This is a genomic window from Flintibacter sp. SJQ-8 (genome assembly GCF_054108085.1).
On record NZ_JBPJWR010000016.1, the window covers coordinates 1 to 56,370 of the forward strand.

Below are 56,370 nucleotides of genomic sequence, written 5' to 3' on the forward strand. Positions count from 1 at the left end.
GCTCCATCTCCTTTGTCAGCCAGCAGGGCAAGGGGACCACCTTTACCATCGTCCTGCCTTTCCTGCCCGACCCGGACAGCGCCGCTCCCGCCGCTCCCGTCCCGGTGGAGGAGCTGCCCTCCATCGCCGGGGCCCGGGTGCTGCTGGCGGAGGACAACGACATGAACCGGGAGATCACCCGCTTCGTCCTGGAAAAGCAGGGCGTCCAGGTGGTGGAGGCCCTGGACGGCCGGCAGGCGGTGGAGGCCTTCGCCCAGTCCGCCCCCGGCAGCTTTGACGTGGTGCTGATGGACGTGATGATGCCAGTGATGGACGGCCTGGAGTCCACCCGCCGCATCCGCTCCATGGACCGCCCCGACGCCAAGACCGTCCCCATCTTCGCCCTCACCGCCAACGCCTTCGTAGACGACCAGGTCCGCAGCCGCAAAGCCGGCATGAACGAGCACCTGCCCAAGCCCCTGGACGCACCAAAGCTGATTCTTTTGATACGGAAGTATTTGAGAGTCTAAGTTTTAGGAGGGAATATGAATATTATCGATATAACTCTTGAGCCTACTTACTATATTTCGATCAAGCTAAATTGGCTGGCGCTCCTTGTCCTGTGTGCAGCGCTGGTCGGTATCAGCTATCTGATCAAAAAAGTCATTCCAGTCTCAAGAAAACACGCCATCTCCGTCCAAGAGATAACGCTCGGGATTGGAAACAGCAGCATTACGGTACATTATGATAATCGTGACCTGGCTATTGCATATAAATTGTGGGTCGAACTCAACACACGGAAAATCGGATTGGAATTTGACCAGGAAAATGATGTGATCGTGGAAGTGTATGATTCGTGGTATGAGTATTTCCGCGTCGCCAGAGAATTGATAAAAGACCTGCCGATTGAGAAGATCGAATGTGCATCAGAATTGATAGAGTTGGCAACAAAGGTCCTCAATCAAGGTCTGCGTCCACATTTAACAAAGTGGCAAGCACGTTATCGCAAATGGTATGAGAGCAGCGTAAAAGAGAGCGACGCCAAACTTTCCCCGCAGGATATCCAGAAGCAGTATCCGCATTACGATGAACTTCTCTCTGATCTAATTGAAACCAGCAAGAGAATGATCGCATACAAAGAGCTAATGTATCAAATCGCCTTTCATAAAACTTGATTGACCAGGATCATCCTGTCAGAATGGAGGTCACCATGAAACGAACTGCCTCTCATTCCCGCCCTGTGTCTGCTTGCAGCTTTCGCGCTTTCCGCCTGCTCCCCCGCCGCTCCCGGTGATCAGGCGCTCAGAGGACTTCAGCTCTGCTGAAACGAGCACACCCGCGTCTCTCGATGACCTGGGCAAAACGCTTCGTGCGTCGGAAGACGCGCATCCTGACGGCGCGTGCGCTGCAAGTCTGGCCGGCTTCCCGGACTGGGCCGCCGCCTGCTATGCGGCCCCAGGTGCGGAATACGTCCCCATCTTCTTCGCTGGGCACAGCGGCGACTTTAAAAAGGCCATGACGGCATGCGAAGACCAGCTGAAATGCGCCGGGTTCTATTACCCGGGCAAAGTATCCTTTTCCCAGACATGGACGACGAGATGTCTTTTGAAGATCTCCTCTCCCTGATTGGCGTGGACGAGTATGAGTATTTCGGAGACGATGATGACACGATCACGGCGGCGGGCTGGTTGCGATTCCAGTATCGCGGCATGGAGGTGATGATAAACACAAACGAGGCCGACGCCGTCGGCGTGTACTCTGTGTTTACAGGCGCAGAACGCGTGAGATACGATGCTCCGGCGTCTATCGTGGATTTGGAACTGTTGGCGGCTGATCAGACATATGGTCGACACAGTCATGTTTGACTGAAGAACACAAAAGGGACCGTTCCCAAAATTCGAAAATATCCACCCTCTTCAGAGCAGCTGCGTTCCAAAGAGGGTGGATATTCTTTGTCTGTCCACAATTTATTTGCGTATGCCTTTGTCCCAACTTCGTTCACCTGGGATATTGCTTAATGTCGCGCTCCGTGGTAAAATAGTACGATATTATGCGCGCGTTTCTTGATGCGCCGTGTATTTAAAGGAGCCGACAACCATGGATGAAAAGAAAGTAATGCTCTCCGGCATCCAGCCCAGCGGCGATCTGCACCTGGGCAACTACCTGGGTGCCATCAAGCACTGGGGGGCCCTGGGCCGAGGAGTTCGACTGCTACTACTTTATGGCCGATATGCACACCATCACCGTCCGTCAGGAACCCGCCAAGCTGCGCCGCCGCACCCTGGAGCAGCTGGCCCAGTATATCGCCTGCGGTCTGGACCCGGAGAAGAACACCCTGTTCGTCCAGTCCCACGTCCCCGCCCATGCGGAGCTGGGCTGGGTGCTCAACTGCTACACCATGTTCGGTGAGCTGTCCCGCATGACTCAGTTCAAGGATAAGTCCGCCAAAAATGCCGACAATATCAACGGCGGCCTGTTCACCTATCCCGCCCTGATGGCGGCGGACATCCTGCTCTATCAGCCCGACTTCGTCCCCGTGGGCAACGACCAGAAGCAGCACGTGGAGCTGACCCGGGACATCGCCAAGCGCTTCAACGGCATCTATGGCGACGTGTTCAAGATCCCCGAGCCCTATATCCCCAAGACGGGCGCACGGATCATGGGTCTGTCCGACCCCACCTCTCAGATGTCCAAGTCCGCCCCCGAGGGCTGCGTCTTCCTGATGGAGAAGCCCGAGGAAATCCAGCGCAAGTTCAAGCGGGCTATCACCGACAGCGACACCGAGCACTGCGTCCGCTTTGACCCGGAGCACAAGCCCGGCGTGGCCAACCTGATGAGCATCTATGCCGCCGTCACCGGCAAGACCATGGAGGAGATCGAGCGGGAGTTCGACGGCCAGGGCTACGGCGCGTTCAAGCCCGCCGTGGGCGACGCGGTCATCGAGGCCCTGCGCCCCATCCGGGAGGAGGCCACCCGCATTCTGGCCGACAAGGCCTATCTGGAGTCTGTGTATAAGCAGGGCGCGGAGAAGGCCGGCTATGTGGCCAACAAGACCCTGCGGAAGGTCTATAAAAAGGTGGGCTTCCTGCCCCGCTGAACCCTTCCCCCGCAGATGAGGAATCTGGAACATAAAGAGGATCTATCATGACCATTGAACTTTCTGTTGTGGGCACTGCCGCTGCCGCCCTGCTGGCGGCGGCGGTGGTGGCCCTGATCTCCACGCCGGTGGTCCGCTCCCTGGCCTTTCGGGTGGCGCGCGGTGGACGTGCCCAAGGACGGCCGCCGGATGCACAATCACCCCATCCCCCGCATGGGCGGCCTGGCCATTTTCTTTGGCTTTCTGCTCAGCGTGCTGGTCTTCCGTCCTGTCCAAGCAATACCGGGGCATGCTGCTGGGGGCCGTTATCATTGTGATTTTGGGCATTTTCGACGATATCTATGCCCTGCCCGCCAAGCCCAAGTTTTTGGTGCAGATCGTGGCCGCCCTCATCGCGGTCCACGCGGGCTGCCGCATCTATATCCTGTCCAATATCAACATCTTCAGCAGCGACCCCTTCTGGGTGCTGGGCTGGCTGTCCATCCCCATCTCCGTGTTCTGGATCGTGGGCATCACCAACGCGGTGAACCTGATCGACGGACTGGACGGACTGGCCTGCGGCGTGTCCACCATCAGCTCTATGACCCTGCTGGTCATCGCCCTCACGGTGTCAGAGCCCGACGTGGCCGTGCTCACCGCCGCCCTGGCCGGGGCCTGCATCGGCTTTCTGCCCTATAACCTGAACCCGGCCAAGATCTTCATGGGGGACACGGGCTCCACCTTCCTGGGCTTCATCCTGGCCACCGTGTCCATCCAGGGGCTGTTCAAATTCTATACCATTATCTCCTTCGCCGTCCCCTTCCTGATGCTGGGCCTGCCCATCTTCGACACCAGCTTCGCCATTCTCCGCCGTCTGGCCAAGGGGCAGTCCCCCATGACCCCGGACCGGGGGCACATCCACCACCGGCTCATCGACATGGGCTTCTCTCAGAAGCAGGCGGTGGCCGTGCTGTATGTCATCAGCGCCATTCTGGGCCTGTCCGCCGTGGTCCTCACCACCAGCGGCGTGGTAAAGGCGACGCTGCTGCTGGTGGCCCTGTGCGTCACCGGCTGGATGGCCATCCGCATCTTCATCTCTCACAACAGCACCATTGAGGAGCACCTGCGCCAGCTGGAGGAGCAGGACGGTCAGGATGACCAGCCCCCCAAAACTTCTGACCAGAAGGAGGATACCACGCCATGAGCGATATCAAAGTGATGACCATCTTCGGCACCCGGCCCGAGGCCATTAAAATGGCCCCCCTGGCTCTGGAGCTTCAGCGCCGCCCGGGCATCCAGGCCCTGTGCTGCGTCACCGCCCAGCACCGGGAGATGCTGGACTCGGTGCTGAACATCTTCAAGCTGAAGCCCGACTATGACCTGAACATCATGGAGCCCCGGCAGACCCTGTCCACCATCACCTCCAAGTGCCTGCTGGGCATGGAGGGCGTGCTGGAGGAGGCCAAGCCCGACCTGGTCCTGGTCCACGGTGACACCTCCACCACCTTCGCCGGTGCCCTGGCCGCCTTCTATCACAAGATCCCCGTGGGCCATGTGGAGGCCGGTCTGCGCACCTATGACAAATGGTCCCCCTTCCCCGAGGAGATGAACCGGAAGATGGTGGGCGCCCTGGCCGACCTGCACTTCTGCCCCACCCCCGCCAACCGGGACAACCTGGCCCGGGAGAGCATCACCAAAAACGTCTTTCTCACCGGCAACACCGTCATCGACGCCCTCCAGACCACTGTCGTAAAGGATTTCACCTTTGCAGAGGACATTCTCAATCAGCTGGACTATCAGGGGAAAAAGATCATCCTGGTCACCTGCCACCGGCGGGAAAATTACGGCCAGCCCATGACCAACATCATGACCGCCCTGCGCCGGGTGGCCGACGCCTTCCCAGAGGTGGAGCTGGTCTATCCCGTCCACCTGTCCCCCGTGGTGCAGGAGGCCGCCCACAAGTATCTGGACGGCCACCCCCGCATCCATCTCATTGCCCCCCTGTCCGTGGACGAGATGCACAACCTGATGGCCCGGTGCTATCTGGTGATGACCGACTCCGGCGGCTTGCAGGAGGAGGCCCCCGCCCTGGGCCGCCCCGTGCTGGTACTGCGGAAGGAGACCGAGCGCCCCGAGGCCGTGGCCGCGGGCACCGTCCGCCTGGCCGGCGTGGAGGAGGAGGACATCTTCCGCATGGCAAGCGAGCTGCTGTCTGACCAGGCGGCCTATCACAAGATGGCCCACGCCGTCAACCCCTATGGAGACGGCCAGGCCTGCCGCCGCATCGTGGACGCCATCCAGTGGCACTTCGGCCAGCTGCCCCAGCCGCCGGAGCCCTTCGGCGTATAAACTATGGAACCGAAAAATCGGCTGCTGGTCACCCTGGCTGTGGTGGCTCTCATCGCCGGGGCCATGCTGGTTAGCTTTGGCCGCAATCTGGTGGCCCTGAACACCCCCCACGTGGTGCTGGCCGACGCCAGCGGCAGCGGCAGCAGCACCTCCGACGGCTCCCAGTCCGCTTCCAGCGCCTATCAGCGGGTGGAGATCACCCCCCGCACCGTCCAGAGCGTTATCGCCACCCTGGACCGGTCAGACAGCTATTATCGGGAGCTGACGGTGGAGTCCTTCTGGACCGGCGGCTCCTCCTCCACCGCCGTGCAGGTGTGGTGCGACGGGGACTGGTGCCACGTGCGTCAGACCCTGCCCTCCGGGGCGGTGCGCCACGATCTCACCGGCGGGGACAAGCTCTATTACTGGTACGACGGCTCCCAGCAGTATCAGACCGCCCCGGCGGACGGCCTGTCCGCCGACCTGGCCCAGCACATCCCCACCTATGAGACGGTGCTCCAGCTGCGGCAGAGCGCCATCGTCACCGCCGACTATCGCCAGCTGGAGGGCCTGTCCTGCATCTATGTGGAGGTCCGCCTGGACGACCCCCAGCGGACCGAGCGCTATTGGATCGGGCTGGACAGCGGCCTGCTGGTCCAGGCGGAGACGGAGGAGGAGGGCACGCTGACCTATCGCCTGTCCGCCCTCTCCCCCATCACCACGGCCTATGACGCCGCCGACGCCTTCTCCCTGCCAGACGGCACGTCCCTGCACAATGTAACGTAATTTCCAAACACCTACGGGGCGGCCACTGTGCCGCCCTGTGTGCTATTCTCCCTCTTCTCTTTCCCGCTGCCCAGACCCAGCACCAGGGTCAGCCCCAGGGCGATGACCAGGTCTAAGTCGTCCCCCTCCGCCAGGAGATAGAGGACGATGAGCAGCAGCAAAATGTCCCCCGCGTCCACGTTGTCCGGCAGCAGACGGCTCACCAGGCCCTCCGCCCCGGAAAACAGGCCGCCCAGGTTCCCAAGTCCCAGGGCGGACAGCACGGAGGAGCCGGGGGCGCTCTGTCCCCCTGCCCGATCTGCCCTCGGCGGGGACGGCGGTGGGTTTTCCGGCGGCGGGACCACGGGGATATAGTCCTCCTCCTGTGGGATATAGCGGTTATACACGGCCCTCCTCCCCCTTTCCGCCCATGGTGTCCAGGGCCGCCCGGATGATCCGCGTCACCCCCACGATCTGAAGGGCCCGGTCCAGCCCCGCCCGGCGCTCCTCCTTGAGAAAGGGCCGCAGGGCCCGCAGCAGGGCGGCGTTCCGGTCATCCCGCTCCTTGCAGTTTTTCAGCAGACTCAGCCCCATCTGCATCAGCCTGGGGTCCACCTGGCCCAGCAGGGCGGATAAATCGGGGACCTCCGGTTGAGACGCCGGGGGCGGCGGGGGAGTCTCTCCCGGCTCCGGCGGAGGTGAATTTGGCTCACCCGTGCCCCCTCCCCCGCCCAAGGAGCGGGCCAGAGCCATGATCTGCCCCATGGCGTTGGGGTCGCCCAAAATGGCATTCAGTTTTTCCTCCAGCTCCGCCACGGGCCAGCCACCCCCTCAGTCTGTTACTCCAGTCCCGCCTGCTTGGCCTGGGTCCCGATGCGGTCCACCAGCGCCGCCCCCTCCGGGGTGTGCATCAGGCGGTCCATCATGGCCATCAGGGCCGCCGGGTCCCCCGCCGCTGCGGCCTGGGCCGCCTGCTCCACACCGCCGCCCTGGCGCAGCAGCTCCATCAGCCGCTGGGCGTCCCCCGACTGGGCCAGCTTGCTGATGGCCGCCCGGTTCTGCTCCAGCGCCTGGGCCGGACCGCTCTGAGTCCCTTTTCCCTGCATAGGTATCCCTCCCAACACGATCTCAATCTAAGTATATGCGCCCCAGGCGCAGAGGTGACAGCTTTGAAAATTCTTGTTTTCTCCGATTCCCACCGGTCTGTGGCCGGAATGCTCTCCGCCGTGGCCGACGAGGCCCCCGACCAGATCATCCACCTGGGCGATCTGGAGGAGGACGCCGAGGCGGTGTCCTATGCCTATCCCCGCATCCCCGTGTGCATGGTCCCCGGCAACTGCGACGGCTGGACCACCCACGCTTTAAAGAAACAGATCACTCTGGACGGGGTGCGCATTCTCCTCTCCCACGGGCACCTGTGGGGGGTAAAGGGCGGCTATGACGCCGCCGTGGCCGACGCCCGGGCCTGCCAGGCGGACATTCTCCTCTTCGGCCACACCCACCGCCCCCTGTGCCAGCAGCTGGAGGACGGCCTGTGGATGCTCAACCCCGGCACCGCCCGGACCACCTATGGCGTGATTGAGCTGGACCGCGGCCACATCCACTGTTCCCTGCGCCAGATGCCCTGACGCCGCCCGCCCCAAAGGAGGTGCTTCCCCCTGAAAAAACTGTTCTATTTCCTGTTCCACCGCTCTGTGCTGGTGGCCGTCTCCCTGCTCATCCAGTTCGCCCTGCTGGCGGTGATGGTGTTTTCCTTTTCCGAGCACGTCGAGACGTTCTACTGGGTGTGTATTCTGATCAGCATCGCCGCCGCCCTGGCCATCGTGGGCAGCCGGATGGAACCGGCCTATAAGATCGCCTGGCTGCTGATCATCCTGCCCTTCCCGGTGTTCGGCGGCATCTTCTATCTGTTCATCGGCGGCGGGCGCGTCTCAAGCCGGCGGCAGCGCCGGATGCAGGGCATCTGGGACCGATCCATCAAGGCCCTGGCGCCCGACTTCAAGGCCGACGACCTGCTGCCCCTGGGAGGCGAGGCCGCCACCCAGGCCACCTATCTGGAGCAGCGGGCCGCCTGCCCCGCCTATACCAACACGGTGACGGAGTATTTCTCCCTGGGGGACCTGGCCTTCCCCCGGATGCTGGCAGAGCTGGAGAAGGCCCAGCGGTATATCTTTCTGGAATACTTCATCATCCAGCCCGGGGTGTTCTGGGACAGCATTCTGGACGTGCTGGAGCGGAAGGCCGCCCAGGGGGTGGAGGTGCGCCTGCTGTATGACGACATGGGCTGCATGTTCACCCTGCCCCAGCACTATGACCAGCAGATGATGGCCAAGGGCATCCAGTGCCGGGTGTTCAACCGCTTCCGCCCCGTCATGACCCCCCGGCTGAACAACCGGGACCACCGTAAGCTGATGATCATCGACGGGCAGGTGGGCTTTACCGGGGGCATCAACCTGGCCGACGAGTATATCAACCAGAAGGAGCGCTTTGGCCACTGGAAGGACAGCGCCATATTGCTGGAGGGGGACGCGGTGTGGTCCATGACGGTGATGTTCCTGTCCATGTGGGACCACTGTGCCGGGCTGGAGGAGAACTTTGACCGCTTCCGTCCCCCCGCCGCCCCGGTGCGCCCCTGGACGGGCTATGTCCAGCCCTATACCGACACCCCCCTGGACCAGGAGACGGTGGGCCAGTCGGTCTATCTGAACATGATTGCCCGGGCCAAAAAGTATATCTATATCACCACGCCCTACCTCATCGTGGACGTGGCCACCAACACCGCCCTGTGCAACGCCGCCAAGTCCGGCGTGGACGTGTATCTCATCACCCCCCACATCCCCGACAAGCGCTATGTGTTCGAGGTGACCCGCGCCCACTATCCCCCCCTGCTGGACGCCGGGGTCCACATCTATGAATACACCCCCGGCTTCATCCACGCCAAAAACTTTGTGGTGGATGGCCGCTTCGCCACGGTGGGCACGGTGAATCTGGACTACCGCAGCCTGTTCCTCCACTTTGAGGACGGCGTGTGGCTGTGCGACGCCCCCTGCATCCACGACATCGAGCGTGACTTTCAGGACACCCTGACGTTAAGCGAGCCCATCACCCTCCGCCGCTTCCGCCACCTGAATATCCTCTTACAGCTTTATCGAAGCATTTTACGCGTGTTTGCGCCGTTGATGTAAAGCAAGACCTGCCTGTTTTCCAGGCAGGTCTTTTTTAACGGGAACGGGCGGACGCAGAGGTCGGCCCCTACAAGAGCCATCGTAGCCTGGTGTAGGGGCGGACCTCTGTGTCCGCCCGCCGATAGCGCAAGCACCTCCGTGGCCACCCTCATCCGTCATGGCTGCGCCATGCCACCTTCCCCCTGGAATGGGGAAGGCTATTTTAACTCCTCTCTCATCCCTCCTAACTCCTAACTTCATCCTCCTCCCGTCAGAAACATGAAATTACCCTCTGAATTAGTGGGCTGATTTTTTGCAAATACCCATTGACTTTATAGGGAAAGTAGGTTATACTCTGTTCATCCTCAAGAACGAACCGACTGAAAGGAGGCCCCCAGCATGATCGCCGCGTTTGAAAAGCTGCTGCGCAGCAACTTCCGCTTTGGACGAATGTCCCCTTCCCGGACACAACTGCTGTGCGGGTCTTGTTCCTGTGCCCTTCTTCCCCTGGAATAAGGGTAAAGTGATTTTCCCTGTCAGTATTCTTGCGTCCGGGTGCTGTTTCCTTGTGTAACGGCTGCCCGGATTTTTTGCGCCATGAAAAGGAATGAGACCATTTGCTTGACCAGTATTCAAGGACCCAGCTGCTGCTGGGGAAGGACGGCATGGACCGTCTCCACAGCGCCCGGGTGGCCGTGTTCGGCATCGGCGGCGTGGGCGGCTATACCGTAGAGGCCCTGGCCCGCAGCGGCGTGGGGGCGCTGGACCTGATCGACGATGACCGGGTCTGCCTCACCAATCTGAACCGCCAGATCTTCGCCACCCGCAGCACGGTGGGCCAGTATAAGGTGGATGTGGCCGCCCAGCGCATCGCAGACATCGACCCCAAGATCGCCGTGACCACCTATAAGACCTTCTACTCCCCCGCCACCGCCGACCAGTTCGATTTCGCCGCCTATGACTATGTGGTGGACGCCATCGACACCGTCACCGGCAAGCTGGAGCTGATCCAGCAGGCCCACGACGCCGGGACCCCCATCATCAGCTGCATGGGGGCGGGGAACAAGCTGGACGCCGCCGCCTTTCAGGTGGCCGACATCTACAAGACCTCTGTCTGTCCCCTGGCCCGGGTGATGCGAAAGGAGCTGCGCAAGCGGGGCATCCGCCATCTGAAGGTGGTCTACTCCCAGGAGCAGGCTCTCACCCCCCTGGACGACATGGCCATCAGCTGCCGCAGCCACTGCATCTGTCCCCCCCGGCACCGCCCGGAAATGCACCCAGCGCCGCCAGGTCCCCGGCAGCACCGCCTTTGTCCCCGCCGCCGCCGGATTGATCCTGGCCGGTGAAGTGGTCCGGGACCTGTCCGCCGGGACCGCACCCAAACCGTAACAGACTTCACGTTCTTCTCCCCCCTGTGGGACCCAAATACAAAAATATTTAAATGAGGTGTTTACCCATGAGTAATTATAAGTTCGAGACCCTTCAGCTCCACGTTGGCCAGGAGCAGGCCGATCCCGCCACCGACTCCCGCGCCGTCCCTATCTATCAGACCACTTCTTACGTTTTCCATAATTCCGCCCATGCCGCCGCCCGGTTTGGTCTGGCTGACGCGGGCAACATCTATGGCCGTCTGACCAACTCCACCCAGGACGTGTTCGAAAAGCGCATTGCGGCCCTGGAGGGCGGCGTGGCCGCTCTGGCCGTGGCCTCCGGCGCCGCCGCCATCACCTATGCCATCCAGGCCCTGGCCGCCGACGGCGGTCACATCGTGGCCCAGAAGACCATCTACGGCGGCAGCTATAACCTGCTGGAGCACACCCTGCCCCACTTCGGCGTGTCCACCACCTTTGTAAACGCCCACGACCTGGCCGAGGTGGAGAACGCCATTCAGGACAACACCCGCGCCATCTATCTGGAGACCCTGGGCAACCCCAACAGCGACATCCCCGACATCGACGCCATCGCCGCCATCGCCCACAAGCACGGCCTGCCCCTGGTCATCGACAACACCTTCGGCACCCCCTATCTCATCCGGCCCATCGAGCACGGCGCTGACATCGTGGTCCACTCCGCCACCAAGTTCATCGGCGGCCACGGCACCTCCCTGGGCGGCGTGATCGTGGACTCCGGCAAGTTCGACTGGAAGGCCAGCGGCAAGTATCCCGCCATCGCCGACCCCAACCCCAGCTATCACGGTGTGTCCTTTGTGGACGCCGCCGGTCCCGCCGCCTTTGTCACCTACATCCGGGCCATCCTGCTGCGGGACACCGGCGCCTGCATCTCTCCCTTCAATGCTTTCCTGCTGCTCCAGGGCGTGGAGACCCTGTCCCTGCGTCTGGACCGCCACGCAGAGAACACCAAGAAGGTGGTGGAGTTCCTGGCCAACCACCCCCAGGTGGCCCATGTGAACCACCCCTCCCTGCCCGACCACCCCGATCACGCCCTGTATGAGAAGTACTTCCCCAACGGCGGCGCCAGCATCTTCACCTTCGAGATCAAGGGCGGCCAGGAGGAGGCCTTCCGCTTCATCGACAACCTGAAGATCTTCTCCCTGCTGGCCAACGTGGCCGACGTGAAGTCCCTGGTCATCCACCCCGCCACCACCACCCACTCCCAGCTGTCCGCCCAGGAGCTGGCTGACCAGGGCATCACCCCCGCCACCATCCGCCTGTCCATCGGCACCGAGCACATCGACGACATCCTGGCCGATCTGGAGCAGGGCTTCGCCGCCGCCAAGTAATCGCAGTCAATCAGCGGCTCGGTACCCCTATCTCACCTTTTCTTTCTTCTTTCTCCCTCTTCTAAAGTCATCCGGGAGGAGAGCACCCGCTCTCCTCCCGGATGGCTTTTTGCGTGTTTTGTCGTTTCCTGTCGAGCGAATTGTTTTGCATTATTTGTAAGCTTCTTCTATAATATGGTAGAAAAAGGGCTGATAATTTGCCTTATATGTACAAAGTTGAAAAAAGATCCTCATAGGCAGAAAAATAGCACTTTTCCTCACCAATCTACCACCCGGTCCACAATGGCCCGCTGCTCCGTGGCCGTCTTGCGCAGATAGATGCGGGTGGTCTCGATGCTCTCGTGGCCCATCAGGTCGGCCAGAAAGGCGATGTCCCCACAGCGGTCCAAAAAGCTCTTGGCAAACCGATGGCGAAAGGAGTGGGGATAGACCACGTCCGGGTCGATGCCATAGCGCACAGCCAGCTTTTTCAGCTGGGCGGACACCCCACGGGCGGTGATACGCTGGCCTTGCCGGTTGAGAAAGACAAAGCCGCTGGTCATTTTTTGTCCGGCCAGCCACTTGCCCGCCTCCTGCTGAAGAGCCTGGGGGATATAGATGCGCCGCAGCTTGCCCCCCTTGGTGTACAGGTCCAAATAGCCCAGGCGGATGTGCTCGGCCTTCAGCTGAAGCAGCTCGCTGATGCGGGCCCCGGTGGCCGCCAGGAACCGGACCACAAAATACCAGAAGAGCTCATCATCCTCCTTTAAGCGGGTCTTAAAATACTCATAATCTGCCTCGCTGATGACGTTTTCCAAAAAAGCCTTCTGCTGCACCCGCACAAAGGGCAGCCGCCACTTCTCCCGGCCCACGCTCTCCAGATAGCAGTTGATGGCCTGGAGCCGCAGGTTCACCGTCTGGGGCTTATAGCGCTCCATCAGCCAGCTCTTATACCGGCACAGGTTGGTCTGGGTCACCGCCCCATAGTGCTGGCGGAACTGCCGCAGGGCGAAGAGATAGGCCGTGATGGTGTTCTCCGAGAGATGCTTCTCCCGTAAATGTCTTTCGTACTGTTCTGTCATGATGAAAGACCTCCTTTCCCCGTCATTATACGATGTCCCTTTTTCCCCAATTTGCCTTTGCGTTTTGCGCCCTTCGTATAAGGCAAATTATCGGCACCGTCCGGCCCTGTCGAGGCACAAAAACGCCGCCGCTTTTGCAAGCGACGGCGTGACGCGGATTAGCGTTATCCCGGCCTTTTTATATGAGGTTCAAGCTATTCGCAGAAAAATATGCTAAAATTTGCAAGAAAGATACCCACTGTCGACACTATATGATATAATGGTATTAACCTGAAATTTATGGAGGAATCGGTCATGAAAAAAACCGTTGTATCATTGATCTTGTTGCTGACTTTGCTTTTATCCCTTTCCGTCCCGGCCTTGGCTGCGGCACCTACTGTGCAGTCGCATTTCACGGATGTCCCCACATCCCACTGGGCTTACACCCAAATCGAACGGGCCTATTCCGATGGTGTTATCGCTGGTACAGCAGGCAACGCAGCGAACTACACGGGTGTGTTCTCTCCCAGCGGAACCTTGACGGAGGCACAGTTCGTTACTATCATGACCCGCGCTTTCTTTAACGACGAGATCGAAGCGGCAAAGAAAGCCGTTGGCTCTAACGCAAAGTGGTACGCAGCCGCACAGAAAGTAGCAGAGGACAAACACTTGCTGACCTTCGTGCAGGGCAAGATGGATGCGCCTATCACTCGCTACGACATGGCAGCCATTATGACGAACATCATGGATGCAAAAGAATTTTCTGGACGCCCTGGTCTTGCTGAAACAGAAGCAACATTTGACAAGATTGCAGACTTTAAGAGTATCCCGAATTCTTATCAAATTAGTGTCGCTTCAGTCTTTGCTATGGGCCTGATTGCCGGTACTGATTCCAAGGGCACTTTCTCCGGCGCTTCCTATATGAATAGAGCACAGGCTGCTGTTGTGTATGGGCGCATGAAAGATGCCTTCCTCAATGCGGGTGATAGTAGCACGACAACGAAGCCGGATACAACGGAACCCACTCCGACACCGAGTACTCCCGGCGGAGTAGGGGAGAGCAGTATTGTTGGTACTACCAGTTCTGAACCGGTCACGCTTTCCTATGCAACCCATAAGCCTGTCGATGACTACTGGTCCAAGCAGAGCGAGGAGGTCAAAGCAGCAACCGACAAGGATGCGTTCAACGCTGCGGTAAATACGCTCATTCACGCTGAAGAGATTTCAAAAAATAGCTCCGGTATGAAAATCAACCCGTACTTCAATTATGCTGTATATGCGGAGGGGAAAACTACCGCAAAAATGAATCAGACGACAGCTGCGTTTGGGTCAATCTATGCAAATGGGTGCAAATTTTTAGCAAAATCTGTCAATGGTATGAATGTGTGCAATGCATATAGAATTAGCGACGAAGAAGTACAGGCGGTATCTGAAGCTACGTCAAAGTTTACTGACGGAATGAGCGACAAGGAAAAAATCAAGATTTGTGTTGACCTAATCACTAAGAGATTTAGTTATGATGCAAATGGCAAGGGTTTCTATTGGACAGATAGGGGGACATCAGGAGTCTGTAATGACTTTGCAAGTGCCACTAATACAATCTTGGGCGTAGCGGGAATCCCTGTAGGGATGTTTTCAGGGACCGTTTCCAATGGTGCCCATGCTTGGAATATGGCCTATGCGGATGGCGAATGGATTATTGTCGATGCGACTGCTGCAGAATATGGATATCCTCAGTATATGTCTATGAGTGAACATGAAAAGTTGTATGGGTATAGTCACTCTCTTAACGATGGAATTAGAGCACAAATTTGGAAAGCACTCATCGTTGCAGCAGAAAGTGCTCGGAAGTAATCATGACAAACTCGTGAAAAGTGCAAAACCGATTGATTTAAAGAAAGGCCGCCGGAGTAATGCCGACGGCCTTTCTTACACTGCCAAAGACCGGCTATGCGTTATACGCAATACAGAGGCTTGGCTCAGGTGATGAACTGGGTGAAGCTTAAGTTTGCTGCCATGAACTTGAAAAAATTGGCCACATGGAAATGGAGGAATCTGTTGTCCTCGTTTCGCTTTGCTGTTTTTTCGCTCATATATGTTCGAGATCCAGTCTGTTCCTGAGTACAGACCGGGTTCCTCGACAGACTGACGCCGCCGCTTTTGCAAGCGACGGCGTATCTTTTCGGCTTAAAGCCACTTGTTTTTTCGGAAATACCACAGCAGCCACGCCACGATCAGCACGCTCAGGACGATGACCGCCGGATAGCCATAGCGCCAGCCCAGCTCCGGCATCCCCACAAAGTTCATTCCATACCACCCCGCCAGCAGGGACAGGGGCAGGAAGATCACCGTGACCACGGTGAACAGCTTCATCAGCTCGTTCTGCTGGATGGACAGCTGGGACTGATAGGCCTCCCGCAGCTGGGTCACCGACTCCTGCAGGTTCCGAACGGCGTTGAGATACCGGTCCATGCGCCCGCCCAGAATGGCCATGCGCCGGACGCTGGCGTGGGACAGCAGGCCGTTGTCGTTGGCGGTCAGCTCGTCGAAGATGGAGTCCAGCTGCTCGTAATACCGTTTTAGCCGCAGCAGCTCCCGCCGCCACTGGACGATGCGGTCCATGTCCTCCCGGTGGGTACCGGACAGGATGGCCGTCTCCCCCTCGCTGATGTCCGCCTCCAGCTGCTCCAGGTGGGACATATCCCCGTGGATGAGCCGCACGAAAAAGCGGTACAGCAGCTGCTGGTTCTCCAGCGGCCCGTCCGCCGTCACCTCGCGGAAAATGGCGTTGGCCTTGTCCTCCGCCGCCCGATCCTCGCAAAAGATAAACAGGTCCTCCCGATCCAGATACAGCAGCATCTGTTCATTCTGGGTGCGATCGCTGTGTACGTCATACCAGTCAAAGGCGATCAGGCTGAATTCTTCAAAGCTCTCAAAGCTCTCGATCTGCCCCTCGTTTAAATATTGCAGGGTCTTGGGGTCCATATGGGGCGCGGCCTCCCCCATGCGCTGCATGGACAATACCCTCTGCATAGCCGGGTCCTCCTTTCTCTCGGTTGCTCTTTTATTTTATAGCACGTTCCGCCGGAAATGTCACCCCCGCTTTTCTCTGTCTTGTCTTTTCCCGTAAATGGGGGTACACTAGGGAAAACGCAGAAAAGGAGCGTTCCCCATGAAATTGGTCACTGAAGAAGATTTCCGTGCCTATGCCAAAAGCAATCCCTTTATGGAATATAACCACATCTCCATCGTCTCCGTCTCCCCCGACCGCTGCGTGGTGAAGGTGGACCTGGCCCCGGAGTCCAAAAACCGCAACGGCTATGCCCACGGCGGCCTGCTGTACGCCATGGCCGACTGCGTGGCGGGCATCGTCTCCCGCACCGACGGGGCGGACTATGTCACCCAGAGCGCCCACATGAACTTTCTCCACAATGTACAGAGCGGCACGCTCTATGCTGCCGCCGAGACGGTGCGCCGGGGCCACAAGCTGGCCATCTTCCACGTCACCGTCACCGACGAAAAAGGCGATCTGCTCATCGACGGCGTGGTGGACATGTTCCGCATCACCCCTTGACCGGATTTGATGCAGTTTGACGCTGGATTTTTGGGCTGAATTGTTGTAAGATACAGTGTGTGTATGTCGCTGAATCCCTCAGTCATCGCCTGCGGCGATGCCAGCCCCCTTTCACAAGGGGGCCTAATGGAGCAAAAAACAGCCCCCCTTGTTAAAGGGGGGAGGGCCGCGAAGCGGCGGGGGGATTCCGTCATCGTAAAAAACCTAATACCCACCACTTCGTCTTACAAGGAGGACACTATCATGTCTGTTACCGTTGGTATGAAGGCCAAGGCCGAGGCCGTGGTCAACGACCAGAACACCGCCATCACCGCCGGGTCCGGCACCCTGCCCGTGTTCGCCACCCCCTGGATGTGCGCCCTGATGGAGCAGGCCGCCTGGACCGCCGTGGCCCCCGGCCTGGCCGAGGGTGAGAGCACCGTGGGCACCAAGCTAAACATCTCCCACGTCTCCGCCACCCCCGTGGGTCTGAAGGTGTGGGCCGAGAGCGAGGTCACCGTCGTGGACGGCAAGCGCCTGGAGTTCAAGGTGGCCGCCTATGACGAGAAGGGCCTGATCGGCGAGGGCACCCACGAGCGCTTCATCATCACCGACGAGCGCTTCCTGGGCAAGGCCGCCCGCAAGCTGGAGAAGTAAATCAAGCCCTAAAATATCCGGGACCGCAATCAAACGCGGCCCCGGATATTTTTTACCCCTCCTGACGCTCCTCCCACTTCCAGGCCCCTAAAACATGCAGACAGCGCAGGGCCCGGCAGTCATAGCGAGCCAAGGGACAAAAGTCCGTATCGTCGCTGTGGGCCGCCACCAGAATGTTATCCGGCGCAGCCGGGCTGCCCACCTCCACTACGATAGGTGTGTGCGCAAAGCGCTCCTTATCAAACCGCAGCTGAATAAAATCCCCCGGCTCCACCTCCTCCAGAGACACCTCCCGGGCAAAGGGCCCCGGGGACGGTTTGGACCGGACGAGGAAATTGCGGAAATAGGGCACCCCCGTCCAGGCCGGGGCCTTGTCGTTGGGATTTAAGTAGTACCAGCCGTAGATGGGCGTGAAGTTCATCACTCCCGTCCCCGCATACAGGCACTGGGAGGCGAAATTGGTGCAATCGCCCCCGATGTCGTCGTAATTATAATACCGCGGGTTGCGGCAATAGGCCCAGGCGTGGGCATACCGCACCGCCGCCCCCCGGTCATAGGCTATCTCCCTCAGCTGCTTCATGGATGCGCTCCCCCCTCTCCCCTGATGGTATGCGGGAGGGGGCAAAAAATTCCCCGACCCAAACGGATCGGGGAATTTTTCTTTTGATCCTTCCTGGTGTTTCCCGCCCCGCAGGGGCGGAAAACACAAACCCGGAAGAATTCTATGTTGCTTGAAGGGAAATGGCTCAGGCCTTGCCGGCGCAGCCCAGCACGTCGATCAGCTTGTGACGCACCAGCTCCTTGATGGCGGCACGGGCGGGCTTCAGATACTGACGGGGATCGAAGTCGCCGGGGTGCTGCACAAAGTGCTCGCGGATGGTGGCGGTCATGGCCAGGCGCAGATCGGAGTCGATGTTGATCTTGCACACGGACAGCTCGGCGGCGTGGCGCAGTTCGTCCTCGGGGATGCCGATGGCGTCGGGCATCTTGCCGCCGTTCTCGTTGATCATCTTCACGAAGTTCTGGGGCACGGAAGAGGAGCCGTGGAGCACGATGGGGAAGCCGGGCAGGCGCTTGGAGACCTCCTCCAGCACGTCGAAGCGCAGGGGCGGGGGAACCAGGATGCCCTGCTCGTTGCGGGTGCACTGGTCGGGGGTGAACTTATAGGCGCCGTGGCTGGTGCCGATGGCGATGGCCAGAGAGTCGCAGCCGGTCTTGGTGACGAACTCCTCCACCTCTTCGGGGCGGGTGTAGCTGGAATCCTCGGCCTTGACCTTCACCTCGTCCTCCACGCCGGCCAGGGTGCCCAGCTCGGCCTCGACCACCACGCCGTGGTCGTGGGCGTACTCCACGACCTTCTTGGTGATCTCGATGTTCTCGGCAAAGGGCTTGGAGCTGGCGTCGATCATGACGGAGGTGAAGCCGCCGTCGATGCAGGACTTGCAGGTCTCAAAGTCAGGACCGTGGTCCAGGTGCAGGGCGATGGGGATCTCGGGGCACTCGATGACAGCGGCCTCTACCAGCTTGACCAGATAGGTGTGGTTGGCATAGGCTCGGGCGCCCTTGGAGACCTGAAGAATCAGGGGCGCCTTCTCTTCCTTGGCGGCCTCGGTGATGCCCTGGACGATCTCCATGTTGTTGACGTTGAAAGCGCCGATGGCGTAACCGCCGTCATAAGCCTTCTTAAACATTTCGGTAGTAGTGACCAATGGCATTATTACCATCTCCTTCAAAGTTTTTACGACTCATATTGTACCATTAACGATTGCTAATTACAAGGGTTTGTGCTATCTTAATAAAGGAGAATTTCCGAGTTAAATCTATTTTTGAATTATCTATATCGTTTAAGGAGGACGCAAACATGGAGAAATTGACTGGAGCTTGTATCATTGGCCAGTCTGGCGGCCCCACCGCCGTGATTAACGCCAGCGCTCAGGGTGTGATCCAGACCGCTTTGAAGGCCGACTGCATCACCCGGGTGCTGGGCGCGGCCCACGGCATCAAGGGCGTTTTGGAGGACAAGCTGTATGACATGGGTCAGGAGGACCCCGCCGAGCTGGACCTGATGAAGTTCACCCCCTCCTCCGCCCTGGGTTCCTGCCGCTATAAGCTGGCCGACCCCGACCAGGACGACACCGATTATAAGCGCATCCTGGAGATCTTCAAGAAGTACAACGTGCGCTACTTCTTCTATAACGGCGGCAACGACTCCATGGACACCTGCAACAAGATCTCCAAGTACATGCAGAAGGTGGGCTATGAGTGCCGCATCATGGGCGTGCCCAAGACCATCGACAACGACCTGAACGGCACCGACCACTGCCCCGGCTTCGCCTCTGCCGCCAAGTACATCGCCACCTCCTGCGCCGAGGTGTGGCAGGACGCCCACGTGTATGACACCGGCATGGTCACCATCATCGAGATCATGGGCCGTCACGCCGGCTGGCTGGCCGGTTCCGCCGCCCTGGCCTCTCTCACCGGCTGCGGCCCCGACCTGGTCTATCTGCCCGAGACCGACTTTGACATGGACAAGTTCCTCGCCGACGTGAAGGCCGTGTACGAGAAGACCGGCAAGTGCATGGTGGCCGTGTCCGAGGGCATCCACTATGCCGACGGCACCTTCGTGTCCGAGGCCAAGACCTCCGCCACCGACGGCTTCGGTCACGCCCAGCTGGGCGGCCTGGCCGTGATGCTGGCCGACACCGTGAAGCAGGCCACCGGCGCCAAGGTCCGTGGCATCGAGCTGTCCCTGCTCCAGCGCTGCGGCTCTCACCTGGCCTCTAAGACCGACGTGGACGAGGCCTGGCTGGCCGGTTCCGCCGCCGTCGAGGCCGCTGTCAGCGGCACCACCGACAAGATGGTGGCCTTCCACTGCACCCGGGACAACGGCGAGTATCACTGCGAGATCGTCCTGGAGCCCCTGGACATCGTGGCCAACTTCGAGAAGAAGGTCCCCCGCGAGTGGATCAACAAAGAGGGCAACGGCGTGGAGCAGCCCTTCATCGACTATGTCCTGCCCCTCATCCAGGGCGAGACCGAGGCCGTGAAGGAGAGCGCCCTCCCCCGCTTCGCCCACCTGAAGAAGGTCCTGACCACCTCTATGAAGTAAGTTCTCTGAAAAAACATGACCGGCCTGCCCCAGTTTTGGGGCGGGCCGGTTTTGCTTGTAAAAAAGTTTCATTCTTCTGCTGACAAGCAGGACAGCAGCTTCACGTTTCCCTGCTGTTGGGCCAGTTCTACCAGCGCATCTGAAAATCCGGTCTCCGAGAAGATCACAAAGGTCTCCCGGCGGTCTGTATTTCCCCAGGATACGCTTTTCGCCTTTGCCTGGAGACTGGTCAGCACATCGGCTCCCACAGGGGCGGACTCGTAAAACTTGCACTCACCGAACAAAATATCGTTTCGGCTCACGGTATCCAGTGCAACGATATCGATCTCCACGTCCCGATTGCCCCACCAACGACCCACCCGGTTATAGAGCGCTGGAAATTCGCCTCGTCCAATGCGGTCCCAAACAGACTGGCGACAAATGTCTTCATAGACATAAGCCGTGTGGTTTTTGATCAGATTCGCCCGAATTCGGCTGGAGACGATCTCTGGATGTCCGCCCTCAATAAAACTTTGATAGGGAAACACGAACTGGAACCAAAAGGCCAGAAAGTTATCTTTGATCTTATATTGCCCCTGCTTACAGGTCTCCGGTTTTTCCTCGGTGACGGGGACTTCCCGCTCCAGAATATCCAGGTCCACCAGTGTTTTCAGCGGACGGGTCAGATTGGTGACCTTTGTTTCCAGAACACCGCCGATCTGGCCCAGTTTCCGATTTCCCGCGGCAATGGCTTTGATGATGGAAAAGTAAGTGCCCACCTCCTGAACTTCGTTCTGGAGCAAAAAGCGCGGTTCCTCATAGAGATAACTGTCCCGCCGCAGGATGTTTCTGTCAATGGCGTCATACACCGTACTGTGCGGGCGGAATAGCTCCACATACTTGGGAACGCCGCCCGTGACAGAGTAGTATTCGATCAACCGGCGGCCATCCATAGGCGCGGCATCCGCAAAAAACTCATGATAATAGGAGAACGGGATCTGCTGCAACTTAAATTGGGCCGTGCGCCGCCCGTATAGTGGGCTGCTATAGGACAGGGCCTGCTCCTCCATCATGGAGATCAGAGAACCGCAGAGGATCAGCATCACCCTTTTATTCCTGAGCTGGGTATCCCATGTCCGCTGCAAAATGGAGGGGAACGCTTTCTCTGCTTTCCCGAGATACTGGAATTCATCCAAGACGATGATGACCTTCTCATCGTCCGTTCCGGCCTGGGCCGTCTGCTCAAACAGAACGTCCCAGGAAAACTGATTTCCAGAACGCAAAAGCCCCTGCTGCGTAAATTCGGCCACAGCCAGCCGGAAAGAATTGCGGTTTTCTACAATACTTTCTTCGGTAGCAAGAAAATAGAGCGCCCGTTTGCCTTTGATAAACTCAGAGAGCAGTTCAGTTTTCCCGACGCGCCGACGACCATAGACCACTACCAGCGAGGCCTCCGGGCGGCGATATTCCTCATCGAGCGCTGAGAGTTCTTCGATGCGGTCAACAAATCGCTTCATTGCTATCCCTCCTCTTGATTTTATTATACACAAAAACATTATACTTTCAAGCATAATGTTTCTCCCCAAAATCAGGAATCACGAGGATGGCTCCCCCGATTACGCGAAACACCGGCGACAAAAATCCCGAAACCCTATTGACAGTCCCGCGGATTCTGCATATAGTATTGAAAGAAAACGTGCACCGCACATACGAAGGAGCAGCGAGTATGATCTTTGAAAAACTGAAATCGCTCATTGCCGAGCAGTTTAATGTGGACGAGGATTCCATCACCATGGAGACCTCCTTTGCCGATGACCTGAACGCCGACTCGGTGGACATCGTGGACCTGTCCATGGCCCTGGAAGAGGAGTTCGGCATTGACGAGCTCACCGAGGAGGAGACCTCCTCCATCAGCACCGTGGGCGACCTGGTCCGCTTTTTGCAGGGCAAAGTGGACTGAGCATACATAACACACGTCAAACACACGCGAAGCTCCGCCCCGGGCGGAGTTTTGCCATGTCTAAGGAGAGCTGCGCATGGAAACCTTGGAAAAAAAGCTGGGGTATACCTTTCAGGATAGATCCCTGCTGGAAAACGCGCTGACCCACAGCTCCTGTGCCAACGAGAGCAGAGGGCGGCTGCAAAGCAACGAGCGGCTGGAATTTTTAGGCGACTCCATTCTGGGCATGGTGGTGGCCGACCACCTGTACCGCAACCACCCCGACCTACCCGAGGGGGACCTGACCCGCACCCGGGCCGCCCTGGTCTGCGAGGAGAGCCTGGTGGTGGTGGCCGAGGAGCTGGGCCTGGGGGAGTATCTCCACCTGGGCCGGGGCGAGGAGGCCGGCGGCGGACGCCAGCGCCCCTCCATCCGGGCCGACGCGGTGGAGGCCGTGCTGGCCGCTGTCTATCTGGACGGGGGCATCGGCTCCGCCCGGAAGATCATCCAGAAATATATCCTCAGCCGTGAGGTGGCCGGGCTGACCAAGCCCCGGGACCACAAGACCGCCCTTCAGGAGCTGGTCCAGCGGCAGAGCGGCCAGGTGCTGCACTATCGCCTGGTGGGCGAGGAGGGCCCCGACCACGACAAGCGCTTCTTCATGGAGGTGGACCTGAACGGCACCCCCGTGGGCGCTGGCAGCGGCCGCAGCAAGAAAGAGGCCGAGCAGATGGCCGCCAAGGCTGCCATCGAGAAGCTGGAAAAGCAGAACGGCTGACGCGCCCCTCTCCCCTTCCCCCACACAAAAAACTCCCTGACAGGCTTTCTACGGGCCGTCAGGGAGTTTTTCTATGTATCGGGATCAGTCATCCTGTCCCCGATGGAACAGGTTCTTCAGGGGGTTGCGGCTGCGCTTTTTCTCCAGACGCTCCAGGGCCTGGACGGCCTCCTGGCTGCCCCCCTCCGCCGCCTGGTGATAGCACTCTATGGCGGCCTTCCGGTCCCGGGGCAGGCCATAGCCGTGCTCCAGGCACTCCCCCAGCCAATACTGTCCCCGGGGATAGCCCTGGCGGGCGGACTTGCCGAACCACTCCGCCGCCAGCACCCGGTCCTGCTTCACGGCCACGCCGCGGTAATAGAAGTACCCCAGGCAGCACTGGGCCCGGGCGTCCCCCTGCTCCGCCGCCTGGCGATAGAGCTTGGCGGCCTGGACCTTGTCCTGCTCCACCCCGGCGCCCATCTCATAGCACAGGGCCAGGGAGCAGGTGGCGGGGGCATAGCCCAGCTCGTGGGCGGACCGATAGAGCTCCGCCGCCTTTTTCTCGTCCTTTTTCACGCCGTAGCCCAGGTCATAGCACTCCCCCAGCAGGCTTATGGCCCTGGGGTGGCCCTGGTGGGCGGACTTGGCAAACCACTCCGCCGCCTTGTCGTTGTCCTCGTCCACGCCGATGCCCCGGTAATAGCAATAGCCCAGGTTGCACTGGGACCGGGCGTCCCCCTGCTCCGCCGCCTGGCGATAGAGCGCCACGGCCCGGGCCTTGTCCTCGTCCACGCCCCGGCCCAGCTCATAGCACAGGCCCAGCATACAGGTGGCGGGGGGATAGTTCCCCCGGTGGGCGGCCTCATACAGCCCCGCCGCCCGCTTCAGGTCGGGCTCCACGCCATAGCCCTGGTCATAGCACTGCCCCAGCAGGAACTCCGCCCGGTGGCTGCCCGCGGCCACGGCCTTCTGAAACCACTCCACGGCGGTCTCGTTGCTCTCCTCCACGCCGATGCCCTGGTAATAGCAGTAGCCCAGGTTGCACAGGGCCCGAGCGTCCCCCTGCTCCGCCGCCTGGCGGTAGAGCTCCAGGGCCTTGTCCATGTCCCGGTCTACCCCCCGGCCCAGCTCGTAGCACAGACCGAGGGAGCAGGTCCCGGCCACCTCGCCCCGCTGGCTGGCTGCCTGGAACAGGCCCACGGCACGCACCAGATCCTGCTCCACGCCAAAGCCCCGGTCATAGCACTCCCCCAGCAGGTTCAGCGCCCGGGGATAGCCCTTTTGGGCCGCCTGGGCAAACCAATGGGCGGCTTTTTTGTTGTCCTCATCCACGCCGATGCCCATGTAATAGCAAAAACCCAGGTTGCAGGCGGCGGGGGGATAACCCACGTCCGCCCCCACCTGATAGAGCTCCACTGCGTGGGCCTTGTCCTGCTCCACGCCCACGCCCATCTCATAGCACAGCCCTAAGGCACAGGAGGCGGGAACAAAACCCTGGACATAGGCCCGGCGATAGCACTCCGCCGCCTTCTGGCTGTCCTGGTCCGTCCCCCGGCCCATCTCGCAGCAGATGCCATAGAGATACAGCCCCCGGGCGCTGCTCTGCTCCGCCGCCTGGCGATAGAGCTGAGCGGCCTTGGCAGGATCGGCCTCCACGCCGATGCCCTGGTCATAGCACTCCCCCAGGGAGCAGGTCGCCTCGTCATACCCCTGGCGGTGGGCCTCCTCAAAGAGCTTGAAGGCCTTTACCGGGTCGGCCTCCACCCCGTGGCCGTTCTCATAGCACTCCCCCAGCAGGGCCTGGGCCCGGGGATAGCCCTGCTCTCGCCGCCAGAGCAAACAGGCGGGCGGCCTCCTCATTGTTCTCCGCCACGGCGATGCCGTGGTAATAGAAAAAGCCCAGCCGGCACTGGGCGGGGGCAAACCCCTGTTCCGCCGCCGTGCGATAGAGTTCCAGGGCCTTGTCCTTGTCCCGGGGCACGCCCCGGCCCATCTCATAGCACAGCCCCAGCTCGCACATGGCGGGGACATACTCCTGCTCCGCCGCCGCCAGATACAGCTCGGCGGCCTTGTCAAAGTCCTGGCGGGTGCCCACGCCTGCGGCCCAGCACAGACCGGCCCCATACTGGGCGGCGATGTGGCCCCCCTCGGCGGCCTGGTCCAGCCAGTAAAAGGCCTGCTGGTCGTTCTGCTCCGCCCCGCCGCTGCCCTCGTAATAGCTCATGCCCAGGCGGTACTCCGCCTCCAGGTCGCCGCTCTCCGCCGCGCTCTGGAGCTCCCGCAGGCCCGCCTGCTTTCTGGCCGCTGCGGCGGCCATGCTGTGGATCACGTTGGGGTCGATGTACACCATCATCCCGTCCTGCTCCGCCCCGTCCCGGGGCACGCGCTCCTCGTCCATAGCATTCCGCTCCTTTCTCTGCTTTCCGATCCATCCTGAAAAAAATCGCCGCTGCAAGCAGCCTTTCTACTTACAGCGACGAAGTATGATCCGATTTCCAGAATACGCCTGCCGGTCACTTCTTGCCGGTCCATTATAACATAGCCGGCCCGGGTCTGCAACGCCATGTCATTGCGGCAGGGTATCTTTATACTGCTGATAATCCCCCTCTGTCACCAGCTTTGTATATGCGCGATAGGCATCCTGAAGCGTCTTGTACTGGTTGGCGGAGGAGCAATATTTTTTATAGCCATAGAGGCCCATGTGTTCTGCGATCGCAACGTAATTTCCCGCCTTGTTGGTCCGCACCGCAGTGGTCGTCTCTGAGACATAGTATCTTCCGTCCCCGGTCTGGATGATCACCCGGGATATTCTGTCCGGCCCCAACCGCATCGGTGTTCACGGATGTCCAGAACAGATAGCGGTTAGCCGCATCGGTGGAACTGCCCAGATAGGCCCAGGTCCCCTGCTTCATCAGGCTGTTCTCTCCGATCCCGGCCTGGACCTTGGGCAGCATGTCGGACCGGGTGCAGCGGGAGTCGATCTCAAAATTCACGCCCGGCGCCAGATCGTTCAATACGCCGCTGTCCGTCAGGGCCTTGTGCATGTCCTCCTTCAGGTCGACCCGGTGCCCCGTTTTTCCGCCCCTCCAGTTGAACACAGCGCCGTCTTTCAGGCTGAACGACACCTCGCACTCCCCACCGGCCACGGGGTCACCCTTCCAGTGTTCGGTGTCCCCCTGGCCGTTGGTGTGGGTGATCCCGGCGATGGTCACGGTGTCTGCGTTCTGCCAGCCGTCCTTCTTCTGCTTCAGGGAGACCACCTTCACCGCGCGCTCCGTGTCCCCAACGCTCACCGCCACAGCCACTTCGGAATAGGCCGAGCGCACGTTGGCCAGGTCCACCGCCTCCCGGCTCTTCTCCAGATAGCCCGAAAAAACCGGTATAATAATAGCAATCAGCACGGCAAGAATGGCGATCACCGTCAAAAGCTCCATCATGGTAAAACCTCTGCTTCGGTTTTGCATCTTTCTTCACCTCTTGGCGAAAAATATATCTGCCCTTGCAAAAAAAGTCGGAGCAAACAACGATACTGTCTGCTCCGATATGGTACGGGTAGTGGGACTCGAACCCACACGCGGAAAGCACGAGAACCTAAATCTCGCATGTCTACCAATTCCATCATACCCGCATCATGAGCGGCAGGGTCTCCCCTGCCGCTGTTTATTCCGGTTTAGTCCTGCTCCCAGTTGTGGTACACGTTCTGCACATCGTCGTTGTCCTCCAGGGCGTCGATGAGCTTCTCCATGTTCTTGATGTCCTCTTCGTCGGTGAGCTTGACGTAGTTCTGGGGGACCATCTGCACGTCGGCCTCCAGGAAGGTGTAGCCCTTGCCCTCCAGGGCGGCCACCACGTCGTTGAAGGCGTCGGGGTCGGTGTAGATCTCGAACACGTCGTCAGATGCCTGCATGTCCTCGGCGCCGGCCTCCAGGGCGTCCATCATCACGGTGTCCTCGTCCAGGTCCTCGGCGTCCAGGACCAGCACGCCCTTCTTGTCGAAGGACCAGGACACGCAACCGGTGGCGCCCAGGCCCTTGCCGAACTTGTCCAGCAGGTGCCGGACCTCGGGGGCGGTGCGCTGGCGGTTGTCGGTGAGGGCCTCCACAATGACGGCCACGCCGTTGGGGCCATAGCCCTCGTAGACCACGCTCTCGAAGTTGTCGGTGTTCCCGGCGCCCAGAGCCTTGTCGATGGTACGCTTGATGTTGTCGTTGGGCATATTGGCGGCCTTGGCCTTGGCGATGACGGCGGCCAGGCGGGAGTTATTGGCGGGGTCGCCGCTGCCGCCGGTCTTGACGGCCACGATCATCTCGCGGGCGATCTTGGTGAAAATCTGAGAGCGCTTGGCGTCGGCCGCGCCCTTGGTCTTTTGTATGTTATGCCACTTGGAATGTCCAGACATGGTGCTCTTCCCTTCTGTGTGTTATGAAAAATCGGTGGTATTATACCACTTTTCCCCGTCCTTGGCAAGTCGTTCTCCGCAGATTCTGCATCTTTTTGGGAGAGGTCGGCGAAAAGACCGGGAGAAACTCTCACGGAAAGGCCGCCGCCCGGGGTGGGCGGCGGCCTGAGAGGCTTTAGTTGGGGTTGACGGTGTAGTTGGGAGCTTCCTTGGTGATATAGATATCGTGGGGGTGAGACTCCCGCAGACCGGCGGCGGTGATCTGGATGAACTGGGCCTTCTCGTGCAGCTCCTCCACAGTGTGGCAGCCGGTGTAGCCCATACCGGCCCGCAGGCCGCCCATCAGCTGATAGATGGTCTCGCCAGCCAGTCCCTTATAGGGCACCCGGCCTTCCACGCCTTCGGGGACCAGCTTCTTGTTGTTCTGCTGGAAGTAGCGGTCCTTGGAGCCCTGGTTCATAGCGGCCAGAGAGCCCATGCCACGGTAGACCTTGAACTGACGGCCCTGGAACACCTCGGTGTCCCCGGGGGACTCCTCGCACCCGGCCAGCAGGGAGCCCAGCATGACCACGCTGGCACCGGCGGCCAGAGCCTTGGCGATGTCGCCGGAATACTTCACGCCGCCGTCGGCGATGATGGGGACGTCATACTCCGCCGCCACACGGGCCGCGTCGTACACGGCGGTGATCTGAGGCACGCCGATACCGGCCACCACGCGGGTGGTGCAGATGGAGCCGGGGCCGATGCCGATCTTCACGCAGTCAGCGCCCGCCTCGATGAGGGCGCGGGTGCCCTCGGCGGTAGCCACGTTGCCGGCGATGAGCTGCACGTCGGGATACAGGGCCTTGATGCGCTTGACGCAGTTGAGGATGTTCTGGGAGTGGCCGTGGGCAGAATCCAGGGCCAGCACGTCGGCACCGGCCTCCACCAGGGCGGCCACGCGGTCCAGCACGTCGGCAGTGACGCCGATGGCGGCACCCACCAGCAGGCGGCCCTTCTCGTCACGGGCGGAGTTGGGGTACACGGCGGCCTTCTCGATGTCCTTGATGGTAATCAGGCCCTTCAGGCGGAAGTTCTCGTCCACGATGGGCAGCTTCTCGATCTTGTGCTGGCGCAGGATCTCACGGGCCTCGGCCAGGGTGGTGCCCTCGGGGGCGGTGACCAGGTTCTCCCGGGTCATCACGTTGTCGATGAGCTGGTTCATGTCGGTCTCGAACTTCATATCACGGTTGGTGATGATGCCGATCAGACGGCCGTTGTCGCAGATGGGCACGCCGGAGATGCGGTATTTGGCCATCAGCTCGTCGGCCTCGGCCAGGGTGTGGCCCGGCCCAAGCCAGAAGGGATTGGTGATAACGCCGTTTTCAGAGCGCTTGACCATGTCCACCTGCTCGGCCTGCTGGCTGATGGACATATTCTTGTGGATGATGCCGATGCCGCCCTCTCTGGCGATGGCGATGGCCATGCGATACTCGGTAACGGTGTCCATGGCGGCGCTGATGAGGGGGATGTTCAGATGCACCTTCCGGGTCAGGCGGGTGTGCAGATCAATGTCCGCAGGCAGCACATCGCTGGCGGCGGGGATGAGCAGCACGTCGTCAAAGGTGAGGCCCTGTTTCACAAACTTCTGGGCGGCGTCCTGATTGACCATATACTACAACTCCTTTTCTCCTTCCCGGCGTATCCGGGACAGTTCTTTGGTACCACGGCGGCATAAACCGCCGATAAAACGATATTAGATTAAGTCTAACGCAGCGGGTTTAGAATGTCAAGAATCAAGTTGTTTAAAAATCATGGCGGTTTCAAAGCGGGCTTTGCCGTTCTGGTCCAGTCCGTGGACATAGCAGCCCCCGTCCAGGCTCCCGGCCTCCAGGTCCAGGATCTCCCCCGGGCGGCACTCGGCCAGATAGCCGATCTGCATCTCGGTCAAGAACTGGTCTTCCGGCAGCCTGTCCAGCTCCACCGCGTCGCAGGCGAAGTCGGCGTAGCGGGTGTTGTTCACGTGACCATTCACGTCGGTGTCGCTGTAGTGCATCTTCCGCCGTTCCAGCAGCTTCAGGTCCTTGGGGGCGCGGAGCTTGTTCAGGGTGCGGGTCTTGCACAGCTCCTCTCCCCCGGTGCCCGCCAGCTCCTGAATGTCCGCCAGGCGCATGATCTTTCGGCTTTCTAAATTGGCCAGCACCCAGCCGGACACCGACTCCCCCACCAACTCCCCGTTGGCATAGATGTCATAGTCCCGGTACATCATGGCGGCCTTGCCGCCCCGGTGCCAGGTGCGGATGGTCAGCCGGTCCTCCCACCGCAGGGGGCGGTCCAGGTGGAACCAGGACCGGGCCAGCATCCAAAAGGCCCCGTATTTCTCCACCAGGGTCTCCCGGCCAAAGCCCCCCTCCTCCGCGGCAAAGCCTGCAGCGATCTGAAGGTGGTCCAGCAGGGCGGATGGCTTGCAGATGCCCCGCCCGTCGGCGTCCATGCCGGTCAGGCGGATGGTCTGTTCATAAAATTGGCTCATGTGTCCTGTTTCCCCCGTATCACGATGTTGGTCTTGCAGCAGATGTCGTCGATGTCGTCCGCCGTGGCGGCGGGGATGCGCACCTGGGCCCCGCACTGGGTGCAGATCAGGTCCACCGAGCTGTAGTTCACCTGAAAGGTCCACTTCTTGCTGCCGCAGGTGCAGGAGATGCCGTCCCGCTTGGCGATGTCCCGGATCTCAGACAGGACCTCCTCCATGACGATCTCGTCCAGAAAGGGCTTGTCCTCCCCCTCCTGTCCGGCGGCCTTGGCAGACTCCAGCTTGTCCAGGGCCTGCTCTAACCGGGCGGTGGCGGCGTACACCGGCCCCTCCTCCCCCACATAGCAGCAGTCCAGGCCGGAGGCGGCGCAGGAGAAAGCCAGGGCCCGCTCCCGCACAAAGGCGTGGGTGGAGCAGGACACCTGGTGCTCCCGCCCGCAGAACAGGCAGGGCACGGTGAGATGGACCCGATTGGGCTGAAAGTCCACCGTCAGCTCCGACTTGCCGCAGGGGCACTTGATGTGGGCGGTGGAGGCGGCCAGAGAGAACAGGTCCCGCTCCACGATCACCGACTGGCGGCACCGGGGGCAGATATAGGAAAGATAGCGCTTGGTATCCTGTTGCATGGGCTTCTCCTTTGTGTTTTTCTTCTTTCAGTTCCCGCCCCCTCCGGGGACGGGACGCAGGTCTTACTTCTTGCGGCTGAACCGGTTGTTGTTCCGATAGGCGGGCTTTTGGGTGGGCTGGCCCGGCTTCTTCTCGGCGGGCTGGCCGGGGGCGGCCTTGTTGTTTTCAAAGGCGGTGATGATCTTACCCACCAGCTTGTGCCGCACCACGTCCGCCCCGGTGAGACGGATCACTTCGATGTCGTCGATGCCCTCCAGAATGTCGGCGCACCGCTCCAGGCCAGAGTCCTGGGGAGAGGGCAGGTCGATCTGGGTCACGTCGCCGGTGAGCACCATCTTGGACCCCTCGCCCAGACGGGTGAGGATCATCAGGTGCTGGGCGATGGACATGTTCTGGCACTCGTCACACAGCAGGAACATGGATTTCAGCGTCCGGCCGCGCATATAGGCCAGGGGCGCGATCTCGATGATGCGCTTTTCCATATAGCTCTGCACCGTCTCCGGCCCCAGCATCTCGTCCAGGGCGTCGTACAGGGGGCGGAGATAGGGGTCCACCTTGTTTTGCAGGTCGCCGGGGAGGAAACCCAGCTTCTCCCCCGCCTCCACCGCCGGGCGGCACATGACGATCTTGTTTACCTTCTTGTCTTTTAAAGCCCGCACCGCCTCGGCCACGGCCAGATAGGTCTTGCCCGTTCCGGCGGGACCGATGGCGATGGTCACGGTGTTCTCCTCAATGGCCTTGATATACTTCCGCTGACCCAGGGTGCGGCGACTTCACCGGGGCCCCGTTATAGGTGTAGGCCACCACGCCCTTCATGGCGGTGACGGTCTCCTCCACCCGGCCCTCCCGGACCGAGGCCAAGGCGCGGCTGACGGCGAACTCGTCGATCTGCTCCCCCAAGGAGCGCATCCGATCCAGCATCTGCAGGGTCTGCACCGCCAAGGCCAGCGCGTCCGCCGACTCGCTCACCGCCACGGCCTGGCCGTCCCGGGTGATGAGGGACACGCCCAGCTCCCGCTCCAGCAGCTTCAGGTTGGCGTCCGCCACCCCGAACAGGTCCTGCATGGTCAGCACGTCTAATTCGATCTTTTCTGAAGCCAACTTGTTTGTCCTCGCTTCCATGGTGCTTTTTCCGTCCGCAGACGGTATACAAGTTAAGTATATGCTCTTTTTCTTCTGTTTTCAAGTGCTTTTGCCCGGGTCATCCCGTTTTGGTCCCCTCATCCGGCTCCGGCCCGTTAGAGATGGCCCGGGTCTCCCGTTCCTTTCCGATCTCCTCCCGGCACTCGGCCACCAGGGTCACCTCCAGACTGTCCCCCTGGATCTGGGCAGAGTAGTCCGTGGTCACCACCTCCCCCTCGGGGCCGATGGCCTGTTCCAGATAAATGCGCAGCCGATCTTGAAGCAGGTTCTGGGCGGCCTCCCGGTTCAGGGGGACGGAGGTCAGGTCATACTCCCGCCACACCTCCCGGCGGAGGGTGATGGGCAGTCTGCCCACTCCGGGCAGGGCCGCCTGGTGGGCGCTGGAGCTTTTCTCCCACCGGCCCTCTGGCTCACGGCCCCACAGGCGCAGCCGCCGCCCCGCCGCCGTCAGGCTCCACCCCGTCTTCTCCTTTCCGGTGTAGTCCTTCCCCTGGGCCGTCAGGGGGATGACCGCCGTCATGGTCCGCCAGGTCCTGGCCCACACCCGGCCCCGGGCGTGGGTGGGGTAATAGCGGGTGGGCAGGTCGCTGTACTCCGGCGGCTCCATGGCCACGTTTCCGGCAATGAGCACCTCCCCCGCTGCCACCGTGTCCCCCTCGATCACCTTGGCCTGGCCCCGCTCCGCCTCCACATGGGTGATCAGCCCCGCCGTCTTGGCTACCACATCCCAGCAGCCCGACTCGTCCACCCCCTCCGCCGGGGGGATGGTCTCCCGCACGCTCACCTCTAACCGGGTACCGTGGAGGTTGATCCCCATCCAGGCCAGGTCGTCCAGGGCCAGCTGGGCCTCCTGGGCCACCTGCTGCCGGTCGATCCCCGGGCCGTATACCCCGGGATACACCCCCAGCTGCCGCAGCTGGCTTAAAATCACCGCCGTGGGCAGGCGCTCATTCCCGCTGACCTGGATGGTCAGCACAAAGCGGGACAAAAATGCCACCGCCCCCAGAGCCAGGGCCAGCCCCGCCAGAAAGGCGTACCGGGCCCGAAAGCGCAGCAGAAAGTCGGGCAATCCCCGGCGCTGCTCCACTTCCACCCGGCAGTCCACCCGCTCCGCCAGCGCCTCCAGCCGCCTGAATTGACTGCGGCGGGCGGTGAAGCGGACGGTGTGGTCGTCCAGCCACTCCAAGCGCCAAAAGTCCAGCCGGTGCTGGGCGCACAGGTTCAGCAGCCGCTCCGGGAACGGCCCCGTGACGCACAGGGCTACCGTGCCCCGCAGCAGATTCATCAGCCGTTTCACGCCGCCTCTCCCCTTTCAGTGCAGCTGGATGCTGTCGATCCGCCCGGTGATGAGCAGCTCCAGCCCGGTCATGGCCCGCAGTTCTAAGCCGCTGCCCCTGATCTGGATGAGGAACACCCCGCCGCTGACCTGGATCTCCTCATCTCCATAGGCCAGGATGCCCTTGTGGTTCTCCACCCGCAGCTCCCCGTCCCCCACCAGCTCCAGCCGGGGCACCCCGGCCAGGGCGTCGGCGGGCAGGTCCAGCAGCTGGGCCGTCCGCTCCAGCAGCCCGGGCCGCCGTTTTTCCCCCATAACGCAATTCACCTCCCCCCATGTCTATGACGGGGGGAGGTGATGTATGTTCAGCGCAGCACGACGGCGTAGCGCTTCAGCTCCTGGCGCAGCTGCCGCCACTGGGGCATCAGGGCGTCCATCACGGCGTAAAAGCCCGGGCCGTGGTCGTGGTGGAGAAAGTGGACCAGCTCGTGGAGGGCCACATAGTCCCGCAGCAGGGGCGGGCAGCGGACCAGGGCGGTGTTCAGGGTGATATAGCCCTGCATCCAGTGGCAGTTGCCCCACTGGCTGCGCATGGCCCGGATCTTCAGCTGTGGATAGGCCACCCCCAGGGGCTCCGTCAGGGGATAGACCCGGTCCAGGGACTGGCGCAGCTGGGCCAGGCAGTCGGGCCGGGACAGCTCAGGCAGCAGCTCCGGCGGCGGGGCCTGCCGCCGCTCCAACCCTCGCCGCAGCCAGGGCCACTTGTCCCGCACCAGCCGGTCGGCCTGCTCCGGGGGGCAGTTCCAGGGGATGGACACGTGGATCTCTCCCCCGCTGTCCAGGCGCAGATTCAGATTTCGCACCCGCTTTCGGGTCAGCCAATAGCGGATGGTCCCATCAGGCCCCTCCACCTGGCGCAGCTGTTCCATAAAAACGCTCCTTTTCTCGTCCTCCGTCCCGAGGGACAGGCAAGTTTTTCTTTCGCGGCACATATGCTTCAGTCACAGTTTTTTCTTGGGAGGTGGGTCTATGGGCCGTCTGCTGGCAAAGCCCCGGCTGCGCACGGCGCTGGTGGGGCTGGGGCTGCTGTGCGCCGCTCTGGCGCTCATCGCCTGGCCCGCCCAGTCCGCCGCCGCGGTGCGGGAGGGTATGGCCCTGTGCGCCAACGTGGTGGTCCCCTCCCTGTTCCCCTTCTTCGTGCTGGCCTCTCTGGTGGTGGAACTGGGTCTGTCCCGGTGCCTGGGGCGGCTGCTCCATCCCATCATGGCACCCCTGTTCCGGGTGAACGGCGCCTGTGCCGCCGCCCTGGCCCTGGGCTTTGTGGGGGGCTATCCCGTGGGGGCCCGCACCGCCATTCAACTCTATCAGCAGGGGCAGTGCTCCAAGACCGAGGCCGAGCGGCTGCTGGCCTTCTGCAACAACAGCGGCCCCGCCTTTATTCTGGGGGCGGTGGGGGCCGGGGTGTTCGGCAGCGGCAGAGCGGGGCTGGCCCTCTATCTGTGCCACATGGCCGCCTCTCTGATGGTGGGGCTGCTCTTCCGGTTCTATCGCCCCGGGGAGGGGCCCTCCTCCCCCCGCCGGATGGGGGAGCGGTTTCAGGCGGTCTCTTTTTCCGCCGCCTTCCCCCGATCGGTCACGGGGGCCATGACGTCCAGCCTGAACATCTGCGCCTTCATCCTGTGCTTTTCGGTAGTGGTGCGGCTGCTCACCCTGTCCGGCCTGCTGGGTGCGGCGGCTCAGCTGCTGTCCAGCCTCCCCCCTCCCCTAGCGCTGCCCCCGGCGTGGTCCCGGCGGCTGTTGGTGGGGGCGCTGGAGCTGTCCTCCGGGGTGTACTCCCTCACCGACGGCAGTCTCACCGGGCGGCTGTCCATGGCCGCCTTTATGCTGGGCTGGGCGGGGGTATCCGTCCATCTCCAGGTGCTGGCCTTTCTGGGGGACAGCGGCCTGTCTATGCGGACCTATCTCACGGGCAAGCTGCTCCACGGCGGGCTGTCCGCCCTGCTCATGGGGGCGCTGGCCCCCCGGCTGGCCCCCACCCTGTCCGTCTCCGCCTGTCTGGCCCAGCAGACCGAGGCCATCGCCGGGCAGGACGCCCTCCGCGCTCTGGCCCTGTCCGCCGCCGCGGCCTGGGGGCTGTGGCTGTGCTTTTTGGCTCTGGCGGTATTTCCCGGGAAAAAGCAGTGGAAAAGCCAAAAAGATTGCGCTATAATAGATAGCACGAAATAAAAAGAGAAGGCATGTCACCACATACCGCCATCGGATGGGAGTATCGCAATGAACCTGTTTCAACGAAAGATCGAACCACGCTGCGCCTACTGCGCCCACGGAAAGCCCCTGGGCGAGGACCAGATCGTCTGCCCCAAAAAGGGCGTAATGTCCGCCGGGTCCCATTGCCGCTCCTTCCGCTATGACCCCCTGCTGCGTACCCCGCCCCGCCCGGCGAAGATGGCCGGGCTGAATCTGGACGACGAGGACTTCAGCCTTTAACCAACCATTTGCGTTTTTGTGTTTCCCGCCCCCTGCGGGGGCGGGAAACACAAAAAAGAATTGGGAATTATTTTTGAGAAAGCGCCGCCGCATGGTCTGTTCCATGCGGCGGCGCTGTTTTTCTGTGGCTTAAGCGGAAGATCAGCCCTTCTGCTTGATGTACTCGTCAATGGACTTGGCGGCGTGCTTGCCCGCGCCCATGGCCAGGATAACGGTGGCCGCGCCGGTGGCCGCGTCGCCGCCGGCAAAGATGCCGGGGCAGGAGGTGCAGCCCTTCTCGTCAGCGGCCACACAGCCCTTCCGGGTCTTCTCCAGGCCGGGGGTGCCGTCGTAACTCATCTGGTTGGCCTGGGTGCCCAGGGCCATAATGACCGCGTCCACTTCGGTCTCAAACTCGCTGCCCTTCACGGGGACGGGGCGGCGGCGGCCGGACTCGTCAGGCTCACCCAGCTCCATGCGGATGCAGGTGATGGCCTTCACGTGGTTCTGCTCGTCCCCCTCGATGGCGATGGGGTTGGTCAGCAGGTCAAAAATGATGCCCTCCTCCTTGGCGTGGTGGACCTCCTCGGCACGGGCGGGCAGCTCGGCCTCAGACCGGCGGTAGATGATGTGGACCTCGGCCCCCAGGCGCTTGGCACACCGGGCGGCGTCCATGGCCACGTTGCCGCCGCCCACCACGGCCACCTTCTTGTTGTGGAGGATGGGGGTCTCGGCATCGGGCTTATAGGCCTTCATCAGGTTGATGCGGGTGAGATACTCGTTGGCGGAATACACGCCCACCAGGGACTCGCCGGGGATCTTCATGAACATGGGCAGACCGGCGCCGGAGGCGATGAACACGGACTCATAGCCCCGCTCAAACAGCTCCGTGATGGTCAGCACCTTGCCGATGACCATGTTCAGCTCGATGTCCACGCCCATCTTCTTCAGGTTTTCTACCTCACGCTGGACGATGGCCTTGGGCAGACGGAACTCGGGGATGCCATAGCTGAGCACGCCGCCGGGGGTGTGGAAGGCCTCGAACACCGAGACGGAGTAGCCCATGCGGGCCAGCTCCCCGGCGCAGGTCAGACCGGCGGGGCCGGAGCCGATGACGGCCACCTTGTGCCCGTTGGCGGGGGCGGTGGCCAGGTTGGACACCCCGTGCTCGGCGGCCCAGTCGGCCACAAAGCGCTCCACCCGGCCAATGGCCACGGGCTCGCCCTTGATGCCCCGGACGCACTTGCCCTCGCACTGGTTCTCCTGGGGGCAGACGCGGCCAGAGATGGCGGGCAGGGCGTTGGCGTTGGACAGGATCTCATAGGCGGCGGCGATGTCCCCCTCGGCCACCTTGGCCAGGAAGTCGGGGATGGGGATGCCCACGGGGCAGCCGGTGACGCAGGCGGGGTTCTTGCAGTGGATGCAGCGCTTGGCCTCGTTCACGGCCTCGTCCAGGGTATAGCCCAGGGCCACCTCCAGGAAGTTGGCGTTGCGCACATTGGGGTCCTGCTCCTTCATGGGAGTCTTGTTCATCTGCATATTAGCCATTCATGGAACCTCCTCCCAGGCGGCAGAGATGCCGCTCCTTGGCCTTGGCCTCGAACTCTTTATAGGTGGCGTTGCGGGCGATGACCTCGTCGAAGTCCACCTTGTGACCGTCGAAATCGGGGCCGTCCACACAGGCGAACTTCACCTCGCCGCCCACGGTCAGGCGGCAGCAGCCGCACATGCCGGTGCCGTCGATCATGATGGGGTTCATGCTCACGGTGGTGGGAATATTATACTTCTCGGTGAGCTTGCAGGCAAACTTCATCATCATCAGGGGGCCGATGGCGAACACGTGGTCAAACTTCACGCCGCTGGCGATCAGCTCCTCCAGCTTGCCGGTGACAAAGCCGTGGTAGCCATAGGTGCCGTCATCGGTGCAGATGTGCAGGTCGGTGCAGGCCTTGCCCATTTCTTCCTCCAGGATGACGATGTCCTTGGTCTTAAAGCCGCCGATCAGGTCCACCTGGTTGCCCGCCTGATGCAGAGCGCGGGCCACGGGCAGAGCGATGGCGCAGCCCAGGCCGCCGCCCAGCACGGCCACCCGGCCCAGGTCCTCCACCTCGGTGGGGACGCCCAGGGGGCCCACGAAATCGTGGAGACAGTCCCCCTCGTTCAGCTCATCCAGGGCCAGGGTGGTGCCGCCGATCTTCTGATAGATCACCGTCACCAGGTCGTTCTCCGCGTTGGAGATGGTCAGGGGGATGCGCTCCCCCTCCTCGCTCACCCGCAGGATGATGAACTGGCCCGCCTTGGCCTTGGCGGCCACCAGCGGCGCGTACACCGAGATCTGGGTGATCTCCGGCGTCAGCGGCTTTTTCTGCGCGATCTGATACTTGTTCACTGCTGTTCCTCCTCGTCGATCATTTCCGGTCCCACCGGTATCCCTTTTTCCCGCCCGGCCCTTCCAAAACCGGGCGGTGCAAACCGTGGAGCGAAGCGCTCCCCGGCTCTTCCTGATGTTACGCGGCCCTCAGCCGATGAGCGAGAGCAGATATTTCCCGTACCGGGTCATGCTCAGCTCCTTGCCCATGGTCCGCACCTGGTCCTCGGTGATCCAGCCCTCATACAGACCCAGCTCCTCCAGGCAGCCCACATAGTGGCCGCTGGTGTCCTGGATGTGCTTGACGGTGGTCCCCGCCTCCAGCAGGCTGTCCGCGGTCCCGGCGTCCAGCCAGACGAAATTCCGCTCCAGGGGCACCACCTGAAGCTGGCCCCGGCGGAGATACTCCAGATTTACGTCGGTGATCTCCAGCTCTCCCCGGGCGGAGGGCTTTAGATTCCGGGCGATGTCCATGACCTGGTGGTCATAGAAATAGAGGCCGGGGACGATGTAGTTGGATTTGGGGTAGCGGGGCTTCTCCTCGATGGAGATGGCCTTGCCCTTTTCGTCGAACTCCACCACGCCGAAGGGCCTGGGGTCCTCCACCCAATAGCCGAACACGGTGGCCCCCTCCGCTCTTCTCACGGCCCGCTTCAGGGTGGCGCCCAGGGTGGGGGCGTAGAAGATGTTGTCCCCCAGCACCAGGCACACCTGGTCGTCCCCCACAAAGTCGCTGCCGATGAGCAGGGCGTCGGCGATGCCCCGGGCCACCGGCTGCTCGGCATAGGAGATGTGCAGCCCGAACTGGCTGCCGTCCCCCAGCAGAGCGGCAAAGGTGTCCGTCTCGTCCGGGGGCACGATGATAAGGATATCAGAGATCCCCGCCTGCATCAGAATGGCGATGGGATAATAGATCAAAGGCTTGTCGTAAACGGGCAGCAGCGGCTTGCACACCGGCTTGGTCATGGGATACAGGCGCGTTCCCTTTCCGGCCGCCAGAATGATTCCTTTCATTGGTCGCTCCTTCCGCGCTTTTGTCCAGCGCTGTACTGTTTTGAACGGGACCATTGTAACATGAATGGCGCCGCTTTACAAGGGTCCTTTAGTCGGCTTCCACAATTTTTCGGTGCGGCTTCTGTCTATTATGCGAAAAGCCGGACAGAGCGGGTGCTCTGTCCGGCTAAAATGGGACTTATATGGGGTCGTCAGGCCTTAGCCCAGGACCACCAGCTGATCGTCGGTGTTCACGGTGGTGCCCACAACGGCGGGCACGGCCTTCACGGTGCCGTCCACGGGGGCGGAGACCTCGATCTCCATCTTCATGGCCTCCAGCACCACCAGGGTGTCGCCGGCCTTCACGGTGTCGCCCACCTTGCACTCGACCTTGAACACGTTGCCGGGCATGGGGCTGTTCACAGAGGTCTCACCGGCGGCCACAGCAGCGGCGGGGGCGGCGGCAGGAGCGGGAGCCGCAGGGGCGGCAGCGGGGGCAGGGGCAGCGGCGGGCGCGGGAGCCGCAGCGGGAGCAGGAGCGGCCACGGGGGCAGCAGCCACAGGGGCGGCGGCCACGGGGGTCTCGGGGGCCTTCTCCACACAGACCTGATAGGGCTTACCGTCGATGGTGATGGTGAAGGTGCCGGTGCAGTCAATGCCGGTGTCCATCTTCAGATAGGCGGGCCGGTAAGAGGCGGCGAAGGGCTCGATCACGCGGCTGGTGTAGCCGGGGGCAGCGGGAGCCTGCACGTGGGAGTAGTACACGTGGCCCTGCCAGGCGGGCAGAGGAGCCAGGTCGGACTCCTTCTTGGCGGCAGGAGCGGCCTTGGGAGCCTCCTTCTTGGGGAAGCCGGCGGCGCGGTCCTTGAAGAAGGCGGTGGCCACCTGGGGGAAGGCGATGTAGGACAGCACGTCCTCGTCGCTCTTGGCCACGCCGGTCAGCTCCTTCTTGGTCTTCTCAAACTCGGGCTCCAGGGTGTCGGCAAAGCGGCCCTCCACCACGGGGGTGTCGCCCAGGATCTTCTTGCGGATGGCGGGGTCGATGGGGGCGGGGGTGCGGCCATACTCACCGCGGCAATAGGCCTTGATCTCCTTGCCCACGACCTTATAGCGCTCGCCGGCCAGCACGTTCTGCACGGCCTGAGAGCCCACCATCTGGCTGGTGGGGGTGACCAGAGGAGGATAGCCCAGGTCGGCGCGGACCTTGGGGGTCTCGGCCAGGGCCTCGTCCAGCTTGTCGATGGCGTTCATGCTCTTCAGCTGAGAGATCAGGTTAGACAGCATACCGCCGGGGATCTGATAGTTCAGGCACTGGGTGTCGGTGGCCATGGAGATGGGGTCCAGGGTGCCGTCCTTCAGGAAGTCGGCCCGGACGCCCTTGAAGAAGTCGGCCATCTTGATCAGGGCCTTGTCGTCCAGGTCCACCTGATAGCCCAGGCTGCGCAGGGCATAGGCCAGGGTCTCGGTGGCTGGCTGAGAGGTGCCGCCGGACATGGGGGAGATGGCGGTATCGATCACGTCGGCGCCGGCCTCCACGGCCTTCAGGTCGGTCATAAAGGCCAGACCGGTGGTGCAGTGGGTGTGGACCACCAGGGGCAGCTCGGGCACGGCGTCCTTGATGGCGGACACCAGGTCATAGGCCTCCTTGGGGCCCATGATACCGGCCATGTCCTTGATGCAGATGGACTTCACGCCCATCTCCTTGAGCTCCTTGACCATCTTCACGTTCTTCTCCAGGGTGTGGACAGGGCTGGTGGTGAAGCAGATGGTGCCGGAGGCGTGAGCGCCTTGCTTCACGGTCTCCTCAATGGCGACCTGAAGGTTGCGCACGTCGTTCAGCGCGTCGAAAATGCGGATGATGTCGATGCCGTTCTTCACGGAATACTCCACGAACTTGCGCACCACGTCGTCGGGATAGTGCTTATAGCCCAGGATGTTCTGGCCCCGCAGCAGCATCTGCAGCTTGGTGTTGGGCATCTTGGCGCGGATCTTGCGCAGTCTCTCCCAGGGGTCCTCCTGCAAATAGCGCAGGCACACATCAAAGGTAGCGCCGCCCCAGACCTCGGCGGAATAATAACCGGCCTTGTCGATGGTCTCCAGAATGGGCTCAAACTTGCTGTACGGCAGACGGGTGGCGATCAGCGACTGGTTCGCGTCACGCAGCACGGTCTCCGTAAAGTTGATTTTTCTCATTATTGATCTACCTCCGTATTACTCGAATGGAGCATTTCTCATGATGATCCGTCGGCGGCAGCCAGGCACACTGCCGCATAGTCGCTTGTTGTTATTCTAGTATAATTTGCTCCATAACGCAAGTCCTCCAGCGGAAGAATTGATGCTTTTTTCTGCACTATCTTGACCTGTTCCCCTCCCCCGTCCCCTTTTCGCCGGGGTCTCGCCGGGTCCAGAACATAGAAAAACACCGCAGCGGCTCCCCCACGGGAAGGCTGCGGTGTTTTACTTAGGCGACTTGTCCTCTTCGGCGCCGGGCCGGGCGCGTTTCATCGCTCGCTGCACGTGGATTCCTCGCTGCCGCTCTTGGCCCCAAAGATCATATCGTCGATATCGGCGTCCGCCTGGACCCAGATATTGTTCTTCTCGCGCTTGGTCATGGTCATAAATCAATACATCCTTTCTGGCATTTCTAGCGTTTAAAAATAAAAATGCCACCGTCTGCTTTTTCACTTGCAAACAGTGGAGGAAACGGTTTTGTCTTGTCGCGCTGGCGGTGACTAGGCTTTGCATTCCCTCGCTGCACTTTGTGCCATACAGAACACGCTCCTTCTGTAAGTTTTAAGCTATTATAGCGCTGTCACTTTCATTTGTCAAGTTTCTTTTTTGAAAAATGAATTTTGTTCAGAGCGTTGATTCACTTGCACTTCCCTGTCCGTCTTGTTTCCGCTCTGGACGCCCCTGTTCGTCAGGAATCTTCAGGGTGCCATCACATGCAAAATCCCACACAAAGTGGGGTCGCCCCTCCACCCGCTCCACCCGGGCCAGGCAGGCCGCCCCCGCTAGGGGCATGGGGCAGTCCGGGCGCACCGGGGCAGCCAGCTGAAAGCCCTCTCTCCCCCGGCGGCACAACATGGACCCCGGGGCCTGCTCCTTCAAAACCGGGTCGCGCAGCATCTGCCCCGGGCAACTCTGGCAGTACCAGCCGCCCGTCTGGCCAAAGGAGAAGGCCAGCTTGCTCTCCGCCCCGGTCACGGGCCAGCAGCCCGCCATCTCCAGCTGGGTCCGGGACAGGTTCCGCCGCAGCCGCAGCCCCTCCCCCTCCGGGGCCAGGGTGCCCAGCAGAAAGCGCCCGCCCCCCTGGCCGGTGAGCCACACCTTATATAATCCCAGCCCGTCCGGCTCCCGCCGGGCCTCCAGATACACCCGCAGGCCGTCCTCCCGAACAGAGAGCGTCCCGCCGCCTGACATGTCCAGTGTCATGGTCCTCCCTCCTCTCCTTCCCTAGATATATATGCAAGCTGGTCGGGATTAGGACGAGGGGATGTTTCGCCCCCGGGCGAGGTACTTTCCAGCGAAGGAAAGTACCCAAAGTTCGCCGGGGCTGCGGCCCCGGTCCCCATTGGGACGCATTCCGGAGACCTTTCCCAGACCTGTTCGGCGCGGGAAAAGACTTAGATGTCCGGTCCTACCCCCGCCCGCTGCCGCTCCGCTCAGAAAAATCAGCCCCTGCTTTGGTGGCAAAAGCGACGCGCCTCTGCTCCCGGGAAGCCCGGCCTGCCTGTAACGGGGTGCCCGAGGGCGAAACAACCCCCCGTCCCCAAAAATAAAACTAAAAATACCGTGTGAGCCTTGATCGACCCACACGGTATTTTATGCTCTTTAATTGATTTAATTTCTCCTCTTCCCCACATACCGCAGCAGATACAGGAACAGATTCAAAAAGTCCAGATACAACTGAAGGGCGGAGAAGACGGAGGCTTTCTCCAGCATGTCGGGGTATCCGGCGTAGTAGCTGTACATGGCGCGGATCTTCTGGGTGTCATAGGCGGTGAATGCCAGGAAGATGGCGATGCCCGCGATGCACACCAGCCGGTCCAGCATGACCAGGCCGGGGGCAAACAGCAGAATGACGCCGCAGATGATGAGGAAGATCAGCCCCACCGTCAGGATGCTGCCGATGCTGGACAGGTCCCGGTGGGTCAGCCAGCCATAGGCGGACAGGGCGGCGAAGTAGACCGCCGTGGCCAGGAAGACGAAGATCAGGCTGGGCAGCTCATAGAGATACAGATAGCAGGACATGGTAAAGCCAAACAGCACGGAATAGGCCAGGAACACGCCCCGTGCCGCGCCCACCGACATGCGCTCGATGCGGCTGACCATAGTAAAAGCCATGATCAGGGTGACCACCAGCACGATCAGGTGGAAGCCGGGTACGTGATACAGAAGCCACAAGGTGGCGTTGGTCATCCAGCCCAGCACCGCCAGGCCGAAGGTGATCATCAGGCCCAGCACCATCCACAGGAAGGTCCGGGTCATATACTCGTTCAGGGACTCCACCTGGCCCTGGGCGTAGTAGCTGCGCTCCTCTTCATAAGGTGTTCGCATGAAAAAACACATCCTTTCCCGATCCGGCGCGTTCCACCGGATCACGGTTATGATACCACGCAGCGGGGAAAAAATCAATCTTCCCGGTTTTCTCCCTGGTTGGAGGTAATGTACCGGGGCAGCAGACTGTAAAAATCGTGCTCCACGATCAGGGGCGTGCTGTCCAGCAGATAGCCCACCCGCTTTTTCGTGGCCGCCACATAGGCCGCCTGCTCCTCCGCCGTCATCTCCACCCCGGGGGCGGGGGTGAAGGACCGGGCATAACGGTCATAGAACCCCCGGTCCGACCTCCAGCTGCGGGAGGAGAACACCACCAGCCCCTCGCTGTCAGACAGAACGTCCCGCCCGGCCAGCATCCGGGAGTCGTATGGCAGCCCCAGCAGATTGGACAGGGTGGGCAGAATGTCCACCTGGCAGCACACCTTGTCCACCGGGACCGGCTGGGTCATGCTGGCCGACCACAGGATCAGGGTGTTTTTATATACGTCAAAGTCGATGGCCGACTCGTTCAGGGCCTGGATGGCGTCGGAGCTGCCGAACTTCTTCCCGGCCAGTTCCTCCAGCACGTCGATGTTGAAATAGGGGATGTGGTCCCCGGTGACTGCGATCAGCGTCCGGTCCAGCTTGCCCGCCGCCTCCAGCTTGTCCAGCAGGCATTTTAAAGCCCGGTCCGCCTCCATCACCGTGGCCACATAGTTCTGGGTGACGGCGCTGTAGGGCAGGGCGCGGACGATATCCCGATAGGGGGCCACCACCCGGTTGTCGGAATAGGGCATGTGGCCGCTGATGGTGAGATAGTAGACGTGGAAAGGCCGGTGGCTGTTGACGAAATCGTCGGTGCTGGCCTCCACCACATAGCTGTCCCGCTGGGGCCAGGCGGGCTGATCCCCCTGCATCTCCAGTTCCAGACCGGACTGATACTGCCGCCAGTCATAGCCCAGGTTGGTGTGGGAGGTCAGGCGGCCATACATATCATAGTTGCCGTGGTAGCCCAGGGTGAGATAGCCCACCCGCCCCAGCTGCTGGGCCAGGGTGAAGGGCAGGCTGGTCCCCAGCTGGCCGGTGCGTTTCATGGTGATGGGGTTGCCGCTTTTGGGGTAGAGCCCCAGCAGGGTCTGGCACTCCCCGTTGGAGGTGCTGGTATAGTGCAGGGTGGTGTAATAATTGGAAAACACAAAGCCCTGGGTAGACAGTTTATATAAGGTAGGGGTCAGCTCCGGGTCGATGGCATAGCCGGAGAAGCCCTCCAGCACGATCTGAATGACGTTGTACCCGGCGAACATGCCGGTGTACTCGTTCTTTTTCGTGGGGGCGGCGCTGGCAAAGTAGTCCGCCAGCCACTTGATCTCCTCGTCCCCGCTCTCCTCTCCCAGGGCGGCCAGGTCCACGTCCAGGACGTTGGGAGAGGTGTCGATCTGCGGCTCCCCCGGGCCCTCCTCTCCCCCGCCTTGGGGCTGGGAGGAGGAGCCGTCCGGCTCCGGCTCTATGGGGGCCATCACTTCAAAATCCCGGTCTGGGGTGATCTTGGGCGGGAGAAACAGGTGCTTGATGTCCAGCCGCAGGGTGGTGAACAGCCCCAGCTGCTCCACCTGGTCATCCGTCTCTGTGTCCATCTGGTATAGCCGCCCCGGGGTCATATCCCCCTGCCAGGGCAGGGCCAGCGCCCCCAGGCCCAGCAGGTGGAGGGCCGCCGCCGTCAGCAGCACCGCCGCCAGATACCGGCCCCGGCGGGGCGCGAAGTCTATGAGCCGCCCGGCGAACAAACTCAGCAGCAGTCCGGGTAAAATCAGCGCCGCCAGAACAGCCCAGTTCTCCCCCATGGCGGTGAGGATGACCCCGCTGTAGTCCCCCAGGCGGTTGTCCGCCGCAGTGGCTAAAGTCGTCAGTGGGTAATAGGTCTGCAAGATCTGCTTGGCCAGCAGCTCCCCGGCGTAAACCAGGCACAGCAGCAGCGCCAGCAGGCGGAATAAGATCCCGTTCCCCCGCCGGGGGAACACCGCCGTCAGTCCGGCCAGCAGGGACCCGCCGGACAGGGCAAAGGGCAGGACCACCGGCAGATAATCCGGGCGCAGGCCCATGTACAGCCGCAGGACCAGCTCCAAATAAACCAGCAGGACCGGGAAGCTCAGCAGGCGGAGGGCGGTCCGGCCATGGCGCAGTTTTGTCTTCGGCTCTTGTGCAAGTTCCACAGGCTCCATGTGCTTCTCCCCTCCCCCGTTGTCCGGTTTCGCCGTGTCTCACCTCATTTGTACCATGTCTCGCCCGCCCCGTCAAGGGAAACGGGTCGTTTTTCGGAAATTTATGTAAAAGGCCCTCCGCCGTATCCAAAACACGACGGAGGGTCTAAGTCCTGTCATTGCGAGGCGGCCCAGCGGGCCGACGCGGCAATCCGTAAACTTGGAATGACAGGTATCAAAACATAGAAAACAAATTCATCTGGCTGGTCTCGGGTAGGTCGCCGAAGGTCCCGGCCTCCTTCAGCAGCTGGATGTGGGTCTTGGAGACCTTGGGGCAGGCGGCGGACACCTCCTCCACGGAGATGAACTGCCGGCCCTTCCGGGCCTCGGCCAGGGACAGGGCCGCCGTCTCCCCCAGTCCGGCCACGGACACGAAGGGGGGCCGCAGGGCCTTATGCTCCTCGTCCACGGTGAAGCGGATGGCCTCGGACTGATAGAGGTCCATGCGCTGGAAGGTGAAGCCCCGGAGATAGAACTCATAGCACACCTCCAGGGTGGTGAGCATGTCCTGCTCCACGGCGGTGGCCTCCTTGTCCTTGGCGATGATCTGGCGCATCTTCTGCTGGCACACATCCATGCCCCGGCACATAAAGGCCTCGTCAAAGGCCTTGGCCCGGATGGAGAAATAGGCCGCGTAGAAGGCCAGGGGCCGGTGGACCTTGAACCAGGCGATCCTGAAAGCCATCATCACGTAGGCCACGGCGTGGGCCTTGGGGAACAGATAGGCGATCTTTTTGCAGGAGCCGATGTACCACTCGGGCACGCCAGCCGCCCGCATCTCGTCCTCCGCCCCGGGGGGCAGGCCACGGCCCTTTCGCACCGCCTCCATGATCTTGAAGGAGCGCTGGGGGGGCATCCCCTTGGAGATGAGGAAGAGCATGATATCGTCCCGGCAGCCGATGGCCTCGCTGACCTTGGCCGTGCCCGAGGTGATCAGGTCCTTCGCGTTGCCCAGCCACACGTCGGTGCCGTGGGAGAAGCCGGACAGACGGACCAGAATATCGAACTGGTTGGGCTGGGTGTCCTCCAGCATCCCCCGGACGAAGGTGGTGCCGAACTCTGGGATGGCGGTGCCGCCGGTGGGGCCCAGCACCTTGTCGTTCTCATAGCCCAGGACCTTGGAGGACTGGAAGATGGACATGGTGTCCCTGTCGTCCAGGGGGATCTGGCGGGCGTTCACCCCGGTCAGGTCCTCCAGCATACGGATCATGGTGGGGTCATCGTGGCCCAGCATGTCCAGCTTCAGCAGGTTAGACTCCATGGAGTGATATTCAAAGTGGGTGGTGACGATCTCGCTGTTGGGGTCGTCGGCGGGGTGCTGCACGGGGCAGAAGTCGTAGATCTCGTTGTCCTGGGGGATGACCACCATGCCGCCAGGGTGCTGGCCGGTGGTGCGCTTCACGCCGGTGCAGCCCAGGGCCAGGCGGCTCTCCTCCGCCTTGGACACCACCAGGCCCCGCTCGTCCAGATAGTGCTTCACATAGCCATAGGCCGTCTTTTCCGCCACCGCGCCGATGGTCCCGGCCCGGAACACGTGGGTCTGGCCGAACAGCTCGAAGGTATACTTGTGGGCGCTGGACTGATACTCGCCGGAGAAGTTCAGGTCAATATCGGGGACCTTGTCGCCGCCAAAGCCCAAAAACGTCTCGAAGGGGATGTTAAAGCCGTCCTTTACATAGGGCGTCCCACACACGGGACAGACGGCGTCGGGCATGTCCGCGCCGCAGCCATAGGGGTGGGCCAGGTCCTGGGCATAGTCAAAGTCGGTGTGCTTGCACTTGGGGCAGCGATAGTGGGCGGGCAGGGAATTTACCTCTGTGATGCCCGACATAAAGGCCACCAGGGATGAACCCACGGAGCCGCGGGAGCCAACCAGATAGCTGTGCTCCAGGGAGTTCTGCACCAGCTTTTGGGCGGACATATAGATGACGTCATACTTGCAGCGGATGATGTCATAGAGTTCGGCGTTGATGCGGTCCACCACGATCTGGGGCGGCTCCTCGCCATACAGCTCGTGGGCCTTACCCCACACCAGGCGCTTCAGCTCCCCGTCAGAGTCCTCCAGCTTGGGGGCGAACAGACCCTGGGGCAGGGGCTCGATGGGGTCGCAGCAGTCGGCGATGAAGTTGGTGTTCTTCACCACCACCTCATAGGCCTTCTCCTTGCCCAGGTAGGAGAACTCCTTCAGCATCTCGTCGGTGGTCTTGAAATAGATGGGCAGGGGCGAGTCCGCGTCGTCAAAGCCCTTGGACGCCAGCAAAATGTGGCGGTATACCTCGTCCTCCGGGTCCAGAAAGTGGACGTCGCCGGTGGCGCACACCGGTTTGCCCAGCTCCTCCCCCAGGCGGACGATGGTGCGGTTAAAGTCCCGCAGCTCCTCCTCTGACCGGACCATGCCCTTGCGCAGCATGAACATGTTGTTGCAGATGGGCTGGATCTCCAGATAGTCATACCAGGCGGCGATGCGCTTCAGCTCCGCCCAGTCCTTGCCATCCACCACCGCCCGGAACAGCTCCCCCGCCTCGCAGGCCGAGCCGATGATCAGCCCCTCCCGGTTCTCGTTGATGAGGGACTTGGGCATGATGGGATAGCGCTTGAAGTGCTCCAGCTGGGACAGGGAGATGAGCTTATACAGGTTGCGCAGACCGGTGTTGTTCTTGGCCAGCACGATCAGGTGCTTGGGCTGCCGCCGGGCCTTGCCGCCACGGCGGAGCTTGGGCATATAGGGGTTGATGTCTTTTAAGTTGTGCAGCCCCAGCTGCTCCATTTTGCGGAAGAAGTGGGGCAGCATATAGGCCACGGTGGCCGCATCGTCGCTGGCCCGGTGGTGGTTGAAGGCGGGCAGCTGAAGGTGCTCGGCCACGATGTCCAGCTTATACTTGCCCAGGTCGGGCAGCAGATTCTGGGCCAGGATCAGGCTGTCGATGGAGGGATTCTCAAAGGGGATGCCGTATTTCCGGCACCCGGCGGAGATAAAGCCCATGTCAAAGTCCGCATTGTGGGCGGCCAGGGGCCGGTCCCCCACAAAGTCCAGAAAGGCCCGCAGGGCCTCCTCCTGGCTGGGGGCTCCCTCCAGCATCTCATCGGTGATGCCGGTGAGCTGAATGATCTTCGGGTCCAGGATGCGCCCGGGGGCGACAAAGGTGTTGAACCGCTCCCCCACCTCTCCATGCTTCAGCACCACTGCGCCGATCTCGATGATGACCTCCCGCCGCCGGTCCAGGCCGGTGGTCTCGATGTCAAAACAGACGATCTCGTCGTCAAAGGGCTGATCGGGCTGGCCGTGGACCACCACCCGGTCGTCCACGTCGTTGATATAATAGGCCTCCACGCCGAACAATATCTTGATGTTCTTGGCCGAGTGCTTGGCGTTGGGGAAGGCGTGGGCCACGCCGTGGTCGGTGATGGCGATGGCGGGGTGGCCCCACCGCTCCGCCCGCTTGACCACGTTCTTGTCCGAGCCGATGACCGAGTCGGTCTTAAAGCCCACCGCCGTCAGGGCATCCATGGCGGACATGTTGGTGTGCAGATGCAGCTCCACCCGCTTCTCCGGGGCGGTGTCCTGGCGCTGCTCCTGGGGGGCGGTGGTGATGGCCATGGGCTCCAGCACCATGTCGCCATAGAAGCGGTCCATGTTCAGCCGCCCCTGGACCTTCAGGTGCATCCCCTTCTTCACCCCGTCCACGATGGGCTTGCCCTCGTCCCCTGGGAAGAACTTGTTCACCCGGATGGACCCGGTGTAGTCGGTCAGGTCAAAGGCCACCACCCAGGCCCCCCGCTTTTTCAGCTCCTTGTGGTCCACGGCGAACACATCGCCCTCCACCACCACCACGCCCATGTCCAGCTCCAGCTCGTTCATGGGGGTGGGCCGTTTGGTCACCGCCCGGCCAAAGATGGCCTCGCCTTTGCTCTTCCGCTCGGCGTGGGCGGCGGGGCGGACGGAGGAGCGCTCCATGGCCGCCCGGCGGATGGCCTCGCTGCGGGCGAAGGGGTCCCCCTGCTCCGGTTTCGGCTCCGCTTTTGCTTTCGGCTCCACTTTTGTTTTTGGCTCCGCCTGGGGTTTGGGCGCGGGCGCAGCTTTCGCAGGCTCCTGGGCCTTGGGCGCGGCGGGCCGCTCCAGCTGGGGCGCGGGCTGGGTGCAGGAGATCTTCACGCTGTTCATGGCATAGGCCCGGCAGATGGTCTCCTCCGCCTCCCGCACCAGGTTGGGTCCGGCCCCCGCCGCGCCGGAGACCCGGATATCGGCGCTGCGCTGGGCGCGACTCAGCACCACGGAGGTGATCTGCCAGGGCTCCACGGCATTGGCCAGCTCCGTCCACCGCCGCAGGGCGGAGAACATCTCTAAAAATGGGATCACTTTGGACATGGTGTCCCTCCTTGTGGATGCAGTGTGTTACAGGGTGTCGATCAGGCGGAACAGCTCGTCCACCAACTGGTCCTGGGGGACCTTTTTGATGATCTGGCCCTTTTTGAACAGCAGGCCCTCCCCCACGCCCCCGGCGATGCCGCAGTCGGCGGCGGAGGCCTCCCCGGGGCCGTTGACCACGCAGCCCATCACGGCCACGGTGATGGGCTTGTCCACCGTCTTCAGCCGCTGCTCCACCTCGTTGGCCAGGGAGATGAGGTCGATACGGGTGCGCCCGCAGGTGGGGCAGGACACCAGCTCCGCCCCGTCCTTGCGGATACCGGCGGCCTTGAGAATGTCCCGGGCGGCATAGACCTCCTCCACCGGGTCAGCGGACAGGGACACCCGCATGGTGTCCCCCACCCCCAGGGCCAGCAGGCCGCCGATGCCCACGGCGGATTTCAGCGTCCCCATGCGCACGGTGCCCGCCTCGGTCACGCCGATATGTAAAGGATAATCACTTTCTCGGCTCATCAGCTGATAGGCTTTCATGGTGATGGGCACGCTGGAGGACTTCAAGGACACGCAGATGTCGTCAAAGTCGAACTTGTTCAGCAGGCGGATGTGGCCAAAGGCGGACTCCACCATGGCCTCTGGGCAGACGTGGCCGTATTTGGCCAGAATGTCCTTCTCCAATGAGCCGCCGTTCACGCCGATGCGGATGGGGATGCCCCGCTGCCGGCAGGCGTCGGCCACCGCCTTCACCCGGTCCTCCCCGCCGATGTTGCCCGGATTGATGCGGACCTTGTCCGCCCCGGCGGCGATGGCCTCCAGGGCCAGCTTATAGTCAAAGTGGATATCCACCACCACGGGCAGGGGACTCTCCTCCTTGATCTTGGCCACGGCCCGGGCGGCGGCCATGTCGGGCACGGCCACCCGGATGATGTCGCACCCGGCGGCGGCCAGGGTGCGAATCTGCTTTAAGGTCGCCTGGACGTCGTCGGTGCGGGTGTTGGTCATAGACTGGATGGACACTGGGGCCCCTCCGCCCACCGCCACCTTGCCCACGTGAATTTGCTTTGTCATGGTCACACGCTCCCTTTTCTTCTCTTCAAGGCCGCTGCCCGCAGACCCGGAGGCCTGCGGACAGCGGCAAGTGTTCAGCGGCCCAGCAGCTTGCCCACATCGCTGAGGGTGACTACCACCATCAGCGCCATCAGGGCGGCCAGACCGGCCATATGCACATATCCCTCATACTGAGGGGGGATCTTCTTGCGGAACAGCCCGTACAGCACACCGTTCAGCACCAAAAACAGCACCCGTCCCCCGTCCAGGGCGGGCAGGGGCAGCAGGTTCATCACCGCCAGGTTGGCGGCAATCAGGGCGGTGAAATAGGTCAGGGTGTAGAAGGCGGCGTAGGGGGTCTGGGCCGAGGAGCCCGCCTCCGTCATGGTGTCCACGATGCCCACCGGGCCGGACAGGTCCCGCAGGCCCACCGCGCCCCGGACCAGGTCGCCCAGGCTCAGCCACACCAGACGGACAAAGTCCATCCCCGTGTTCCAGGCATAGACCACCCGGCCAGGCAGGTTCAGAGGCTCCACCTCCCGGCTCATGGTGATGCCCCGGAGATTGGTCACGTTGCCCTTCTCGTCGGTGCGCTGCTGCCGTGGCAGCGCCACCCCGTCCAGCCGGACCTTTTCCCCATTGCGCTCCACCACAAAGTCCACCGTATCCCCCGCCCGGTCCAGATAGAGCCGGGCGTTGCCGTACACCAGCACGGCGTGGCCGTCCACCTTCAAAAACCGGTCCCCCGGCTCCAGGCCGCAGCTCTCCGTGCCATAGCCGTCGATGGGCCCGCCATAGGTCTCCACCACCTTCCCCTGCTGGGGCAGGTACAAAATCAGCACCAGCAGCAGAGCGGTGAGGAAGTTCATGGCCGCCCCGGCACACAGGATGACGATCTTCTTCCAGGTGGCGGCCCGGCCAAAGGCCCGGGGGTCCGCCGAGTCGTCGTCCTCCCCCTCCATGGCGCAGTAGCCGCCCACAGGCAGCAGGCGAAGGCTGTAAAGGGTTTCCCCTTTCTCCCACTTGAAAATGGCGGGACCCATGCCGATGGAGAACTCGTTCACCTTCACCCCCAGCAGCTTGGCGGTGGCAAAGTGCCCCAGCTCGTGGGTGGCGATGAGAACGCCGAAAATGAGGATGGCGAGAATGATATAAAACATAGTACCTCCAGTGAAAAAGGGCCGGTGGGCTTACCGGGCGGCCTCCCGGGCGGCGGCGTCCGCCTCCAGCACGTCGGTGAGGCTGGGGTCCTGAATCACCGGGACGGTCTCCATGGCCCGCTGCACCTTGTCGGCGATCTCCAGGAAGCGGATCTTGCCCGCCAGGAACTGGGCCACCGCCGCCTCGTTGGCACCGTTGAGGATGGCCCCCGCCGTGCCCCCGGTCCTGGCCGCGTCCAGGGCCAGCTTCAGGCATCGGAAGGTGTCCAGATCCGGGTGGGCAAAGGTCAGCGGCCCGCAGTTCCACAGGTCCAGCTCCTTGGCCGGACCGGGCACCCGCCGGGGCCAGGTGAGGGCATACTGGATGGGCAGGCGCATGTCCGCCGAGCCCAGCTGGGCGATCATGGCATTATCACAGTATTCCACCAGGGAGTGAATGATACTCTCCCGGTGGACCACGATAGAAACTTTTTCTGCCGGCATGTGATAGAGGTGCATGGCCTCGATGACCTCCAGCCCCTTGTTCATCAGACTGGCGGAGTCCACGGTGATCTTGGCCCCCATGGACCAGTTAGGGTTGTGTAAGGCGTCCTCCCTTGTCACACGCTGCAATTCCTCAGTTGTCTTTCCGAAGAAGGGCCCGCCGGAGCAGGTGAGGATCAGGCGCTTCACCTGACCCCGGTCCCGGTTGCCCTCCAGAGACTGAAACAGGGCCGAGTGCTCGGAATCCACGGGGAGGATCTCCGCGCCGAAGTCGTGGGCCTCCTCCATCACCAGGTCGCCGGCGCACACCAGGGTCTCTTTATTCGCCAGGGCGATGCGCTTGCCCTCCCGGATGGCGGCCAGGGTGGGCCGCAGACCTACCATGCCGACAACAGCGGTGAGCACCGTGTCCGCGCTGGGCAGGGCGGCGGCCTCCAGCAGGCCGTCCATGCCGGAGAGCACCTTCACCGGGGTGTCGGCCAGGCGCACCTTCAGGTCGTCGGCGGCCTTCTCGTCCATGAGCACCGCCAGTTCCGGGTGATAGCGCCGGGCCTGCTCCTCCAGCCGGTCCACGCTGGAGTTGGCCGTGATGGCAGCCACCTCCATGCCGCAGGCGTCGATAACGTCCAGGGTCTGCCGCCCGATGGAGCCGGTGGACCCTAACAGTGAAATTCGTTTTGACATAGTAAACTCCTTCTGCCCCGCCGTTTCTGCGCCGTTAAAAAGCGGGGATGATCTCTACCAACAGCAGCAGCATGGGCGCGGCAAACGTCATAGAGTCGAACCGGTCCAGCATCCCGCCGTGGCCGGGCAGCAGATGGCCGTAATCTTTAATGCCATACTGCCGCTTGATGAGGGAGAAGGACAGGTCCCCCAGTTCGGTGACGGCGCTGCCCAGCAGGCCGTACAGAGCCAGAACGGGCAGGGACACCGTCAGCCCAGCGAAGCGCTGCAGGGCCAGGCCGTACAGCAGCAGGAACACCGCCCCGGACAGAATGCCGCCGATATAGCCCTCCAGAGACTTGTTGGGGCTGACCCGGGTGATGCCCCGGTGGCGGCCCAGGAACACCCCGGCGAAATAGGCCCCCGCATCGGTGAGAAAGGCGCAGATGACGGGCAGCAGCACCAGCCACCGGCCATGCTCCATCCCCCGCAGCACGATGAGGGAGGACAGGAACATGGGAATCAGCAGTCCGCCGAACATGCACACCATCACCTGCTCCAGCCCCAGGGGCTTCTCCTCGTCATACCGGAGGATGGCCACAAAGAACAGGGCGCTCATCAGCATCAGGGCCACAGCCCGGGTGACCAGGCTGCCATAGCCGGACCAATAGCCCAGGGGGACGACCACCGCCGCCAGGGCGGTAAAGACATACATCAGGTTGTGGTGGGCCACCTGGGTGGCCTTCAGCAGCTCATAGCTGGCCAGGGCGCAAATAACAGACATGAGCAGGGCCAGGCACAGGGTGGGCGGGGCCAGAAGCACCCAGAAAAAGAATGGGGCCAGCACCACCGCCACAATGATCCGCGTCAGCATGGCTCACACACCTCCAAACCGCCGCTTGCGGCCCTGAAAATCGGCGATGGCCCGCAGCAGCTCCTCGTTGGAGAAGTCGGGCCACAGCACGTCGGTGAAATAGAACTCCGCATAGGCCGCCTGCCACAGCAGGAAGTTAGAAAGGCGCAGCTCCCCGCTGGGGCGGATGATCAGGTCCGGGTCGGGCACCCCTTTAGAAAAGAGCTTTCCCGAAAACTGCTCCTCCGTCAGGCTGTCCGGGTCGGCCTTCCCCTGGGCGCAGTCCCGGGCAAAGTCCCGGGCGGCCCGCAGGATCTCGTCCCGCCCGCCGTAGTTCAGGCAGATGTTCACCTGGCAGCCCTCGTAGTGCCTGGAGATCTCCCGGGTGCGCTCGATCAGCTCCCGCAGCTCCGGCGTCAGGGGGGACAGGTCCCCGAAGAACTCCATCTTCACCCGGTCCCGCTCCATCTTGCCGATGGCCTCCAGCAGATACTTTTTCAGCAGACCCATGATGGCGGAGACCTCCTCCGCCGGGCGCTTCCAGTTCTCGGTGGAAAAGGCGTACACGGTGAGATAGTCCAGGCCGATCTCCTTGCAATAGGTGGCCACCCGGCGGAAGGTCTCCGCCCCGGCGGCGTGCCCGGCGGTGCGGGGCAGTCCCCGGCGCTTGGCCCACCGGCCATTTCCGTCCATGATGATGGCCACATGGCGGGGCAGGTGTTCAAAATCTACCTTTGGCCCCTGCTCCTCTTTTGATTTAAAAAATGGCATATGTCTCCGACATCCTCTTCAATTTAATAGACAGAAAGGATGCAGAACACAGAGCCACCCCCGCATTCTGCACCCCTCTTCCCCCTTGGGGGAAGCTTGTCATTCGGTCAGACCGCCATCAGTTCCTTGTCCTTCTTGGCCGTCAGCTCGTCGATCTCCTTGCACCGCTTGTCGGTCAGGTCCTGAAGCTCCTTCTCCAGGTTCTTCTGGTCGTCCTCGGTGATCTCAGACTTCTTGGTCTTCTTCTTGATCTCGTCCATGGCGTCCCGGCGGATGTTCCGCACGGCGACTTTGCCCTCCTCGCCATACTTCTTCACCTGCTTGGTCAGCTCCTTGCGGCGCTCCTCGGTGAGCTGGGGGAAGGCCAGGCGCAGCACACGGCCGTCGTTCTGAGGGTTGATGCCCAGGTCAGAGGTCTGGATGGCCTTCTCGATGGCCTTCAGCAGAGAACCGTCCCAGGGCTGGATGACCAGGGTGCGGGGGTCGGGGGAGCTGACGGCGGCCACCTGGTTCAGGGGAGTGGGAGTGCCGTAATACTCCACGGTGATGCGATCCAGCACGCCGGCGTTGGCACGGCCCGCCCGGACGGAGGCGAAGTTGGCCTTGACCACCTCGATGGTCTTCAGCATTTTCTCATCATAATTCTTGATCTCAGGACTCATGGTCTCGACTTCCTTTCTTCTATCCCAGGCCGCGCCTGGAACTTTTAAAATGGGCGTCAGCCGCCCACCACCGTGCCGATCTTCTCGCCCATCACGGCCCGCAGGATGTTCTCCGGGTCCTTCAGCGCGAACAGCAGCACAGGGATCTTGTTGTCCATGGACAGGGAGGTGGCGGTGGAGTCCATCACCTTCAGGTGCTGGGCCAGCACGTCGTCATAGGTGATGGTCTCATACTTCACGGCGGCGGGGTCCACCTTGGGGTCGGCGGAGTAGACACCGTCGATGTTCTTGGCCAGCAGGATCACGTCCGCGTCGATCTCGGCGGCCCGCAGCACGGCGGCGGTGTCGGTGGAGAAGAAGGGGTTTCCGGTGCCGCAGCCGAAGATGACCACGCGGCCCTTCTCCAGGTGCCGGATGGCACGGGAGCGGATATAGGGCTCGGCCATGGCCCGCATCTCGATGGCGGTCTGTACCCGGACCTCCACGCCCTTCTGCTCCAGCACGTCGGCCACGGCCAGGGCGTTGATGGCGGTGGCCAGCATGCCCATGTGGTCGGCCCGGACCCGCTCCATCTGGTCGCCGCCGTCCTTCACGCCCCGCCAGAAGTTGCCGCCGCCTACGACCACGCCCACCTGAACGCCCAGCTCTACGCAGCGCTTGACGACGTCGCACACCTGGCCGATCACATGAAAGTCCAG

The 56,370-nt window shown here is 61.9% G+C and carries 52 protein-coding genes, 1 tRNA gene and 2 pseudogenes (1 of these 55 only partly in view); 19 read left to right on the plus strand and 36 right to left on the minus strand.

Features of this window, described 5'->3' with window-relative positions:
• The 7 genes and pseudogenes from ACSAMP_RS11440 to ACSAMP_RS11470 form a co-directional block, all read left to right on the plus strand.
• A partial coding sequence (locus ACSAMP_RS11440; RefSeq protein ID WP_457800544.1) for a response regulator occupies positions 1-509 on the plus strand: 509 nt, incomplete at its 5' end.
• A gap of 15 nt (positions 510-524) precedes the next feature.
• Positions 525-1,154 carry a hypothetical protein gene (locus ACSAMP_RS11445; protein WP_457800545.1) on the plus strand — a complete coding sequence of 210 codons (630 nt, stop codon included), beginning with the start codon at positions 525-527 and terminating at the stop codon, positions 1,152-1,154.
• A 423-nt stretch (positions 1,155-1,577) separates the two neighbouring features.
• The gene (locus ACSAMP_RS11450) at positions 1,578-1,844 is read left to right on the plus strand and encodes a hypothetical protein (protein WP_457800546.1); all 267 of its coding nucleotides are present in this window, start codon (positions 1,578-1,580) and stop codon (positions 1,842-1,844) included.
• Positions 1,845-2,076: 232 nt separating this feature from the next.
• Positions 2,077-3,076: pseudogene (gene trpS, locus ACSAMP_RS11455) on the plus strand (tryptophan--tRNA ligase).
• Positions 3,077-3,311: 235 nt separating this feature from the next.
• A complete protein-coding gene (locus tag ACSAMP_RS11460) occupies positions 3,312-4,259 on the plus strand; it encodes an MraY family glycosyltransferase (RefSeq protein ID WP_457800547.1) in 948 nt (315 codons plus the stop codon).
• Positions 4,256-5,404, plus strand: coding sequence for a non-hydrolyzing UDP-N-acetylglucosamine 2-epimerase (gene wecB, locus ACSAMP_RS11465; RefSeq protein WP_457800548.1), 1,149 nt, complete (start codon positions 4,256-4,258; stop codon positions 5,402-5,404). Before ACSAMP_RS11460 ends, wecB begins: the two co-directional genes overlap by 4 nt.
• Positions 5,405-5,407: 3 nt before the next feature.
• The gene (locus ACSAMP_RS11470; protein WP_441795853.1) at positions 5,408-6,169 is read left to right on the plus strand and encodes a hypothetical protein; all 762 of its coding nucleotides are present in this window, start codon (positions 5,408-5,410) and stop codon (positions 6,167-6,169) included.
• An 11-nt stretch (positions 6,170-6,180) separates the two neighbouring features.
• Here ACSAMP_RS11470 and ACSAMP_RS11475 read toward each other — a convergent pair whose 3' ends face one another.
• Genes ACSAMP_RS11475 through ACSAMP_RS11485 form a run of 3 tightly spaced genes read right to left on the minus strand, consistent with a single transcriptional unit; the run spans position 6,181 to position 7,254 of the window.
• Positions 6,181-6,555 (minus strand): hypothetical protein, encoded by a 375-nt coding sequence (locus tag ACSAMP_RS11475; protein ID WP_441795854.1) that lies wholly within the window; start codon positions 6,553-6,555, stop codon positions 6,181-6,183.
• Positions 6,548-6,964 carry a hypothetical protein gene (locus ACSAMP_RS11480; RefSeq protein ID WP_441795855.1) on the minus strand — a complete coding sequence of 139 codons (417 nt, stop codon included), beginning with the start codon at positions 6,962-6,964 and terminating at the stop codon, positions 6,548-6,550. Before ACSAMP_RS11480 ends, ACSAMP_RS11475 begins: the two co-directional genes overlap by 8 nt.
• 23 nt (positions 6,965-6,987) lie before the next feature.
• Positions 6,988-7,254, minus strand: coding sequence for a hypothetical protein (locus tag ACSAMP_RS11485; RefSeq protein ID WP_441795856.1), 267 nt, complete (start codon positions 7,252-7,254; stop codon positions 6,988-6,990).
• A gap of 63 nt (positions 7,255-7,317) precedes the next feature.
• Between ACSAMP_RS11485 and ACSAMP_RS11490 the strand changes: the two genes are divergently transcribed.
• The 4 genes and pseudogenes from ACSAMP_RS11490 (at position 7,318) to ACSAMP_RS11505 (ending at position 12,052) form a co-directional block, all read left to right on the plus strand.
• Entirely contained in the window at positions 7,318-7,776 is a 459-nt protein-coding gene (locus tag ACSAMP_RS11490; RefSeq protein WP_457800549.1) for a metallophosphoesterase family protein, read from the plus strand.
• Between the two features lie 66 nt (positions 7,777-7,842).
• Positions 7,843-9,333 carry a cardiolipin synthase gene (cls, locus tag ACSAMP_RS11495; RefSeq protein ID WP_457800550.1) on the plus strand — a complete coding sequence of 497 codons (1,491 nt, stop codon included), beginning with the start codon at positions 7,843-7,845 and terminating at the stop codon, positions 9,331-9,333.
• Positions 9,334-9,929: 596 nt separating this feature from the next.
• Positions 9,930-10,701: pseudogene (locus ACSAMP_RS11500) on the plus strand (tRNA threonylcarbamoyladenosine dehydratase).
• A 67-nt stretch (positions 10,702-10,768) separates the two neighbouring features.
• Positions 10,769-12,052 carry an O-acetylhomoserine aminocarboxypropyltransferase/cysteine synthase family protein gene (locus tag ACSAMP_RS11505; RefSeq protein ID WP_457800551.1) on the plus strand — a complete coding sequence of 428 codons (1,284 nt, stop codon included), beginning with the start codon at positions 10,769-10,771 and terminating at the stop codon, positions 12,050-12,052.
• Between the two features lie 257 nt (positions 12,053-12,309).
• On the opposite strand, the gene ACSAMP_RS11510 is transcribed toward ACSAMP_RS11505, so the two are convergent.
• Entirely contained in the window at positions 12,310-13,113 is an 804-nt protein-coding gene (locus ACSAMP_RS11510) for a tyrosine-type recombinase/integrase (protein WP_457800552.1), read from the minus strand.
• A gap of 294 nt (positions 13,114-13,407) precedes the next feature.
• Between ACSAMP_RS11510 and ACSAMP_RS11515 the strand changes: the two genes are divergently transcribed.
• Positions 13,408-14,946, plus strand: a complete 1,539-nt coding sequence (locus ACSAMP_RS11515; RefSeq protein ID WP_457800553.1) for an S-layer homology domain-containing protein — start codon at positions 13,408-13,410, stop codon at positions 14,944-14,946.
• A 333-nt stretch (positions 14,947-15,279) separates the two neighbouring features.
• Here the strand turns inward: ACSAMP_RS11515 and ACSAMP_RS11520 are convergent, their stop codons facing one another.
• Entirely contained in the window at positions 15,280-16,125 is an 846-nt protein-coding gene (locus ACSAMP_RS11520; RefSeq protein ID WP_457800554.1) for a magnesium transporter CorA family protein, read from the minus strand.
• A 139-nt stretch (positions 16,126-16,264) separates the two neighbouring features.
• Between ACSAMP_RS11520 and ACSAMP_RS11525 the strand changes: the two genes are divergently transcribed.
• Positions 16,265-16,666 (plus strand): PaaI family thioesterase, encoded by a 402-nt coding sequence (locus ACSAMP_RS11525; protein WP_457800555.1) that lies wholly within the window; start codon positions 16,265-16,267, stop codon positions 16,664-16,666.
• A gap of 243 nt (positions 16,667-16,909) precedes the next feature.
• The gene (locus ACSAMP_RS11530; RefSeq protein ID WP_441795864.1) at positions 16,910-17,302 is read left to right on the plus strand and encodes a thioesterase family protein; all 393 of its coding nucleotides are present in this window, start codon (positions 16,910-16,912) and stop codon (positions 17,300-17,302) included.
• Positions 17,303-17,354: 52 nt separating this feature from the next.
• Here the strand turns inward: ACSAMP_RS11530 and ACSAMP_RS11535 are convergent, their stop codons facing one another.
• Positions 17,355-17,882 carry an amidase domain-containing protein gene (locus ACSAMP_RS11535; RefSeq protein ID WP_457800556.1) on the minus strand — a complete coding sequence of 176 codons (528 nt, stop codon included), beginning with the start codon at positions 17,880-17,882 and terminating at the stop codon, positions 17,355-17,357.
• Between the two features lie 166 nt (positions 17,883-18,048).
• Positions 18,049-19,017 (minus strand): class II fructose-1,6-bisphosphate aldolase, encoded by a 969-nt coding sequence (gene fba, locus ACSAMP_RS11540; protein ID WP_457800557.1) that lies wholly within the window; start codon positions 19,015-19,017, stop codon positions 18,049-18,051.
• 146 nt (positions 19,018-19,163) lie between these two features.
• Here fba and ACSAMP_RS11545 point away from each other — a divergent pair, with 146 nt between their 5' ends.
• Positions 19,164-20,411: a 6-phosphofructokinase gene (locus ACSAMP_RS11545; protein ID WP_457800558.1), complete on the plus strand. Its 1,248-nt coding sequence runs from the start codon at positions 19,164-19,166 to the stop codon at positions 20,409-20,411.
• A 68-nt stretch (positions 20,412-20,479) separates the two neighbouring features.
• Here ACSAMP_RS11545 and ACSAMP_RS11550 read toward each other — a convergent pair whose 3' ends face one another.
• On the minus strand, positions 20,480-21,907 hold the full coding sequence (locus tag ACSAMP_RS11550; RefSeq protein WP_441795868.1) for an ATP-binding protein: 1,428 nt from the start codon (positions 21,905-21,907) through the stop codon (positions 20,480-20,482).
• A gap of 209 nt (positions 21,908-22,116) precedes the next feature.
• Between ACSAMP_RS11550 and acpP the strand changes: the two genes are divergently transcribed.
• Both acpP and rnc read left to right on the plus strand, forming a co-directional pair.
• Positions 22,117-22,350: an acyl carrier protein gene (gene acpP, locus ACSAMP_RS11555; protein ID WP_441795869.1), complete on the plus strand. Its 234-nt coding sequence runs from the start codon at positions 22,117-22,119 to the stop codon at positions 22,348-22,350.
• Positions 22,351-22,426: 76 nt separating this feature from the next.
• On the plus strand, positions 22,427-23,107 hold the full coding sequence (gene rnc / locus ACSAMP_RS11560) for a ribonuclease III (RefSeq protein ID WP_441795870.1): 681 nt from the start codon (positions 22,427-22,429) through the stop codon (positions 23,105-23,107).
• Between the two features lie 84 nt (positions 23,108-23,191).
• Here the strand turns inward: rnc and ACSAMP_RS11565 are convergent, their stop codons facing one another.
• The 13 genes from ACSAMP_RS11565 to ACSAMP_RS11625 form a co-directional block, all read right to left on the minus strand.
• Entirely contained in the window at positions 23,192-24,928 is a 1,737-nt protein-coding gene (locus ACSAMP_RS11565; RefSeq protein WP_457800559.1) for a tetratricopeptide repeat protein, read from the minus strand.
• Complete coding sequence (locus ACSAMP_RS11570) at positions 24,867-25,487, minus strand: tetratricopeptide repeat protein (protein WP_457800560.1); 621 nt, start codon at positions 25,485-25,487, stop codon at positions 24,867-24,869. The genes ACSAMP_RS11565 and ACSAMP_RS11570 overlap by 62 nt, the downstream gene beginning before the upstream one ends.
• 283 nt (positions 25,488-25,770) lie before the next feature.
• Positions 25,771-26,553, minus strand: coding sequence for a prepilin-type N-terminal cleavage/methylation domain-containing protein (locus ACSAMP_RS11575; protein ID WP_457800561.1), 783 nt, complete (start codon positions 26,551-26,553; stop codon positions 25,771-25,773).
• Between the two features lie 80 nt (positions 26,554-26,633).
• Positions 26,634-26,717: transfer RNA gene (locus ACSAMP_RS11580), tRNA-Leu, on the minus strand.
• Between the two features lie 42 nt (positions 26,718-26,759).
• A complete protein-coding gene (locus tag ACSAMP_RS11585) occupies positions 26,760-27,488 on the minus strand; it encodes a YebC/PmpR family DNA-binding transcriptional regulator (protein ID WP_147563532.1) in 729 nt (242 codons plus the stop codon).
• A gap of 175 nt (positions 27,489-27,663) precedes the next feature.
• Positions 27,664-29,139, minus strand: coding sequence for an IMP dehydrogenase (guaB, locus tag ACSAMP_RS11590; RefSeq protein ID WP_441795874.1), 1,476 nt, complete (start codon positions 29,137-29,139; stop codon positions 27,664-27,666).
• Between the two features lie 117 nt (positions 29,140-29,256).
• On the minus strand, positions 29,257-30,000 hold the full coding sequence (locus ACSAMP_RS11595) for an acyl-[acyl-carrier-protein] thioesterase (protein ID WP_457800562.1): 744 nt from the start codon (positions 29,998-30,000) through the stop codon (positions 29,257-29,259).
• The gene (locus ACSAMP_RS11600; RefSeq protein WP_457800563.1) at positions 29,997-30,626 is read right to left on the minus strand and encodes a hypothetical protein; all 630 of its coding nucleotides are present in this window, start codon (positions 30,624-30,626) and stop codon (positions 29,997-29,999) included. The genes ACSAMP_RS11595 and ACSAMP_RS11600 overlap by 4 nt, the downstream gene beginning before the upstream one ends.
• Positions 30,627-30,689: 63 nt before the next feature.
• Positions 30,690-31,346: a PhoH family protein gene (locus ACSAMP_RS11605; RefSeq protein WP_457800564.1), complete on the minus strand. Its 657-nt coding sequence runs from the start codon at positions 31,344-31,346 to the stop codon at positions 30,690-30,692.
• Positions 31,347-31,356: 10 nt separating this feature from the next.
• Positions 31,357-31,749 carry a hypothetical protein gene (locus tag ACSAMP_RS11610; protein WP_457800565.1) on the minus strand — a complete coding sequence of 131 codons (393 nt, stop codon included), beginning with the start codon at positions 31,747-31,749 and terminating at the stop codon, positions 31,357-31,359.
• 79 nt (positions 31,750-31,828) lie between these two features.
• Entirely contained in the window at positions 31,829-33,067 is a 1,239-nt protein-coding gene (locus ACSAMP_RS11615; RefSeq protein WP_457800566.1) for a sporulation protein YqfD, read from the minus strand.
• A 15-nt stretch (positions 33,068-33,082) separates the two neighbouring features.
• Complete coding sequence (locus tag ACSAMP_RS11620) at positions 33,083-33,361, minus strand: YabP/YqfC family sporulation protein (RefSeq protein WP_441795879.1); 279 nt, start codon at positions 33,359-33,361, stop codon at positions 33,083-33,085.
• Positions 33,362-33,411: 50 nt separating this feature from the next.
• A complete protein-coding gene (locus ACSAMP_RS11625; RefSeq protein WP_457800567.1) occupies positions 33,412-33,975 on the minus strand; it encodes a M48 family metallopeptidase in 564 nt (187 codons plus the stop codon).
• A 100-nt stretch (positions 33,976-34,075) separates the two neighbouring features.
• On the opposite strand from ACSAMP_RS11625, the gene ACSAMP_RS11630 reads away from it, so the two are divergent.
• The gene (locus ACSAMP_RS11630) at positions 34,076-35,272 is read left to right on the plus strand and encodes a nucleoside recognition domain-containing protein (RefSeq protein ID WP_457800568.1); all 1,197 of its coding nucleotides are present in this window, start codon (positions 34,076-34,078) and stop codon (positions 35,270-35,272) included.
• A gap of 48 nt (positions 35,273-35,320) precedes the next feature.
• Positions 35,321-35,533: a hypothetical protein gene (locus tag ACSAMP_RS11635; RefSeq protein ID WP_441795882.1), complete on the plus strand. Its 213-nt coding sequence runs from the start codon at positions 35,321-35,323 to the stop codon at positions 35,531-35,533.
• 141 nt (positions 35,534-35,674) lie between these two features.
• Here the strand turns inward: ACSAMP_RS11635 and gltA are convergent, their stop codons facing one another.
• The 15 genes from gltA to pyrH all read right to left on the minus strand — a co-directional run.
• Positions 35,675-37,060, minus strand: coding sequence for an NADPH-dependent glutamate synthase (gene gltA / locus ACSAMP_RS11640; protein WP_457800569.1), 1,386 nt, complete (start codon positions 37,058-37,060; stop codon positions 35,675-35,677).
• Positions 37,053-37,901, minus strand: coding sequence for a sulfide/dihydroorotate dehydrogenase-like FAD/NAD-binding protein (locus ACSAMP_RS11645; protein ID WP_457800570.1), 849 nt, complete (start codon positions 37,899-37,901; stop codon positions 37,053-37,055). The genes gltA and ACSAMP_RS11645 overlap by 8 nt, the downstream gene beginning before the upstream one ends.
• A 129-nt stretch (positions 37,902-38,030) precedes the next feature.
• Positions 38,031-38,894 (minus strand): glucose-1-phosphate thymidylyltransferase RfbA, encoded by an 864-nt coding sequence (gene rfbA, locus ACSAMP_RS11650; RefSeq protein WP_441795885.1) that lies wholly within the window; start codon positions 38,892-38,894, stop codon positions 38,031-38,033.
• A gap of 198 nt (positions 38,895-39,092) precedes the next feature.
• Positions 39,093-41,066, minus strand: coding sequence for a pyruvate carboxylase subunit B (locus ACSAMP_RS11655; RefSeq protein ID WP_457800571.1), 1,974 nt, complete (start codon positions 41,064-41,066; stop codon positions 39,093-39,095).
• Positions 41,067-41,729: 663 nt separating this feature from the next.
• Positions 41,730-42,308, minus strand: coding sequence for a hypothetical protein (locus tag ACSAMP_RS11660; protein ID WP_441795887.1), 579 nt, complete (start codon positions 42,306-42,308; stop codon positions 41,730-41,732).
• Positions 42,309-42,716: 408 nt separating this feature from the next.
• Positions 42,717-43,433, minus strand: a complete 717-nt coding sequence (locus ACSAMP_RS11665) for a Bax inhibitor-1/YccA family protein (protein ID WP_441795888.1) — start codon at positions 43,431-43,433, stop codon at positions 42,717-42,719.
• A 74-nt stretch (positions 43,434-43,507) separates the two neighbouring features.
• Positions 43,508-45,631, minus strand: a complete 2,124-nt coding sequence (locus ACSAMP_RS11670; protein ID WP_457800572.1) for an LTA synthase family protein — start codon at positions 45,629-45,631, stop codon at positions 43,508-43,510.
• A 214-nt stretch (positions 45,632-45,845) separates the two neighbouring features.
• On the minus strand, positions 45,846-50,036 hold the full coding sequence (locus ACSAMP_RS11675; protein WP_457800573.1) for a PolC-type DNA polymerase III: 4,191 nt from the start codon (positions 50,034-50,036) through the stop codon (positions 45,846-45,848).
• 27 nt (positions 50,037-50,063) lie between these two features.
• Positions 50,064-51,107 carry a flavodoxin-dependent (E)-4-hydroxy-3-methylbut-2-enyl-diphosphate synthase gene (ispG, locus tag ACSAMP_RS11680; RefSeq protein WP_457800574.1) on the minus strand — a complete coding sequence of 348 codons (1,044 nt, stop codon included), beginning with the start codon at positions 51,105-51,107 and terminating at the stop codon, positions 50,064-50,066.
• Positions 51,108-51,175: 68 nt separating this feature from the next.
• Positions 51,176-52,240, minus strand: a complete 1,065-nt coding sequence (locus ACSAMP_RS11685; protein WP_457800575.1) for a M50 family metallopeptidase — start codon at positions 52,238-52,240, stop codon at positions 51,176-51,178.
• 30 nt (positions 52,241-52,270) lie between these two features.
• Complete coding sequence (locus tag ACSAMP_RS11690) at positions 52,271-53,407, minus strand: 1-deoxy-D-xylulose-5-phosphate reductoisomerase (RefSeq protein ID WP_457800576.1); 1,137 nt, start codon at positions 53,405-53,407, stop codon at positions 52,271-52,273.
• A 34-nt stretch (positions 53,408-53,441) separates the two neighbouring features.
• Positions 53,442-54,260: a phosphatidate cytidylyltransferase gene (locus ACSAMP_RS11695; RefSeq protein ID WP_457800577.1), complete on the minus strand. Its 819-nt coding sequence runs from the start codon at positions 54,258-54,260 to the stop codon at positions 53,442-53,444.
• Positions 54,261-54,263: 3 nt separating this feature from the next.
• Positions 54,264-55,010, minus strand: a complete 747-nt coding sequence (locus tag ACSAMP_RS11700) for an undecaprenyl pyrophosphate synthase (RefSeq protein WP_457800578.1) — start codon at positions 55,008-55,010, stop codon at positions 54,264-54,266.
• A 107-nt stretch (positions 55,011-55,117) separates the two neighbouring features.
• Complete coding sequence (gene frr / locus ACSAMP_RS11705) at positions 55,118-55,672, minus strand: ribosome recycling factor (RefSeq protein ID WP_147563510.1); 555 nt, start codon at positions 55,670-55,672, stop codon at positions 55,118-55,120.
• A 56-nt stretch (positions 55,673-55,728) separates the two neighbouring features.
• Positions 55,729-56,370, minus strand: the 3' portion of a protein-coding gene (pyrH, locus tag ACSAMP_RS11710) for a UMP kinase (RefSeq protein ID WP_147563509.1). The gene runs 75 nt beyond the window's last position; the window shows 642 of its 717 coding nt (coding positions 76-717); the start codon falls outside the window, past its right edge — the gene reads right to left on this strand; the stop codon is at positions 55,729-55,731.

What these genes read in the sequence shown, in the direction of transcription:
- ACSAMP_RS11445 (WP_457800545.1), top strand. Translation starts at nt 525, where the DNA reads ATGAATATTATCGATATAACTCTTGAGCCTACTTACTATATTTCGATC.
- ACSAMP_RS11450 (WP_457800546.1), top strand. Translation starts at nt 1,578, where the DNA reads ATGTCTTTTGAAGATCTCCTCTCCCTGATTGGCGTGGACGAGTATGAG.
- wecB (WP_457800548.1), top strand. Translation starts at nt 4,256, where the DNA reads ATGAGCGATATCAAAGTGATGACCATCTTCGGCACCCGGCCCGAGGCC.
- ACSAMP_RS11470 (WP_441795853.1), top strand. Translation starts at nt 5,408, where the DNA reads ATGGAACCGAAAAATCGGCTGCTGGTCACCCTGGCTGTGGTGGCTCTC.
- ACSAMP_RS11485 (WP_441795856.1), bottom strand. Translation starts at nt 7,254, where the DNA reads ATGCAGGGAAAAGGGACTCAGAGCGGTCCGGCCCAGGCGCTGGAGCAG.
- ACSAMP_RS11505 (WP_457800551.1), top strand. Translation starts at nt 10,769, where the DNA reads ATGAGTAATTATAAGTTCGAGACCCTTCAGCTCCACGTTGGCCAGGAG.
- ACSAMP_RS11510 (WP_457800552.1), bottom strand. Translation starts at nt 13,113, where the DNA reads ATGACAGAACAGTACGAAAGACATTTACGGGAGAAGCATCTCTCGGAG.
- ACSAMP_RS11515 (WP_457800553.1), top strand. Translation starts at nt 13,408, where the DNA reads ATGAAAAAAACCGTTGTATCATTGATCTTGTTGCTGACTTTGCTTTTA.
- ACSAMP_RS11520 (WP_457800554.1), bottom strand. Translation starts at nt 16,125, where the DNA reads ATGCAGAGGGTATTGTCCATGCAGCGCATGGGGGAGGCCGCGCCCCAT.
- ACSAMP_RS11525 (WP_457800555.1), top strand. Translation starts at nt 16,265, where the DNA reads ATGAAATTGGTCACTGAAGAAGATTTCCGTGCCTATGCCAAAAGCAAT.
- ACSAMP_RS11530 (WP_441795864.1), top strand. Translation starts at nt 16,910, where the DNA reads ATGTCTGTTACCGTTGGTATGAAGGCCAAGGCCGAGGCCGTGGTCAAC.
- ACSAMP_RS11535 (WP_457800556.1), bottom strand. Translation starts at nt 17,882, where the DNA reads ATGAAGCAGCTGAGGGAGATAGCCTATGACCGGGGGGCGGCGGTGCGG.
- fba (WP_457800557.1), bottom strand. Translation starts at nt 19,017, where the DNA reads ATGCCATTGGTCACTACTACCGAAATGTTTAAGAAGGCTTATGACGGC.
- ACSAMP_RS11545 (WP_457800558.1), top strand. Translation starts at nt 19,164, where the DNA reads ATGGAGAAATTGACTGGAGCTTGTATCATTGGCCAGTCTGGCGGCCCC.
- ACSAMP_RS11550 (WP_441795868.1), bottom strand. Translation starts at nt 21,907, where the DNA reads ATGAAGCGATTTGTTGACCGCATCGAAGAACTCTCAGCGCTCGATGAG.
- acpP (WP_441795869.1), top strand. Translation starts at nt 22,117, where the DNA reads ATGATCTTTGAAAAACTGAAATCGCTCATTGCCGAGCAGTTTAATGTG.
- rnc (WP_441795870.1), top strand. Translation starts at nt 22,427, where the DNA reads ATGGAAACCTTGGAAAAAAAGCTGGGGTATACCTTTCAGGATAGATCC.
- ACSAMP_RS11570 (WP_457800560.1), bottom strand. Translation starts at nt 25,487, where the DNA reads ATGGACGAGGAGCGCGTGCCCCGGGACGGGGCGGAGCAGGACGGGATG.
- ACSAMP_RS11575 (WP_457800561.1), bottom strand. Translation starts at nt 26,553, where the DNA reads ATGCAAAACCGAAGCAGAGGTTTTACCATGATGGAGCTTTTGACGGTG.
- ACSAMP_RS11585 (WP_147563532.1), bottom strand. Translation starts at nt 27,488, where the DNA reads ATGTCTGGACATTCCAAGTGGCATAACATACAAAAGACCAAGGGCGCG.
- guaB (WP_441795874.1), bottom strand. Translation starts at nt 29,139, where the DNA reads ATGGTCAATCAGGACGCCGCCCAGAAGTTTGTGAAACAGGGCCTCACC.
- ACSAMP_RS11595 (WP_457800562.1), bottom strand. Translation starts at nt 30,000, where the DNA reads ATGAGCCAATTTTATGAACAGACCATCCGCCTGACCGGCATGGACGCC.
- ACSAMP_RS11600 (WP_457800563.1), bottom strand. Translation starts at nt 30,626, where the DNA reads ATGCAACAGGATACCAAGCGCTATCTTTCCTATATCTGCCCCCGGTGC.
- ACSAMP_RS11610 (WP_457800565.1), bottom strand. Translation starts at nt 31,749, where the DNA reads ATGGAAGCGAGGACAAACAAGTTGGCTTCAGAAAAGATCGAATTAGAC.
- ACSAMP_RS11620 (WP_441795879.1), bottom strand. Translation starts at nt 33,361, where the DNA reads ATGGGGGAAAAACGGCGGCCCGGGCTGCTGGAGCGGACGGCCCAGCTG.
- ACSAMP_RS11625 (WP_457800567.1), bottom strand. Translation starts at nt 33,975, where the DNA reads ATGGAACAGCTGCGCCAGGTGGAGGGGCCTGATGGGACCATCCGCTAT.
- ACSAMP_RS11630 (WP_457800568.1), top strand. Translation starts at nt 34,076, where the DNA reads ATGGGCCGTCTGCTGGCAAAGCCCCGGCTGCGCACGGCGCTGGTGGGG.
- ACSAMP_RS11635 (WP_441795882.1), top strand. Translation starts at nt 35,321, where the DNA reads ATGAACCTGTTTCAACGAAAGATCGAACCACGCTGCGCCTACTGCGCC.
- gltA (WP_457800569.1), bottom strand. Translation starts at nt 37,060, where the DNA reads ATGGCTAATATGCAGATGAACAAGACTCCCATGAAGGAGCAGGACCCC.
- rfbA (WP_441795885.1), bottom strand. Translation starts at nt 38,894, where the DNA reads ATGAAAGGAATCATTCTGGCGGCCGGAAAGGGAACGCGCCTGTATCCC.
- ACSAMP_RS11655 (WP_457800571.1), bottom strand. Translation starts at nt 41,066, where the DNA reads ATGAGAAAAATCAACTTTACGGAGACCGTGCTGCGTGACGCGAACCAG.
- ACSAMP_RS11660 (WP_441795887.1), bottom strand. Translation starts at nt 42,308, where the DNA reads ATGACACTGGACATGTCAGGCGGCGGGACGCTCTCTGTTCGGGAGGAC.
- ACSAMP_RS11665 (WP_441795888.1), bottom strand. Translation starts at nt 43,433, where the DNA reads ATGCGAACACCTTATGAAGAGGAGCGCAGCTACTACGCCCAGGGCCAG.
- ACSAMP_RS11670 (WP_457800572.1), bottom strand. Translation starts at nt 45,631, where the DNA reads ATGGAGCCTGTGGAACTTGCACAAGAGCCGAAGACAAAACTGCGCCAT.
- ACSAMP_RS11675 (WP_457800573.1), bottom strand. Translation starts at nt 50,036, where the DNA reads ATGTCCAAAGTGATCCCATTTTTAGAGATGTTCTCCGCCCTGCGGCGG.
- ACSAMP_RS11685 (WP_457800575.1), bottom strand. Translation starts at nt 52,240, where the DNA reads ATGTTTTATATCATTCTCGCCATCCTCATTTTCGGCGTTCTCATCGCC.
- ACSAMP_RS11690 (WP_457800576.1), bottom strand. Translation starts at nt 53,407, where the DNA reads ATGTCAAAACGAATTTCACTGTTAGGGTCCACCGGCTCCATCGGGCGG.
- ACSAMP_RS11695 (WP_457800577.1), bottom strand. Translation starts at nt 54,260, where the DNA reads ATGCTGACGCGGATCATTGTGGCGGTGGTGCTGGCCCCATTCTTTTTC.
- ACSAMP_RS11700 (WP_457800578.1), bottom strand. Translation starts at nt 55,010, where the DNA reads ATGCCATTTTTTAAATCAAAAGAGGAGCAGGGGCCAAAGGTAGATTTT.
- frr (WP_147563510.1), bottom strand. Translation starts at nt 55,672, where the DNA reads ATGAGTCCTGAGATCAAGAATTATGATGAGAAAATGCTGAAGACCATC.